The following is a 57,671-nucleotide window of genomic DNA, read 5'->3' as shown; positions in this document are numbered from 1 at the left end:
GGGTAATAAACACGAGTTTGATGTAGCACCAAAAAGAAATCATCCAAAGTTTAGAGCACTGCTACAAAAGTTAAGTCAGCATCATCCTATAGGTATTCATCCTTCTTATGCCAGTCATCTTCATGAAGATGAAGTTGTGAATGAGAAGCAAGCTTTAGAGGAAATTATACAACATCCCATTGAAAGAAGCAGGCAACATTATTTAAAATTTAATTTACCCGAAACCTTTGAAAATCTTTTAGACGTAGGTATAAAGGAAGATTACTCTATGGCTTATGCCGATGATGTAGGTTTTAGAGCTGGCACTTGTACCCCCTTTTATTGGTATAATTTAAGAGCAGATTATAGCACTGGTTTAAAGGTTTTTCCAACCATAGTGATGGACCAAACTTTAAGGGCTTACTTGAAATTAAAACCTCAGGAAGCAAGTGATATTTTAAATCTATTATTAAATGAAGTAAAAAAAGTAAATGGCACATTTATAAGTCTTTGGCATAACGAGTCTTTAAGTAATTTTGGAGTTTGGGAAGGCTGGAAAACTGTTTATCAGCAATTATTGGAAGAAGCCAACCGCATAAATAAATGATAAATCAAAGGTGTAAAAATTGTAAATTTATAGCATGTTCATACTCAGCCAGCAGAATACCATAGCTAACCATTTTTTAGCAGAACTTAGAAATGCAGAAGTGCAAACAGATAGTATGCGTTTCAGGAGAAATATGGAGCGTTTAGGGGAGATTTTTGCTTACGAAATCAGTAAAACTTTTACTTACGAGGAGTTTGAAGTACAAACACCTTTAGGCTTGGCAAATATCAATTTAAATAAAACCGACCCTGTTTTGGCAACTATTTTAAGAGCCGGTTTACCTTTACACCAAGGTTTACTAAACTATTTTGACAAAGCCGATTCAGCTTTTATTGCTGCTTACAGGAAAACTCAAAAAAATGGTAATTTCACTATTAAAATGGAGTATTTTTCTACACCAGACTTAGATGGAAGAACTTTAATTATTGCTGACCCTATGTTGGCTACCGGTCAAAGTATGGTGCTTTGTTGTAAAGAATTGATGGCAAATTATAAGATTAAAGATTTACATATCGTATCAGCTATTGCCAGTCAGGTTGGGGTAGAACATGTTAAGGCTCACTTACCCAAAGCTAAACTTTGGTTAGGAGATATTGATGAAGAAATGACGAGTAAAGCTTATATCGTACCTGGTTTAGGCGATGCCGGAGATTTAGCTTTTGGAGAAAAAGTTTAGTTATTTTTTCTTAGTTGCCTAGTTAACATAGAAAGCTATAACACTTTAAGCACTTGTAAAAGGGGTATGGCGCAAACTACTCTGCTTTATAATCCTTATGTAAAACCAAAAAACTTGCTCTTTCCTGCTTTTTAAAAGGTATATCCCAGTTGCCTTGATAGCTGATTTTGGTAGGCAATAATTCTTCGTTAAAATAACCTAGCTCGATATTCATTTGTACATCAAACTCAAAAGCTAAATTGTCTAGCTTCATATCAATATATCTGCCCAAAATCTGGAAGTTACGTTTATCAAAAATGGTGGTTAACTCTTTAATCATGATACCATCTTTGGTCCAGTTAGATAAATCTGGTTTCATGGTTACTTTAAAACGGTAAACGGGGATAGAATCTAAATACATTCCAGATGAGAAACGATAATCGTAGTATTGGCGCATATTGGCAGTAAATATTTCCGTTTTACCAGATATCAAAGGTACGCCTCTTACGGGTCTGCCTGGGGTAAAAATAAGCGTCTTTAATTTGTCTTTATAAGACTCATTACTTCCGCCTTTACCACCCGGGCCACCAGCACTGTTAGGTACAAAATCAGAATTGTAAGCATTCATGAAAATATAATCAAACATTTCTACCGTGTAAAGCTCGTACTTACCATTTTTCTTAAATAATTTACCAGTATCTTTTTTCTCAAGATACTGCATGTTATGCCCCTTTTGGTCGTTGGTATGTTTAATTTTCCTATAAATACTGCCTTCTACTTTATCTTGTTTATCATAGGTATATACCCTGTTTTCTGCGATAAAAGCATACTTTTTCATATTTCTAAAAGCCTCGTAAAAACTGGTATCTGTAACGATAGCTTGTATAAAATCATCCTCGCTTAAACCCGCCTTAGCCTTTTTTATCACCACATCTTGCTCTACTACTACAGTTAATACCGTATCCGGATTAAAACGAGGAATTGCCTGTGCAAATACCGCATTCGCTAAGAACAAGGAAATGATAAGGAGATTAAATCTTTTCATGATTTTATCAATTAATAAAAATGTATGATAAGTATAAAAGAGAGTTTTTATAAAATAAAATGCCAGAAATTTAATCTGGCATTTTCACTAATTTCCTAATTGTTTTAGGGTTAAGTAAGCCATTAAGCCTGTGCTTAATTCAAGCGCTTTTTCATCAATATCAAAGGTTGGGGTATGTACAGATGATGTGATGTTACGCTCTTTATTACCGGTTCCTAACCTGTAAAAGCAAGCATCGGTAACCTGAGAGAAATAAGCAAAATCTTCTGCAGCCATCCAGATATCTAAATCTATCACATTCTCTTTACCCATATAATCAATAGCAAAACTCTTCACATTGGCTGTTAAAGCTTCTTCGTTAATTAAAAATGGATAACCTCTTTCTATTCTAAAATCACAACTTCCGCCCATGCCTTCGGCAATAGATTCGGCCATTTTTTTCATTTTCTGATGAGCTTCGGCTCTCCAATCTTCATTTAAAGTCCTAAAAGTACCCTCTAAATAAACCTCATTGGGGATTACATTGGTTGCACCATTGGCAATTACTTTTCCGAAGGATAAAACTGACGGCAAACGAGGATCAGCATTTCTACTTACAATTTGTTGTAAAGCTGTAATCATGTGTGCCATAATCACCACAGGGTCTATGTTTTGCTGAGGTTGCGCCCCATGCCCACCTTTACCTTTAACAGTTACATATAATTCATCTGTAGAGGCCATGTATTTACCCGGGCGAATACCAATTTTGCCAGCTTCTATCAAAGGCATTACATGCTGACCCAATACAGCCGATGGCTTAGGGTTTTCTAAAACACCTTCTTTAATCATGAGGTTTGCTCCTCCTGGTAATCTTTCCTCAGCGGGTTGAAATATCAATTTTATAGTACCGCCAAACTCGCTCTTTAAATCGTTCAGGATTTTTGCTGTTCCTAATAAAGAGGAAGTGTGTACATCATGCCCACAAGCATGCATCACCCCTGGTTTGGTAGATTTATAAGGCACATCATTAGCTTCTTCAATAGGAAGCGCATCCATATCTGCCCTTAGAGCGATAACTTTATCTGATGGCTTTTCGCCTTTAATGATACCTACAACACCTGTATTCGCCATTTTTTCAAATGGTATTTTCATGGCTTTTAACTGCTCTTGTACAAAAGCAGAAGTTTCATACTCTTCAAAAGAAAGTTCTGGATTTGCATGCAAATGTCTTCTGTTAGCTATCACACCCTCGTGAATTTCCTTTGCGGCTAACTTAATTTTCTCAATCAGCATTTTTAATTAGATGGATTAATACGTTCGTTAAAAATAAAAAGGGTAGGAAAAACAGTTCTTAGCTCTGTCAGCATTTTTTGTGCCTCCATTCTGGTTCTAAAATCTCCAATTTTTACCCGGTAATTTGGTTGAGTGTATGAAATATAGGTATTGTATTCTGGATATAAACTTTTAAAACGAGCTTGCTCTTGATAAGCATCGTTACGGTTTGGGCCAAAGAAAATTTGTACACGGTAACCATAAACAACAAGAGGAGTACCATCTTTGGTAACTCCTTTGTTTAATGCTATTCTTCTGGCTATCAAACTATCAATCAAAGGGTCTTTAACTTCTTTAACTGTACTTTTCTGCGCAAATGCCAAAGTTCCTGTAAAGCAAAATCCTAAAATTAATATGTATCTAATCATTTTCATGATGCTGATAAACCATGACAGTTTTTATATTTTTTTCCGCTTCCGCATGGGCAAGGATCATTTCTACCAATCTTGTCTTCATGTCGAACAATAGGCTGTGTCTTTTGTAACTCACGAGTATCATCTACCATTGGTACACCATTACTTTCTCTTGCTAACTCTGGCTTAGAAACTTTCATCTGCCTCATATCTGTTTGGGGCTGTTGTCTTGCTTCTTGAACTGGTGCTGCATGACCATCGTTAGTTGGAATAATACCTTTAAATAAGAAACTTACCACTTCTTTATTTACACCTGCTAGCATTCCTTTAAACAAATTGAAGGCTTCCATTTTGTAAACCACCAAGGGGTCTTTTTGCTCATAAACAGCGTTTTGTACAGACTGTTTTAAGTCGTCCATCTCACGCAAATGTTCTTTCCAAGTATCATCAATTAAAGCTAAAACAACATTTTTCTCAAATGCCTTTACTACTTCTTTTCCTTGTGTTTCTACAGATTTTCTTAGAGGAGCTGCAACCTGTATACCATGTGTGCCATCAGTAAAAGGCACAATAATATTTTCGATAGATTGCCCTCTGGTATCTAAAACCTCTTTTAACACCGGGTATGCTTGCTGCGCAATAGCATCTGATTTACGTTTGTAAGCTTCTGTTGCTTCTTCAAATATTTTATCAGAAAGCTTGTTGATATTAGAGCTAGTAAACTGTTCATGCGTGATAGCAGTATCAATAGCAAAGATTCTAATCAGCTCTAGCTTAAAGCCTTCGTAATTGTTGGCTTCTTTATACTCGGTAACGATATCATCAATCACATCAACAACCATATTTTCGATATCGAGGTCTAGACGCTCTCCGAATAAAGCGTTTTTACGTTTCGTATAGATTACGGTACGTTGCGAGTTCATCACATCATCGTACTCTAATAACCTTTTACGTATACCAAAGTTGTTTTCTTCTACTTTTTTCTGAGCTCTTTCTATAGAACTGGTAATCATAGAATGTTGGATAACTTCGCCATCCTCTATACCCATTTTTACCATCAGATTGGCTATACGTTCTGAGCCAAACAAACGCATTAAATTATCTTCTAAAGACACAAAGAACTGAGATGAACCTGGATCTCCCTGACGGCCAGAACGACCTCTCAACTGTCTATCCACCCTTCTAGACTCATGTCTTTCTGTACCTACAATGGCTAAACCGCCGGCTTCTTTAACGCCTGGTCCTAATTTAATATCGGTACCACGACCAGCCATGTTTGTTGCAATGGTTACTGTACCGGCTTTACCTGCCTCGGCAACAATATCAGCTTCTTTCTGGTGTAGTTTGGCATTTAACACATTATGCTTAATACCTCTTAACTTTAGCATACGGCTTAATAATTCTGATATTTCTACGGAAGTAGTACCCACCAGAACCGGGCGACCAGCTTTTGTTAATTCTACTATTTCTTCTGCAACGGCATTGTATTTCTCACGCATGGTACGATATACTTTATCTTGCATATCAGTACGAGAAGTTGGTCTGTGTGTTGGAATCTCCACCACATCCAATTTATAAATTTGCCATAACTCGCCTGCTTCTGTAACGGCAGTACCTGTCATACCGGCAAGTTTATGGTACATTCTAAAGTAATTTTGAAGCGTAATGGTGGCATAAGTCTGTGTTGCATCCTCAATTTTCACATTCTCTTTTGCTTCTATAGCTTGGTGTAAACCGTCTGAGTAACGACGGCCATCCATAATACGACCTGTTTGCTCATCAACAATTTTAACTTTTCCTTCATCAATGATATACTCGGTATCTTTTTCAAATAGCGTATAAGCTTTTAATAATTGATTTACAGAGTGTATACGTTCTGATTTGATAGAATAATCTCTAATTAGCTCGTCTTTTTTACTTGCTTTTTCTTCGTTACTGATGGTAGATTTTTCAATATCAGCTATTTCTGTACCTACATCTGGTAAGACAAAGAAATGAGGGTCTTCGCCCGATGCCGTAATTAACTCGATACCTTTTTCTGTAAGCTCTACTTGGTTATTTTTTTCATCAATGATAAAATAAAGTTCAGCATCTGCTTTATGCATCTCTTTATTTTGATCTTGCATGTAATAATTCTCTGCTTTGGTTAATACCTGACGCATACCAGGCTCGCTCAAGAATTTGATTAATGCTTTATTTTTAGGTAAACCTCTGTAAGCTCTTAATAATGCTAAACCGCCTTCTTCTACACCTGTTTTACCTTCGTTGATTTGCTTTTTTGCTTCGTTTAAAACGTTGGTGATGAAGTTTCTTTGGGTGTTTACCAAACGCTCTATACGTGGTTTTAACTCGTAAAACTCATGTTGGTCTCCACGTGGGATAGGACCAGAAATGATTAAAGGTGTACGAGCATCATCAATTAAAACCGAGTCTACCTCATCCACAATAGCAAAATGTAATTTACCTTGTACCAACTCTTCTGGGGTACGTGTCATATTGTCACGCAGGTAATCAAAACCAAACTCATTATTGGTGCCGTAAACTACATCGGCTTGGTAAGCTTTTCTTCTATCTGCCGAGTTTGGATAATGCTTATCGATACAATCAACAGATAAACCGTGGAACTCGAAAATTGGACCATTCCACTCAGAGTCACGACGGGCTAAATAATCATTTACCGTTACTACATGGATACCCATGCCTGATAAAGCATTTAGGTAAATAGGTAATGTACCAACTAAAGTTTTACCCTCACCCGTTGCCATTTCGGCAATTTTACCTTGATGCAATACGATACCACCTATCAGCTGTACGTCGTAATGAATCATGTTCCATTTTACTTCTGTACCTGCTGCAATCCAGCTATTATGGTGAATAGCTTTATCTCCCTGGATAATCACATTGGCCTTCTTTGCAGCCAGCTCTCTATCAAAAACACTAGCTGTAACTTCTAAAGTTTCGTTCTCAGAAAAACGTCTTGCTGTTTCTTTTACAACTGCAAAAGCTTCTGGTAAAATATCCATCAAAGCGGTTTCAAGCTTTTTGTTACGCTCTTTCTCTAAACGGTCAATTTCATCATAGTAAGCCGTTTTTTCGTGTAAAGGTAGTTCTGGATTTTGCTCAACGTTGTTTTTTATTTCTATAATCTTCTCATTAATTTCTGAGAGACTTTCCTGAATTCTTTGTTTAAACTCTTGGGTTTTTGCTCTTAATTCATCATGAGAAATATGGGCAAGTTTCTGAAATTCTTCGTTTATTTTGTCTACGATAGGTCTCAGACTTTTAACATCGCGTTCTGATTTACTACCGAATAGCTTATTTATAAAATTTAACATGCTGTTTTTTTGTTTGAAAACTCAATAAAATCAACAATTGAGCCATTGGCTAATTTAAGCCAATTTGACATTTGATGAACGGTAAAATTAAGATTTTATTTAAGAGTTTGGAATATAAAAGTACTGTGTAAAACGTAAAATTATCACTTATAAATATCAGGTTAACCTCTTAGCTAATTTACCAGCTACATAACTGATAACAACGAGCTGAAAAGCATGAAAAATCATTAATGGAAGTAACAAAATACCAATAGTAGGTATCCCGCTAAATAATATTTTAGAAAAAACAGTGCCATGTACCAATGACTTTTTGGTTCCACAGAATTGTGCTGTTATACTATCCTCTGTATTAAATTTTAAGTATTTTGCTAAATATCCTACCCAATAATACATGCAGTAAAATAACAAAATGGTTAAACCGGATAGTTGTATTAAATCTCTGAGAGAAATTTCAGCAAACAATCCATCAGCAAAAGATTGCGCAAAACTTTTGTAAATGATGATGAGGATAACTGTTTTATCAAAAAGGGTTAACTGTTTGCTGTACTGAATAGCATATTTACCCCAATAGCGCTGTAAAAGTATACCCGCTAATACTGGTAAAATAATTTCTATAATCAGTTGCAGATATACCGAGCCTAAATTAAAGTCTCCAGATGTTTGCTGTAAAAACATACCCATCCATAAAGGTGTAATGGCTATGCCAATAATTCCAGAAATACTGGCGTTAAATATGGCTGCTGGTAAATTACCTTTAGCCATGGCTACCATTACTACTGATGAGGAAACGGTAGAGGGTAAAGCAGCCAGAAAAAGCATGGATAGCCACAGCAATTCTTGTTTAGTAGCTATGGCTAATGGATAAAATGGTAAAACTAATAAGGGAAATAGCAAAAAAGTAGATAGCTGTATCAGTAAATGAAGTTTCCAGTTTTTTAAGCCTGCTATTAACTTATCGGCACTTAATTTTAAGCCATAAAAAAAGAAAATTAAGGATACGCCGATAGATGAAATAGTTGCTAGCGGTATTTTACTTTCTTTAACACCCCATTGTGGCAAAAAATAAGCGATGGCGATGACTATGAATACTGCTATAACAAATTTATCTGGTTTGATTTTCATTAAAACGAAGATAGTGTTCTTTAGTATATTAAAAAGTAAGGTTAAGCTTTCTAAAAATTAGAATTCATCTTGAACATAAAAAACTTAACTAAATATAGGAATAAACAAATAATTCTTATTTTTGCAGCAAATGATTAATCGTATTGTAGCATTCGTTCTACTTCTTACTTTGATAAGTACCAACTTATCAAGATTTTTCATTTATGCTCAATTTAAAATTAATCAAGATCAAATAGCTACCACACTTTGCGAAAATAAAGGCAAGCCCCAATTACAGTGTAGGGGCAACTGTGTGTTAATGAAAAAATTAAAAGCCGCTGAAGAAAAAGAACATAAACAAGAACAAGAAGCCTTAAAAAAAGCTACATCTGATGTTTTTCTTGTTCATGAACCTTTAACTTTTAGCTGCATTGCTACAAATCCTATCAAGGTCACTGTAGCTTCATCACAGTTTAAATTACCAACATTTAATCAGGATATCTCGCATCCGCCAACTATCACTACTCCTACTTTTATTTAAACATCTTTTTACTAAGAATATTTTATTTATAAAATATTCTATATACGGATGTTATTATCCTTTCAATCCCTTAATCCAGCTTTCATAAAGTCTGGCAAAGGTCATCGTATAAAAAAAATTAAGAAAATCAGGCTATAAAGCCTTTATAAACATTAAAATGAAAAAATTATTCTCAATTATAGGTTTATCAATCATATTATTTACTTCTTGTTCAGAGGAAGAAGCATTAACTGTAGAAACAGAGGGTAAAGCAGCTATTACTTTTGATGCTGTTTTTGGTAATCAGGATTTTGCTTTAAATAGAGATTTTACTTCTGGTACTTCTATTTATAACTTTAATAAGTTCAGGTACTGGGTAAGTAATGTTATCTTGATTAATGCAGCAGGAGAAGAATATGAGGTACCTAATTCTTACTATTTTTAGAAGAAACTAGTGCTGTTGCAGTTCAGGAAGGAGACTTTACTTACCCTGCTAACAAACGCGAGGTGATACAATTATCTGGAGTACCTGTTGGTGATTATAAAAGCATTAAATTCTCTGTTGGTGTAGAAAGCAGATATAATGATAATTTAAGCTTACAAATCGGTGAACTTTCTCAATTAAACGGAATGACGAACATCTCTTGGATGTGGATGACAAGTTATATTTTTACTTCTGTTGGAGGTACGGTAAAATCTGGAGCTAGTGCACCTAAAAACATGCTTGTAGAAACTGGCCTAAATACTAATTATAAAACTGTTACAATCAATCTTCCTACTAACATCAGAATTTCATCAGTAAAAGATAGTGAGATTGTTTTAAAAGCTGATGTAGAAAAAGCGCTTGATGGTGTAGACGTTTTCGCTAATCCTATTGTAGGTGCTAGTAAGGCTACCATTATGGCTCAAGTTGCAACAAATTATGCTACTAAAGTATTTACCGTGGCTTCTGCTAGATAATGATGATTAAAATTAAATACGTTAATCTAAAACGTATAACTATCCTTTTATGGCTATCATTGCTAATAGTTTCTTGTAAAAAAGAACCTTTAGTTGAGGAAGAATTACCATTGCCAAGCTTTGTTAAACTTGCAGTGCCTTCAAATCTTCCAACAGCTCCTGAAGATCCAGATAATCCATTATCTAAGGAAGGGATAGAATTGGGTAGAAGGCTTTTTTATGATACTCGCTTATCAGCTAGTAATCGTATTTCCTGTGCATCTTGTCACCATCAAGAACTAGCATTTACAGATGGTGTAGCATTGAATGATAAAGGAGAGTCTAGAAAAGTACTCCACAGACATTCACCCGCTTTATTTAATCTAGCTTGGGCAAATAAAGGGTTATTCTGGGACGGAGGATCTACCAATCTTGAATCACAAGCATTTGCACCCATAACAAGTCCTGATGAAATGCATCAGGACTTGTTAATCATGGAATCAGAACTAAAGCAGATTCCAGACTATGTACAAAGATTTAAACTTGTATTTCAGGATGAAATAAAATCAAAGTATGTAGCTAAAGCTTTAGCACAGTTCCAGAGGTCACTCATTTCAGCAAATTCCAAATATGATAAATACATCAGAAAGGAAGATAATATCCAGCTATCAACCCTTGAATTACAAGGGTTGAGCTTGGTAGAAAAAAAATGTAAAGGTTGCCACAGTGGGGAACTTTTTACTGACTATGCATATCATAATAATGGGTTAGATTCCATGTTTAGTGATGAACATGAAGGCATTTATCAGGGCAGATATCGGGTAACTTTTAATCCTCTAGATCTAGGGAAATTTAAAACCCCTTCTCTTAGAAATGTTGCTCTCACAGCACCATATATGCATGATGGCAGATTTAATACTTTAAACGAGGTTTTAAATCACTATATGAATCATGTTAAAGTAAGCGTGAGTACAGACCAACTGATGTATCAGAATAATGGAGAAGCGGGCATCCCTATGTCTATACAAGAGAAAGAAGCAATAATAGCTTTTTTAAACACCCTTAGTGATTTTGATTTTATTAATAACAAAAGCATAAGTAATCCACATAACAAATAGGATATGAAAAATTTAAAATGGATAATGATTATAGGCACTATCTTCATGATAACAGCCTGTTCTAAAGAAGATGATGTGGCACCAGATTTTGAAGAGAAGAATCTTGCTCCCTTATCTATTGAATTTGATAATATTGTTGGAGATCGCACTTTTTCTATTAACAATACTGGTAGTCTGTACACCAATAGTAATGGAGAAAAATTCTCTATTTCTATGTTACAGTACTTCATTAGTAACATCAAGGTTTCTACTGCTGATGGCATCACTTACACTGTAAATCAAGACAGTAGTTATTTCCTTATCAACGGAGCAGACAGAGCAAGTCGTTTCACACGTGTACGCGTACCTGAAGGTGATTATACAAAACTTACTTTTACTCTCGGAGTAGACAGTCTGCGAAGTACCATGCCTGTAGATAAGCGTACCGGAGTATTAGACCCTGCACTTGGCGGTGGCGGTCATGATGGAGGTGGAATGTATTGGGGCTGGAATTCAGGTTATATATTTTTTAAGTTTGAAGGTAATTCATCAGTGATATCAAATGATACTAGCGGAGATCCTACCGGTAAAAAACAATTTAAATATCATATTGGGGGCTTTGGAGGGTACTCGGCACCAACCATCAATAATATTAAAACCATAACCGTTGATTTAACAAATGCTGGAATAGCTCGTGTTAGAAAAGACAGGCAAAGTAATATACACCTATTTGTAGATATTATGAAGGTTTTTGATGGAACAAACCGTATAAGTATTGCAAGAAACCCTAATGTAATGTTTAGCGAGTTTAGCGTAAATATCGCAGCCAATCTTACTGAAATGTTTAAACATGACCATACAGAAAATTAAACGTTATGAAAAGAAAGCACTGGACTGTTATCATCTTTTTTGGATTGTTTATAGTAGCTTGTCAGAAGGATGACGCAATTACTACAGAAATTGAAAAGTGGCTAGGCTTCGTTAAGCCAGCACACTTTCCCGAACCAGAGTATAATTTACAAAACAACCCTGTAACTAAAGAAGGTTTTGAGCTGGGTAGAGCCTTATTTTATGAACCACGCTTATCCAGAAACAATACAATAACTTGTGGTTCCTGCCATATTCAATCTTCTGCCTTTACGCAACATGGACATGATGTAAGCCATGGGATTGATGATAGATTGGGAACACGCAATTCACCCCCAATCATGAATCTGGCATGGAATAAAGCTTTTATGTGGGGTGGTGGTGTTTATGATTTGGATTTACAACCTATAATTCCAATAACAGCACATGAAGAAATGGATGATAACGTAGCTAATGTGATGAATAAAATTCGTTCTTTACCTAAGTATCAGGCCATGTTTAAGGCAGCCTTTGGATCAGAGGAAGTAACAACCGCAAGATTCATGAAAGCATTGTCTCAGTTCATGATTATGTGTATCAGTAGTAACGCAAAGTATGATAAAATCATTCGTAAAGAGCCAGGTTTTTCATTTACAGAAGAAGAAGAACAAGGTTATCAGCTATTTTTACAGAAATGTGCAAGCTGCCATACAGAGCCTTTATTTACCGATAATAATTTCAGAAATAATGGATTAGGTATATCCCCGATAAATGATCAGGGTTTATATAACGCTACTTTACAGGAAACAGATAAATATAAGTTTAAGGTTCCTTCTTTAAGAAATTTAAGATATACCGCACCCTATATGCATGATGGTAGATTTCTAAATTTAAACGCTGTATTAAGACATTACCATGAAGAAGTTGTTGAAACTCCTAATCTTGATCCACTCTTAAAAGGCATCAAATTAGGTATTGAACTTCCAGAGTCTGATAGAAGCAAAATTATTGCGTTTCTGAATACTTTAAATGATGAGCATTTTATCAACAATCCGCTTTTAGCAGAACAATAAAAAAAGAAAATGAAAAAGATAATACTAGTGTGTTGGTTAGTTATAGGCTGTATAAGCGTGAGTAAAGCATGCGACATTTGCGGTTGTGGTGTGGGAAGTTACTATCTGGGTATTTTACCAGAGTTTAATAAAAGATTTGCTGGTTTAAGATATCAATACAAAACACTTGCTACTCATCTTGGGCCAAGTGGCGAACGTACGCCATTAACAACAGATGAAACCTATCAAAGTGCAGAACTGTGGGGAGGGTGGAACATAGGTAGTAAATTTAGAGTATTGGCTTTTATACCTTATAATTTTAATCAGCGCAGTGGTCAAACCGGCTCTGGAAATATTGATGGTTTAGGAGATATAGCCTTGATGGGTTACTATAACCTATATAATGGAAGAAATACTGTAGGAGAAAAGTTGCTCGTACAATCATTTTGGTTAGGTGCAGGTATTAAAGCGCCAACTGGTAAATATGAACCTACGGAGAGATTAATGATGCAAGAATCACCAAATAATTTTCAGCTAGGTACAGCAAGTACAGATTTTACACTTAATGCCATGTATGATGTCAGATTACAAAATACAGGAATCAATGTTAATCTCAATTACAAAATCAATACAGAGAATAAATTTGAGTACCGTTACGGTAATAAGTTTACTTCTAATGTTCTAGCTTACCATAAATTCAGAATTGCAAAGGTATTGACAGTAGCACCTAATGTTGGTTTACTCTATGAAACGGCTGCAAAGGATATAGAAAATAATAAATTTGAAGTAGCAGTATCCGGAGGATACTCCCTATCATCAGTTGCAGGTTTAGAGCTCAGCTTAAAAAGATTATCATTAGGAGCCAATTATCAGCGTATACAATCACAAAATTTAGCTGAAAGAAGAGCAGACGCAGGAGATAGATTTATGATTCACAGTTCTATAGCTTTCTAAAAACAGTAAACATGTTTAGCATTATTTTAAAGGCATATCATTTAATTGCCTTATCAATGCTTTGCCTGATATTGTCTTGCAACAGCCAACCAGACTATAAACTTGTAAGACAAGAAGTGGTAGCAAAGCATGATAAACTTATGGTTTATGAAGAGCAGTTAATTGAAAACAGACGGCTCTTAAACAATATTCTGCAAAAGCAATTTAAAAAGACCAGTAAAAATGATTTAAAAGAGAAAGAAGAGCTTTTAGCTATTATCCAGCTATTAGATAAAGCAGATGAAAACATGATGAGTTGGATGCGAGCTTTTAAAGTTGATATTGAAGGTAAAACTAAAAAAGAAGCCTTAGCTTATTTTCAAACAGAAAAACTGAAATTGATGGAGATGGAAAAGCAATTTAAGATAGCTTTATTAAAGTCTCAAAGTTATTTAAAAAGCAAAAAAGACTAAAGTAATTTGGGTAGGCGGGAACTAACCAAACACCTGCCTGCTTCAAATAAAAATATACTGATGACTATTAGAATGATTTTAAAATTTAACGCTAAACGTTAAAATAAGAGCATACTGCTCTCTTTAGGTCTAGTTCAATGAAATCTTAAAGATAGGATGGTAATATCATCTGTTGCGGTAACACTTCTTCTTGTATTTTCAATCTTTTTAATAAGTAAATGGTGGATTGTTTTTAAGTCTTGATGATTGTGGGTTATCAAAAAATCCATTAAATCTATCTCAGATAGGCTTCTTTCTTCTTCTCCATCAAATTCTAAAATGCCATCTGTATAATTAAAAATTAAAGCCTCAGATGGTATAGTGATATGTCCTTCATTGATAAAGGGTAACTCATCAAATACACCAATCATGGTGGTGCCTTTTAATAAGGGTTCAACGCTGTTGTTTTGTATCAACAAAGAGGCATTATGACCAGCATTTACAAAATTTAGTACTCGGGTTTGCTTATTATACTTACCCAAAAATAGGGTGATAAACCTATCGCCTTTAGTATTTTGGTAAACTACTTTGTTGAGTCTGGAAATAAGTTCTGATAAAGAAATATCAACAGAAACTAAGGCTCTTAAACTAGCCTGAAAATTGGCCATAATTAACGCTGCGGATATTCCTTTTCCAGAAACATCGGCTACGCACCAAAGAATCTCAGTATCATTAAGTTCTATAAAATCATAAAAATCTCCTCCTATGGTTTGATGTTGGCGATAGATAGCTTCAACATCTAACTCGGTGTTTTTGGGTAAAACCTGAGGAATAAGCATGTTTTGAACCTGACTGGCAAGCTCAAGATCTCTTTGGATACGCTCTTTTTGAATACGTTCTTTAAATAATTTTTTATTCTCAAAAGCAACAATGATAACATTTATCAGTGTCTGGATATAATCTATTTTGTTGCTTATCAGCTTTTCTTCAGGAGAAAAATCGCCAACCAATATATAGGCTAAAGCTTGGTTTTTATGATAAACAGGTATAAAAAACTCATATTTATTAAATACAGGGTCTGGGTGGTCTGATAGCTCTGTTGGATTTTTAAGCTCTATCAATTCTTTACTGATGGCATTATAGTCTTCATCATATTCTAAATCACCACCAAATTGCGATACACAAATAAAATCGTCTTCGTTTTTAAAAAGTAGCCTAAAACGTCCAACTTTTAAAGTTGTTTTTAAGATAAGCTCTAGCATTTCTATCAAAACAGAGCCTGGTACGTTACTATTGATAGCTTGAGTGATTTCTAAGAGTGCGTTTAACTCGGCCTGCCTTTTCAGCAAGAGCTCGATAAGATCTATTTGTTCTTCGTCTTTAGAAATATTTAGCTCTTTTTTCAAAATCTTATTCTATGTTTCTAAATTAATTATTTATATCAAAAAACTCAATTTAAAAACTATCTAACCATGCGTCCCTTCCAATTATATTTTCCAGAGTTACCTGCTATTCCAATATAAATAAAGTATAAGGGGTGTAAAAGTGTTAAAAAAGGTAATAAAATTAATAGACTTCTTCTTTTGTTAAATGTTAAAACTGGGTAAAGGAACCAAAGTTCTACACCCATTTTTAGTAGATATTGGATGATAAAAATCGGAAAAAGTGAGGGTATAAAAGCAACAAATAAAAGATGTGAGATTAAACTTAAATTAGATATCCATACAGAAATTGCTAATGCTACAATACGCTTATCTTTGTATTTAACACTTTTACTGGCCCACCTCTTACGCTGTTGAATAAATGACTTTAAGTTTTCTTTAGCGTGGGTAAACACAATGGCATCATAAGATTTACAAAATCCAATGCTTTCTGGGTAGGCAAAAGCTACTTTATGTAAAAAAAGCTCATCATCACCTGAGGCTAAATCATCTATTCCTTTAAAGCCTCCAAGTTCTTCGAAAACATCTTTACGATAAGCTAAATTAGCACCATTACAGGTAGAAGGCATTTGATTACCAATACCCGCAGCACCCAAACCAATCAGAAAAGAAAATTCTAATGTTTGTAAGCGTTCAAAAAAACTTTTTTCTTCAAAATAAGCTACTGGCGAACTGATAAGCTTATAGCCATGCTGGTTATAATAGTTAACAATAGTAGCTAACCATAAAGATGACATGCGGCAATCAGCATCTGTAGTTATGATGAGCTCTCCTGTGGCTGTTTTAATAGCCTCGGCAATAGCTTTCTTTTTGTAAGAATTTAAGGGCTCGCTTTCATTTAGTTGAATGAGTTTAACACCCTGCGAAGCATAACTTGCAATTATTTGTGCCGTATGGTCAGTAGAGTGATCATCTACAATAATCAATTCAAAAAGCTCTTTTGGATATTGTTGTTTTAATATATCATCAATGGTTAAAGCTATTTTGTCTTCTTCGTTTCTGGCTGCTATCAGGATAGATACTTTGGTATGTGCTTGTATATCTTTAAAAGTAAAATTGCGCAACCTTTGCCAGCCTCGGTTTAAAAATAAGACAACAATAACATAAACAATCGTAAAAATTAAAGAAAGCAGGCTAAGAATACTAATCAAAGAAGTTAAGTTTAAAAACAAAGAATGAACCCAAAATAGCTGGAATAATTAAATTAACCAACCATATTAATGAGGCCGCAGCCATAATAGCAATTTCTTGATGGGTAATGAAACTAAAGAAGTATGTTGCTGTCATGCTTCTTACCCCAATATCAAGCAAATCTAAAGATGGTAAAGCCGATTGTACAAAGAACAAAATAAATACCAATAAACTTATTTGATAGTACGGAATTTCTGGTACTAATACATGTATGATAAGTATATATTGCGAGGTAAATACCGCAAACCTACCTAAGCTTAGCAGCATAACCTTAAGTAGTTCTGTTTGACTAAAATTGGTTAAAACTTTAAAGTACGAAGTAAACCTATTTAAAAATTTAAGTTTGTTTAGCAAGCTATTTAACCAATGGATATTAAAATAAAAAAGGATAAGAAAAAAACAAAAAACGGCTATTACAAAACCAATGGCAAATAAAAGGTTGATTTCTTGAATCACAAACTGATGAAGAAACCATAATAAAGCAATAGCACCAGCTATATTGGTAATCACCATTTGTGAGATGTGCCCAACACTCATCAGCACAGCGCCTTGAATTCTTTTTCTGGGAGATAAGAAGAAAATTCTTCCACCGTATTCTCCAATTCTGTTAGGTGTAAAAACGGCCCAGGTTAAACCGCAAAAAATAGATTCTATAGCTTTCCTTATACTGATAACTTCTACTTTTGCGATTAAAAATTTCCACTTGATGCTTTCTAAAAACCAGTTAAAAAACATCAAAAGAAATATACCCACTAAAGTTAAGGTAACTTGCTTGGGGTGTAAATCAGCCATTAACTCTTCAAAATTTCTTAAATTACTATTATCTGTTAAGCGCTTATGAATAAAAATAGCTGCACATAGTAGAATTGAAATTTTTATAAGGTAACTGATGTTTTTTTTCTGCTGCTTTGTTAAAACCGCCATATTTGTACAATGTTAAGAATTTAGCTTAATATTGCCAGTATGCTGATAGAAAAATCAAAAGAAAGAATTATTTTAGGGATAGACCCAGGTACCGCAGTTATGGGCTATGGCCTGGTAAAAGAAACCGGAAATAAACTTTCTTTAATCAACTTAGGCATTGTTAAACTAGACCATTTAGATGATCATCCGCTAAAACTACAGCGTATTTTTGAACGTACCAGCAGTTTAATAGAGCAATATCAGCCAGATTGTATGGCTCTAGAAGCTCCATTTTATGGTAAAAATATACAGGTGATGTTAAAATTGGGTAGGGCACAAGGCGTTGCTATGGCTGCCGGACTGGCAAAAAATCTTCCCATATTTGAATACTCTCCAAAGAAAGTGAAGCAATCTATCACCGGAAACGGAAATGCAGGAAAAGAACAGGTTGCAGCTATGCTACAACAACTATTGGTCTTTAAAGAAACACCAGAATTTCTAGATGCTACTGATGGTTTGGCTGTTGCTGTTTGCCATTCTTTTCAAAAAATTTCTACCAGTGGTAAAAGTAAAACTTATAGCGGTTGGGAAAGTTTTGTTAAGGATAATGCTAAAAGGGTGAAATAAATTTATACCAATTTATTTTCAACAGCAATATTTAGCGCACTAACTTTATTATCAACCTGTAGCTTTTTGTAGATATTTTCGATATGTTTTCTAACGGTTCCGTAGCTAATAAATAAGTTAGCAGCAATTTGTTCGTAAGTAAGACCTTTTTTTAGGTGTTCTAAAATTTCTTTTTCTCTTGGTGTAATATCAAAATCCTTAACCGTTTTAGCATCATGAGGTTGCCTACGCATGATATTCATAACCTTTAAAGCAATACTTGCCGACATTGCCGCACCACCATCCATAGTGTCTGTAATAGCTTTATAAATGTTTTCATGCCCTTCCTCTTTCAGTAAATAACCTGATGCACCAGCCATAATCATCTCAAAAATTTTATCATCATCGTCAAAGGTGGTTAATGCTAATACTTTTATTTTAGGGTTTAGTTGAACTAATTTCCGCGTAGTTTCTATACCATCCAATACCGGCATTTCTATATCCATTAATACCAGATGAATAGGATGAAGTTTTATTTTCGATAATAAATCCTGCCCATGGGGGCTTACCAATTTAACAGCTAAATGATCATACTTAGCAAGCTTATCTAAAACAGATTGTAAAGCAAAGGTATTATCTTCTGCAATGGCTATATGGATCATACTTAAAATATTTTTTTGTAAAACTAAACAAGCTTAAGCTTTAAACCGATACGCAAAACTCCGTATTTATGAAAGTTTAATGGTGGCGTGTATACTTGTTCCGGTGTGCAGGTCTGAGGTAATATGTAAAACTCCACCAATAGCGGCAGCCCTATTTTTCATATTAGCTAAACCAAAACCAGCCATTATATCAGCTTCTTTAAAGCCTTTGCCATTATCCGTAATCATGATATCTAATTGCGTATCATTAACCTCAAGTTTTACATCAATAAGTGAGGCTTTTGCATGTTTAAGCGCATTGTTTACAGCTTCTTGTACAATTCTGAAAATTTCTGTGGCTTTTGTAGCATCAATAATTTTAGCTGTTTGCCCTTCATCTGTTACAGTTAAAAAAGAAATACTTTTAAAGAAATCTCTAAGTTTAACGGCTAGTTCTTCTACACTTACAGCCTCTTTATTGATAAGCCAAACTGTTTTTCTGAGTTCTTTTATAGTTTCTGTTGTCAGTTGTTTTACTTGATTAATTTTATCATAGTCCTGAGTTTCGTTTTCTACCATACCGGTCATCGTATTATTGATAAAAGTAAGGTAAGAGCCAATATGGTCATGCAATTCTCTAGAAATCCTTACTTTTTCAGATTGCATTTTTTGTCTTGCCTGTTCTTCCAAGATTTGCTTTTCTAAGCGGGCTTTTAGTATCAGTTGCTTTTCTTTTGCTCTTCTTTTTTGATAAATAAAGTAAGCGCCGCTAATTACTAAAGTCAATATCACCGCAGCTATAAACAGGTATAGGTTGCGCTGTTTTATTTTTAACTCTTGGATTAAGTTTTTTTGGTTTAGATTGGTGATTTGTTGCTCTTTTTTACTGGTTTCGTATTGCGTTTGTAACTCTTGCAAACTCTTTTGGTTGTTTAAGAACAAAACAGAATCTTTAAGCATAAAGGCTTTGTGAATATGCTCATAAGCCTCCTGATACTTACCTGCTTGTTGTTGTAATTTTGCAAGCTCGGCGTAGCTATTGTATAAAATTTCTTTGTCATTTAAATTTTGGGCAATTTGTAAAGCACCTTTAAACTCTTGTTCTGCTTGTGCTAGCTTCCCTGTTTGGGCATGGGCATAACCTAGGTTATACAATGCTTTCATTTTTAAATCCTGATTCCCAATTTTTTCTGTAAGGATTAAGGCTTCATTTAAATGGATAATAGCTTGTTGATGATTTCTTTTTTTAACAAATAATTCGCCCAGATTGATTAAAACAGGAGCGTTTGCAGGCAGGTTGTTAATTTCAATATTCTTTTGTCTAGCTAATTGTAGATAATAAATAGCAGAATCTATTTTATTTAAAGCAGTAAAGGTAGAGCCCATATTATTATAAGCAGAAGCAATTTCTGTAAGGTCTTTTACATTTAAAGCATTTTGCAAATAATCCTTAAAATAAACCATAGCCTGCTTGTAATTAGCCTGTTCATGATATACCATACCTAAAAGATTATTTACCCTTCCTTGTCCATTTTCTTCTTTAATTTTTTCAAACAATCTTAGTGCTTTTAAAGCATAGGTAATGGTATATTGATGCTCGCCTGATGCACTATAAGTAGTAGCGATGTTTAAATTAGCTTTTGCAATTTCTAAAGTATCTTTCAAAGAGCTAAATAACTTTAAAGCTTCTTGATAATGCTTTACAGACGATTTAAAATCGCTTTTTAAATAGTTAGCCACCCCTTTAAATTTAGCTGCTGTAGCCAAGCCTCTGGTATCGTTAATTGTTTTTGCTTTTTGATAAGCTAAATCTGCATAATGCAACATAGAGTCGGGCTGCCCCATTACCGCTTTGGTTTTATCAATAAATTGGTTTATTTCTAATTGAGCTTTGCTTTGTGCTAAAATAGCAGAACAAGAAAATAAGATAGATAAGAAAAAAGCTAAAACAGTTGTTTTCATACGCTAATGAAATCCTATTAAGTTTATTGATTGATGCAAAATACGAATTTATTCGTATGGTAATCCAGCTAAAACAACAGCAATTTTACCATCATTATTGAAGTCCTAAAAATATTAAAGCATGAAAAATTTATCTCTAAACAAATTAGCAGCCTATTGCCTAACCGCTAGCTTATGCTTAACAACTAACGTTTTTGCGCAAATAAGCGAAAAACAAGTTGATAAAATGTTTGCGCCTAAAGGTACTTACCGCTCGCCGTTTAAAAAGGCCTCAGAAGTGGCTTTAACAAGTGTTAACCTGCGTTTTAAAGTTGCTACAAGTGAGAAATCGGTTAAAAGAGACGCCGGATCTGCCATATCATGGGCTTTTTTGGAAGGTGTAGACGATGCACTTTTTCAAGAAATAGCAGATGAATATTATCAAAGATTAGCGGCAAAGCTGAAGAGTAAAGGCTTTAACGTTTCTGATAAGTATAAAGAATCTAAGCATTATGCTACTTTATTAGAAAAAAACGGAAATAACGAACGTCAAACCTACAAGAAAAGTTGGGGCATAGCCAATGTTTATACTGCTAATAAAGGGCCATATATAGAGTTTCCTATCATGGCGGGTGCACATTCCAGATTAGCTAATGAGTTAAAGTATCCAGTAGGCCAGGTTTTTCTAACTATAGATTTTGCCTATATCGCCCAAAGTATCTCTAAAGATACAGAATATGGCTTTTTAAGTAGTTCTAGCAATACGGTAACCACCAAAACTAAAGCTACCATTTACCCTGTTATTACCGTAGAAGCAGTAACAGAAGGTGCTGTAATGCGTGGCGATGGTTCTTATGCTTTATTTGCTGGTGATAATTATGGTTTTTGTAATGCTATTATTAAAAACGGACAAGGAGTGGTTTCCCAAGCCCAATATGCCGAGAAAATTGAAAGCGCTAAGGGAATGCCAGAAAGTATGAAAAAATTTAAAAGTGATGTTGTTGGCGATATGGCTGCCATTTTTAGTGGTGGTTTAGTTGGTAATGGTAGGGCAACAGGGGAGTTTACTTTTAATGTTAAAGCAAACCCAGAAAAATATAAAGCTGCGGTTTTAGATGCGCTGGAAAAATATAATGATTATTTAATGGCTTACATTACCTACAATAATAACTAACATCTTCCTTTTAACTTCAATATAAGAGGCTGCAATTTAATATTGTGGTCTCTTTTTTTGGATGGTAAATTACTTTCATACACTACAGTACAATATTGAGTTATCAGAGGTTAATGTTATTAATTTAGAAGTCTGCAAGTTCGTAGTTTGTACTTCGTCCGCCTTGTTGTTCTTGTCGCAATATTCTCTTATCCATTAAATCTTTTATGTCGCGTAATGCTGTATCAGCTGAGCATTTAGCAATCTTTGCCCATTTAGATGATTTCAATTTTCCATCAAATCCGTCAAACAGTTTATTTAACACCAATCTTTGTCTTTCATTAAACACCGTATTTTCGTGAATTTTCCAAAACTCAGTCTTGCGTAATATTTTTTGTAATGTTTTTTCTGTTGCTAAAAGTGAACTTTTAAGACAATGCAAAAACCAGTTTAGCCAATCTGTAATATCTCCACTGCTATGTTGAACTTTTTGTAGAATTTCGTAATACTGTTTCCGCTCAACTAAAATTTGGCTTGACAGACTGTAATATCTTTCTGTTGTTTTGTCGGCACAGGCAAGCATTAAATCAGAAATCGCTCTTGCAATTCTTCCATTCCCATCGTCAAATGGATGTATGATGATAAACCAAAAGTGAGCAATTGCAGCTTTTAGAACAGGGTCAATAGAGGAGTTGCTATTAAACCATTTTAAGAAATTATCCATCTCTTCCTTTACTTTATTCGCAGGAACTGCTTCATAATGGATTTTTTCTTTTCCCATCGCTCCTGATACAATTTGCATTTCACCAGTTCTATAACGACCTACTTCAATTTTGTGCATACCACTATGCCCAGTTGGGAAAAGTGCAGCATGCCACCCGAAGAGTCTTTTGTTTGTCAACGGCTTCTGATAGTTTTGAGTTGCGTCAAGCATCATTTCCACAACACCTTCTACGTTTCTGTTTGTATGGATAAGTCCTGCTATGTTTATACCCAATCTTCTCGCAATAGATGAACGAACTTGGTCATAATCGAGTTTTTCTCCTTCAATTTCTGATGATTTAATAACATCAAGAGTTAAAGTTGTAAGTGTTGCTTCTTCTTTGGTTGCAAAACCGAGCGTGTTCATTTGCCCTACAATTTTACCTTGCAAGTGGCGCACTTCACCAAAAACGGCATTGATATCTGTTTCACGCCATGTAAAATTCGTCCAGTTTTCGTATTGATAAATGTATTTTGCCATTACCAGATGTTTTGCATACGGTAAATATAGGCGTTATTCTCCGCAAATATGCGGTGATTAAAAAATTATTCTCCGCAAGTTAGTCAAGTAAAGACTTTAATATTTTGCATGAGCCCAATCTTCTCTCTTCGTCAAAGGTCTAACAATCCGAATGTTTCATTGTATGGCGTATTCAAGTCTATGAATTGAAATTTTGTTGCAGTTTCTTGCCTAAGTATGTCGTAAATTTTCAAACTTTCACTATCTGATGAAAGGTAAAACTCTATAGATTTTTCACAGTCGGCTTGTGCAAACAGTTTTGTGTCGTTAGGAATGATATTTCTATTTGCAATATCTATTTTACCATTTCTCTTTGCATTGAATACAATTTTCGCAAACGCTCCTGTTCGCTTTGAATGGTCTAAATTGAATGGAACTATTTGTAAGTTTCTGAGAGGAAGCTCGTGAACATCGCCACCTACACAATACTCTGCAATGCTGATTGTAGAGATCATCATCGTAATTTCCTTCTGCAAAAAATAACGAAAATATCCGTCAGCATTTTTGAATAACGGGTCACTTTCATTTAAAAAGCGAATAAAGAAACTGGTATCCAGTAAAACAGCTTTATGCGTCATATCCACCCCTTATTTCTTTTAGCCATTTGTCCGGGTCTATACTGCTAAGCCAAGATTTTTTTGCTTTGTCCCGAAGTGTTTTTAAATATGTCTCATCATATTTGGGTTGGTAGTCAACCAGTTCTATAAACTTTAATGTTGATGTGTCAATTTCTCCTGTTTCAGAATGTTGTTTACCTGTCGCTCTAATGCCAAACGTCCTGTAAAGCAAGTTCTCATCATATTGTTCTAGAAAACTAATTGGTGTTTGTATTCTTACTGTTCCGAGTTCCTCGGTGAAAACGTGGATATTAGCTTTGTCCTTACCACCCGCATTAGTAACCTTGCCATACAAATAAAATTCAGCGTCAGCCCAAATTGCTTCTGTTCTGTAGTATCTCGTTGTTTTATCAACTATTACTTCGTTTGTGTTCTCTAGTGATGTTTTGATACTAAAAACATAATTGCGTTTTGTAGCGATATCTTGAATGTTTTCAAATGCTTTTGCAGTCCCTAAGTCAAGAAAGTCTATGTTTTGAATTTGGCTAACCTGTCCAATGATTGCGTTAAAACCGATGATATATTGAATGGAGGTTTTAAGTATATGTTTAACAGAGCCTTCTTCAATTTTGTAACTGATATTCGGTCTGTCTCTTTTATCGCCCGGATAAAGCAAGTTTTCGGCATTTTCGAGAATAGTGATAATCTCCCGAATGTCGTAATTCTCGGGTGATAGGTCAAGGTTTCCCTTTGAACCTGTTATTCTTATCTCTATGAAGCCAATTTTTTCCACTTTACAAAGGTAATATTTTTAGGGGCTGGTTAGCCAATTTTAATGCTACTTCTACCATAACTTTTTAAATCTGCTGTTATGTGGAGTATTTTACTCGATAATGAATTTAACGTTAACCTGAGATTGAAACTTGATTTTTTGAAATTCAACTAATATAGGTTCAGATGCTCTTGAACCATATATACTTGAAGTACCCCTAATTTGTATTCCACTAACTTTTCCTTGGAGAGTGTTTGAAATTGAATTATTGTCTGTAATAAAAATAGCTTTTCCTAATTTCTGATTTAAGGGTTCTAACATTTTTAACGCATTATTCTTGGCTTTTTTAATTGCCAAATATTTTAATTCAAGCAACAAACTCTCTGATTTAGAATATTCTGTTCTTTCAATATTTACATTTGAAATTCCTGCATCTTCTAGATTTTTTAGAACCTGTCCTGCTGTCACGGCGTCACGGACAAGTAAAGAGTAGTTTTTCGCTTTTAGGATGTCTTGTGATTTGAGGAAATAACTCTTAAAGTCACTGCTGTAATCTATTAGTGACAAATCTTTTTCCGTATTAATATTTAATTCTTTTAAGGTCTTTTCTAGCACTTTTTCAAGTTCTTCGGTAGATTTTTTATTCTTACTGTCGACCTCGTTCAGCACAATAGTAATATAAATCCTGTCTGGAATTACTAAAGTGTCCATTTGTGAACTTGTTTCTAAGTACGGCTGGTCAATAAAATTTTTTTCCTGAGCAAAACAGTTGAAAAATAAAAAGGAAATTGTCAAAGTAAGAATTGTTTTCATATATCGGTTTTTTAATATTTCTAGGGTTTGGCGCTTGGTGCAGTGGCGGATTTCAAAGCACAAAACTGTCTGCCACCACAAAACTTGATACGAATCATAAAGTTTCATTTAAGTACTGAACCGCTAATTTCTTGTAGGTGCTGTTATATGCCGTTTTTCTTTCCATCGTCAAGTTTGTATAAAATTATTCCGATTAATGCTCCGCTAAGAAGTCCACCGATATGTGCTGCATTGTCAATACCTCCAGTTAAACCCCAAAGCAAATTAATACCTACATAAATTCCTATCATCATAAAAATACTTTTCTTGCCTTCTTTTGGGAAAGCGTTTGTCAGAAGCAGTCCAAGTATTGCACCGTAAAGTCCGAATATTGCACCTGATGCACCAACACTTATTGTGTTAGGATACCACCAAATACTAGCAAGGCTTCCGCAAAGTCCTGATAGAATATATAAAATAAAATACTTTTTACGTCCAAGCAATGGCTCAACAAAAATAGCCGCAATAACAAGCCCGTAAATGTTCAGTAATAAATGCATTATGCCACCGTGTAAAAACATACTTGTAAATAGTCTCCACCATTCTCCACCACTTGTTTCAAGTCGCCTGTTTGCCCCCCAATGAAGCAACTCTATTCCGTTTGGAGAAATAATGTGAATACCTGAAAATATCATTAGTAAAAAGACAATAATATTCAGGTCTAAAATTATTGAAGTTGCAAAGTGGTCACCTTTAGGTACAAGGTAGTTTAGCATATCTAAAAGGTCGTCTTGTTTTGGTTTCTTGCCTGTTAAAAACCTTTTCCTTTCAGTTTCACTATAACCTGGCCAAATTAAAGCGAACAAAAAAACTGCAAGTCCAATTCCAAACGAACCGAAAATCCAAGCAAATTTATTTCCGTTTCTATCTTCAAATCTCTCTTGTATTGGTTCTAAAATAATGAAATTCTCATCGGCTGTTTGCTTTGTTCTTGCTTCAATTGCTTTTAAAAAGTTCTGTCTATCGTCTGAGGTTGGTTTTCGTTCAAAGTGGTCTAAAGAATGAAAGTCATATTTGTTCATCTTGTCAATGCATTCATTATAAAATGCCTCGTACTTTCTTTCTTTTTCTTCAGTGCTGATTTTATTGCTGATTTGCTCTTTGAATTTTACACCATACCAATATTTAGGGATGTCAGTAATCGTTTCAGATGTGTCTTTGAGAATTGGTGTAACAAAATAAACATCGAAGTTTAAGTCTTGATTGTATTTCCCACTTGTCCGAAAGTCTGTGAAAGAACCACCATAATTTGGAGCAACTGAAAATTTTTTCAATTTGTAATAACGAGCTTTCTCTATTTTATCAATGTCGCTGATGGTCGATAATTCTTTTAGTTTACCAGATGCAGTGGTTAAATAATTTTGTGAAACTAAAAGAGAAGCTATAATTGTTCCTGCCGATAAAAATTGAAAGAAAAAGCGTCCATTGTCATTATCTTTTTTGAAAGTAAGAATTCTTAATCTTGGTCGTAACCATATTAGAATAGGTATCCAAGGTAATCCCATAGGTAACCACAAACACCAAACTTCTTCCTTAATGTCGATGATATCAAATTGAATAACAAAGAGCCAACGAAAAAGTAAAAGTCCGATAATTGTCGAGAAAGCAATTATGAAAAATGTCGGGAGAATGTGTTTTAGTTTTGTAATGTATGTTTCCAATGTTTTGTCGTTGTTGTTTGTTGGTCGTCCTAAAATGGCATATAACGATTGGCGAATTTGTGTTGTAATGGCTTAGAAAGCAAAAACTGGTCTGCCCGTGTAAACTTAGTTAATTGCGACAAAATAACTTAAAGCAGTTCAGCCATTATAATACAAATTTGTGGTGTACGCCTTGAATGGTAAATATAGTTCTTTAAAAATAAAATTAAAGAAACCCAGAGGGTGTAAGTCCCTTATTCGCTGGGGTAACGCCTGGAAGAATTAGCAAGTCGCAAGCTGGTTTGAAGTGATTTAAGCAGTGAAGTAAGCGAGCCTGCAAAAGTCTGCACTGACGAACAGAAACTGGATAAGAGGCATCGTTGAGCGGATGAGGTTGCACAGCACACCGAAGTCCTACCAATACCAAAAGCTCAAAGATGTAGATTCAGCAGGAGTAGATGGAAGGGTATTTATCTTACCGAGGGAGATCTCTTAGATTACGAGCTAATCAAAAAGAGAAGTCAGCAGAGGTCGTAGTACTTGAGTTAACGAGGTATCAACAAACGATACATGGTCTCACAAACAAGGAAGGACCGAACGTAAATTGGTTCTTAATTTACAAAGGACTGGCGTAAGCCATAGCCCTGTAAAAGCAGAATAGGAAGAACAACATTAAAACAAAAGCAAAAGATTGATTGCACAAGTATTACGTCCTCAAAACCTCCAAAAGGCATTACAACAAGTAATGGCTAATAAAGGGAGTGCTGGTATCGATGGTTTACAAATCACCGATTTAAAATCCTATGTCCAAAAACATAGGGAAGCGCTATTGGAGAAAATAAAAGAGAACAAATACCTGCCCCAATCAATTTTAGGAGTAGAGATACCCAAAGGCGGAGGAAAACTTCGTTTATTAGGTATTCCTACGGTTGTAGACCGCCTACTACAACAAGCCGTATCACAAGTTTTGATGCCAAAGTTCGAGCATGAATTTCATGAAAATAGCTATGGCTTTAGACCCTACAAAAACGCTAGAACAGCAGTAGGCAAAGCATTGAGCAATATCCACGAAGGTTATAGTCACATCATAGCTATCGATTTGGAAACATTCTTTGACGAGGTAGACCATTGCCTGCTATTGAACCTGATTTATCAAAAGGTAAAATGCCCAGTAACACTAAGACTGATACGGAAATGGTTACGAGTACCGATACAAATTAACGGCAAATTAGTAAAACGAAGAAAAGGAGTGCCACAGGGCAGTCCATTAAGTCCACTACTCTCTAATATTCTGCTTAACGAGTTGGATAAAGAATTGGAAAGGAGAAAGCTAAGGTTTGTACGCTATGCCGATGATTTCAGTATCTATTACAAGCTCCCCTCTGATGCAAAACTGGCAAGCAAAGCCATTACCAAATACTTGGTAAAGAAGCTAAAGCTGAAAGTGAATAAGTCAAAGAGCGGAATAGTAAAACCCAGTAATTTTACCATCCTAGGATTTACATTTGCATCCACGTACCAAAAAGGAGTAAAAGGGCAATACAAATTAACAGTAGGAGAAAAAGCATGGTCAAAACTAAAAGAGAAGTTAAAGGAAGTTACACGGAAAACGCTACCCAAAAGTTTAACAGAACGCATCGTAAAAATCAACGAGATTACCCGAGGCTGGCTCACCTATTTTAAGGGAAGTAGCATAATAGGTAAACTGTGTGAAGTGGACGGCTGGCTGCGCAACCGCTTGCGCTACTGCATTTGGACGGATTGGAAGAAACCGGAACGTAAAAGGAAAAACCTGATGCGTTTAGGGGTAGATTTCGATCATGCCTACGCATGGAGCAGGACAAGAAAAGGAGGATGGCGCATAGCTCAAAGCCCAATTCTTAATACTACCATAACAATTAAACGGCTAAAACGGAAAGGCTACATACCTATGCTGGAGATTTACACAAAACTCAACCCATCAGTTTACGAACCGCCGTATACGAGACCCGTTTGGCTTGCCCTGAACAAAGTGAATGGGTACGGTGGTGTGAGAGGCGAACTCCGTCAGTCTCTGGCGGAGCCGTCTACTCGATTGGTGGCAGTGTTTTTATTCTGCAATTTGTCCTTGCATTTGGAACATTCCTGTTATTTTCATTCCTTTTGTTAGGTCGTTAAATCTCATATTTTCCTGTGTGACAAAAATATCTATTGTAAAAAAGTCTTTAATGTCTGGGTTTGTAATAAGTCTAACTTTCATTATGTACCCCTTTTGGCTATTATTTTCTAACAAAAACGTTTCTTTAAAATCTTCTAACTGTCCAATAAAGTCAAAACAAGCATAATTTGGCAAATCATTGTTCGGCATATACATTGTAAAGTCTTCGCTGTATTTTACTTCACCATCTGTATTTTCTACTTTACTTATGTCTAAGACAAATGCAATTCCACTAATTTTTATTTTATGTTCTTTTTTCGAAAGATACTTTTCCCTGTTTTCTGCATAGTCTGTCGCAAAATAGGTTAAACCAAAAGTATCTCTACCGTTGCCAGTTATTATTGCTTCTAAATTTTCTATGTTCTCCCATTCATTAATTTCTTTATTTACAACATCAAGAACATAATCTGTTTTTATGACTGGTAAAATAGTTTTGGGATTGTCGTCTACTGATATTCCTTTTAACGAAATATCATTGTAATCTAATTGAGAAATACTGATATTATTATGTTTTGTGACTTTACCATTAGTCATTGCTAAAGCAAAGTATTCCATTAAAATCTGACTTCCATTTGGCTTTCTGTAAGTTTCAAAACCAAATACACCACACCAAGTATTACTTAAATCTGAATTGTTTGATTTTTTAATCTTTAAACCAATTTCGTTTTCAATTAGTGGGGCTTTAATTTCTTCTCTGTCCTGAAAATAATCCTTATTTTCTATCAATTGTGTTTTAAAAATAATATTGTTTTCTGCTTGACTGAAATTCTTAAATCCCTTGTAGGTTATTTCGTCTTTTTCAAAAGAATATGGAAGTCCAATTTTTCCACAATTTCCATTTTTGAAATTATATGAAACTGTAATTGCTTTTAGTTCGTTGTCATTGTTAGCAAGTTTGTGATTATTGTCATCAGCAAATTGAGAATGATATAGAATTACATAAGAACTAATCTCGTTGTTTACCATCTTTATCTTAAAGCTACTTTCCATTTTCTCAATTACTTCTTCGGCTGACAAAGAATATGAATTATCGTCACCAATTACATATAAAAACCCAACAATTTCGCCATTTGCTTTCTCATAAGCTGAAATTGGTGCATAGTTACCTTGTTGTTGCATACCAACAAATCTTACAATGTACTCGTTATACTTGCTTAAAGATAAAAACAGTTCACTTTTTGGCGTTTCTGATTTTGGCGTTTCGTTGTTTTCTTTCTTTTTAAAAAAGTCAAATAGTCCCATATTTATTTTTGATTTTGTCTGTTAGTAAAGTGTCTCGGTAACATTGCCACCAACGGTTTGAAAATTTGTGCAGAAATGGCATTGTTTGCAGAATCATTGTCGCACAATACTAAATTAAGTAAATAACTGATGAATTAACGTGAACCACCGTCAGCCATTTTTGAACAAATTTGCTGTTATAGCCAGTTTTTTATTTTATTTTATTTTCATTATTAAAAGTCCGGTCATTTCACACAAATACGCTACATAATTTTCGTCAGGAGAGAGAACGAGACTGTGACAATTTTCTCCACCACTTGTCCAAAGTATTTTCGGTTTTTCACCTTTTTTAGTCAAAACAAGTGAAACCGACATTTCTTTCATTTTAAGTTCAACTTTTGTTCCGTCTTTAGTCTTTAATTCTCGTGGATTAAATTTTGATACTTTTTCAAATTCAGGTTGCTCTTTATTCGTCAATTCAGAATAAGCGTCTTTGGTTGTCAAAACACCAATTGTAGGTCCATGCCATTTTGTATTAGTTAATTCGATGTTGGTTAACCTAAACTTGTACCACTTTCCCTCAATGTTACAAGCAATGAAATCTGATTTTGGTGACCATACTGGATATTCGTCAATAGCTTGAGATTGAACGATTAAAACTGTTTCTGTGTTTAATCGTGTCATTTCGGAATTCAAATTATTTGGTTTGCTTTGTCCACAAACATTTAAAGTCAAAATTGTCAGAAATATGATGCAGTATGTTTTCATTATGTTCGGTTTAAAATTGGCTATAACTAGTAAATATCCGCTATCCTATAGCGCATATTTTTCGATTAAGTTACAATTTAGTATTAGATTTTAAATATTCAAATGATCTAAAAGACTTTTTATTTGGCTAATATGTTTTATAATCATCTATATTTTGGTTTTTTTTATTCTTACCGCCTATCTTATAAAGCGATTTTCAATACTTGAAATATAAAATCTAACAATTATAAGAATTAAGACAACTATTATCCGGATATACACGGATATACACGGGTATACACGGATAATTTTAATCAAATACGCTGAATTAAAGTGGTAAGTTCTAGGTGGTTTTTTAAAGGATATGATTTACATATAAAGTTTTTTAATTCATGGTCATAACTAATTGCTGGATTTAATTTCAATAACGAGTTTAAAGAAATGCTTTTTTGATGTTTACATAGACATAAAGTATCTCTGTTTTAAGAATGTAAAATATCCCTTTTAAACCATCCAGAAAGATTTCTCTAATAAATACAAATTTCATTTGAAAATTACATATCATTGCTTATGTTTGTTTAACCTCTATTATAAACAATCACATCATCAAGAAAATTTATTACTTTAAGTCCACGTATAGCCCACCTATACCCCACCTTTTATCCACGTTTTATCCATATCACATTCGGTGCTTCTCCCAGATTTCTTCGTAACACCTTCGGAAAAACAGGGCCATTTCCCGAACAAGTCTCGAACAAGGTACAGAGAAAGCTTAAAGCGGAAGGCTAAAAGCAGAAAGCTTAAATCATCAACTAAGAAAATTAAAAAGGAAAAATTAAAAATTAAAAACAGGAAACTCACCATACAGAACTGGCAACCAATAACTGATTCAATCATTCTCTTATTCAAAAATCAATCCATCAAAAAAGCGGAAGGCTTAAGGCTAAAAGCTTAAATCATCATAGGAATTTGATTAACTTCATAAGTCAATCCATCCTACATAGAAAAACTTAAGATTGGTTTTAACCACAGAGAACACAAAGTTCGCAGAGCGCTTTTATAAGTCTACACCCAGCTTTGTGCCCTCTGCGTACTCCGCGGTTAAGAAAAGGAAAAATTAAAAATTAAAAAACAGGGAAATCAATCCATCAAAAATCAATCATTCAATCAATGAAACCCCAACTCATCAAAACCCCCTCTTAAACAAAAAAAGCTACCTCAAAAATTATGAGATAGCTTTGTATATTAATCCTTATCGAAACCTTAATCCTCCCTTAAAGCTTCTAGTATTTTTAGAGCAGTATTGCTGAGTTCTTCTTGTGTAGGCGATAATTTGGGCTTACTAAAATCCATATCAGAAACGCTATTCATCGGGATGAGGTGAATATGAGCATGTGGCACCTCTAAACCAATAACAGCAACTCCAATTTTCTTACAAGGAATAGCTTTTTTTAAGCCTTTAGCTACAATTTTCGCAAATAGCATCATCTCTACATATAAAGAATCCTCTACATCAAAAATATAATCAACTTCTTGCTTAGGTATCACCAAAACATGCCCTTCTCTTAGCGGACTGATATCCAGAAAAGCCAGAAAATCTACCGATTCTGCTACAATATGTGCCGGAATCTCTTTATCAATGATTTTTTTAAATATACTAGACATGTTTTTATGTTTTGGTATTACCTGCTAATTTCCATAATCTCAAACTCGATTTTTCCTGCCGGTACTGTAATCTCCGTTTTATCGCCAACAGATTTACCTAATAAACCCTGTGCTATAGGTGATTTTACTGAAATCTTGCCAGACTTTAAATCAGCTTCATTTTCTGCAACCAATTGATAAGTCATGGTAGCATTATTTTTCAAGTTTTTGATTTTAACAATAGATAAAGCCAAAACTTTTGAGGTATCTATTTTAGATTCATCAATTAACCTGGCGTTTGCCAAAGTGTTCTCCAACTTAGCAATCTTAGTTTCATGATGCCCTTGTGCTTCTTTTGCTGCGTCATATTCGGCATTTTCAGACAAGTCTCCTTTATCTCTTGCTTCAGCAATAGCAGCAGCAATTTTTGCTCTTCCTTCTGTTTTTAAGTACTGCAGCTCTTGTTTTAAATTCTCTAAACCTTCTTTGGTAAAATATGCAACCTCTGTCATAATCTCTTTTAATTTTGGTTATTGAATAAAAAAGCCCGGATGGTTACCAAGCTCTTAAAAAACAAACAAGACTATATCTGGTCTTAACCGACATAGTCTTGCTTCAATGATTACGAAGATAATATTTTTGGGTTTACAATTCCAAATTTTTTAATTTATCAGCTAATACTTCTGATATTTTTCGGTAAGAATCAAATGTCCAACCACCTACATGCGGACTTAACAAAACCTTAGGGTTTTCGCTTAAAGCAGCATACCAATTTTGCTCGCCCAAAGCCGGGAATTTTTCGGTCTCTAAAACATCTAATCCGGCACCTAAAATTTTCCCTTCCTCCATAGCATTTAAAACCGCTTGAGTGTTTACAATTTCGCCTCTGGCTAGATTAATAAAGAAAATAGGTCTGCGGAAATGTCTTAAATATTCTTCATCCACCATTTGGCGGGTTTCTTTGGTTAATGGGATATGTAAGCTTAAAACATCAGCATATTTCACAATCTCTTCCATGCTGGCCTCGGTAGCAAAATCATCCGTAAAGCGGGTCTTATACTTATCATAAGCCAATACTTTTACTTCAAAGCCTTTAAGTTTACGAGCAAAACTTTGCCCCATGTGGCCATAGCCAATAATACCAACAGTTTTACCTTTTAACTCGTAACCACGGTTACCTTCGCGGTCCCATTTACCATTTCTAATTTCAATATCCGCTTTGCGTAAATTATTCATTAATGATAAAAGCATCCCTACAGCATGCTCACCAACAGCATCAGCATTTCCTTCCGGAGCATTGATCAATTGAATATTTTTTTCATCGGCGTAAGCTTCTTCTATATTGTCCATTCCGGCTCCGGCTCTGGCTACAAATTTTAGGTTTGGCGCCGCGTCTATCACCTCTTTATCTACCCTAAATTTGGTACGTATTGCTAAACCTTCATATTGATGGAGGATTTCCAGAACTTCGCTTTTTTTAATCAGGGGTAAATCATCCACCTCATAACCTAAATCTTGCGCTGCTATTTTAAAAGCAGGATGTAAATCGTCTACAATTAATATTTTCTTCATCTTGTTATGCTAAATCTTCCTTGCTCTAAAGAGGGAAGAATTATGGTTAATTTTGTTTTCTGTAAAATTCTTTTCCTACCCTTTTAATGTGATCTAAAAACTGGGAGTCAGAGATTTTATCATAAATAGAAATATCAAATTTATAAGGAAGTAATAAATCATCAAGCTTAAATTCTATTTCACTTAATAATGATGATGTTAAATCTTTACCAATAAGCGTTAAATCTATATCGGAAGCTGGGCGATAGTTACCTTTTGCTCTTGAGCCATAAATTAAAACGCTATCAAGCTGTGGATAATCCATAAAAACAGTTTTAATTTTTTGGATATCATTGAGTTCTAAGCCCATATCAAGCTTCAAATTATCCATGTAATTGGCTTCTTTTTTCTTCCATTTTATTTTTAAAAGCTATAAAAGCTGGGTAGTACTCCTCTAATATTTTAGAGAAAATTTCTTCTGCCGTTTCTTCATTATAGGTGTGTGATGTCTTGTTTCTACTGCTTATCATATCCATCCACACATGAGCATCAGCAATTAATTGGAGCTGAAAAGCTTCTCTAGAAGCATCTCTACTACCTCCAATACTCGAGTTTCCTTGGTAAATGGCATAATCTTTCATCACATTCCAAGCTAATTCATGCGTATATTCAAACCTTTGAATCAAACCTTCTCTAAGCATTTCGTCTAAGACCATATTCTCGTCCTGAGCTGATGCTTTTTGGGGAATAAAATTGTTTTTAATATAGTCTATGGATTGAGTGAGCTTATGCAATGCTTTAACATAATTAGCAAACCTTTGCTCCCATCTGATATCTTGTTCCATATTTTATGATGATTAACTATAATAACGCTATAAAAGAGGCTTATTTAACATAAACTCCATTTATCCAAATGCTTAAATATAGCTTTTAATTCTGTAAGCTTTTACTTATCAAATTCGTCAACCCTACAAAATCAGCAACACTTAAACGCTCAGCCCTTAATGTCCAAACTTCAGTGTCATCTTGTTTATCTTTTGATATAATACCTGATAGTGCGTTACTTAATGTTTTCCTTCTTTGGTTAAAACCAGCTTTAACCACCTGCCAGAATAATTTTTCATCACAATCTAAATCGGCAACTTCGTTTCTACTTAACCTGATAACTGCTGAAAGCACTTTAGGGGGCGGATTAAAAACACCTGCTTTTACCGTAAAAAGATACTCGCACTTATAATAAGCTTGCAAAAAAACACTCAAAATACCATATTCTTTACTACCCGGTTTGGCCACACAACGCTCTGCAACTTCTTTTTGAAACATCCCTACTACTTCTGGTACTTGTTGCCTATTTTCTAAAATCTTAAATAAGATTTGCGAACTGATATTGTACGGAAAGTTTCCAATGATGGCAAAAGGCTCTAAAAAAACATCTTTAAATGGTAATGCTAAAAAATCTGCATTAATCAATCTATCACCCAAACTAGGGTATTGCCTATGCAGATATTCAAAAGACTCTGTATCGATATCTATAAGATACGTTTCATAAGCTTCTTTTTTTAATAAAAAATCAGATAAAACGCCCATTCCGGGGCCAACCTCTAAAACTTTCTTGTATTTGTGGGTATGGATAAGGGAATTGACAATCTTTTCGGCGATGTTTTTATCGGTTAGAAAATGCTGTCCTAAATGTTTCTTGGCTTTTACCTGACTCATAATGATTAAAAAACGTCACAAATTACGTAAAGATTAACGTGAATACCCGAAGATTAAACTCAAAATATTTATTTTGCACAAAATTTAGATTCATTTTTATGAGCGAGCAATTAAAAGTTGGTATTTCTATAGGCGATGTAAATGGTATAGGTTTAGAGGTGATCATTAAAACCTTAATGGAAGCCGAGGTTTATAAATATTGTACTCCTATTGTTTACGGGCATACTAAAGTTGCTTCTTTTCATAGAAAAGCTGCTGATATTCATGAATTTATTTTTCAGGTGGTTAATGATGCCAGTCAGGCACATCATGGCAAACCTAACATGATTAATTGTTGGGAAGAAGATGTAAAAATTGAATTGGGTGTAGCTAATGAAACGGGTGGTAAATATGCTTTATTATCTTTACAAAGGGCTACAGATGATTTGGTTGCCGGTAAAATTGATGCATTGGTAACTGCTCCAATCAATAAATACAATATCCAAAGTGAGGCATTTAAATTTCCGGGTCATACAGAATTTATACAAGAAAAAGCTGGTGGTCAAGATGCTTTGATGTTCATGATAAGCGAAAATTTTAAAGTAGGTGTAGTTACTGGGCACATCCCTGTTAAAGATATTGCCAGCAACATCACGGTAGAAAATATTGTTTCTAAGCTAAAGCTGATGAACCAATCTCTAAAAAATGATTTTTGGGTAGAAAAACCAAAAATTGCCGTGTTGGGATTAAACCCGCATGCCGGAGATAACGGTTTATTAGGTAAAGAAGAACAAGAAATTATTATCCCAGCTATTGAGGCAGCTGCAGAAGCAGGTGTGTTTGCTTTTGGTCCTTTCCCTGCCGATGGCTTTTTTGGTAACCAAGCTTATGCAAAGTTTGATGCTGTTTTAGCCATGTATCATGACCAAGGGTTGATTCCTTTCAAATCCATGAGTTTTAATAGCGGCGTTAACTTTACTGCCGGTTTACCAGTTGTAAGAACATCGCCAGACCACGGCACAGGATATGATATTGCAGGTAAGAATTTGGCCGTACCAGCATCTTTTAGAGAGGCTTTATTTGCAGCCATTCACATTGTAAAAAGTAGAAGAGAGCAGGCAGAACTTGCTGCTAACACTTTAGCTTTTTCTAAAATGAGCCGAGATAGAGATTAAAATAACAGCATTTTATACCAAAAGATTATAAAAAGCTTGAAGGTAGAATGATACATTTTGAAAAAAACCTTTACAGCTTAATTATTTTTCCTAAATTTGCAGGCTTAATTGTCGGACTTTGAAATTACTTAAACAATATTCGGTTCCGTTTACGGGGTTAAAGCTGGGTCTACATCAGTTCAATTTTGATGTTGATGGTAGCTTTTTCAATGAGTTTGAATATTCGCTAGTTAAAAACGGCTTACTAAAAGTTGATCTTGTTTTAGATAGACAAGAAACCATGTTAGTATTAGATTTTCACATCACTGGGGTAATTTACCTAGATTGTGACCGTTGCTTGGCAGAGTATCCTCAAGCCTTAGATACACGCGATAGACTGATAGCTAAATTCTCTCAAGAAGATGATTTAGACGAAACAGACGAAGTTATTGTTTTAACAAAAAATGATGTTGAGGTGGATACTTCAACTTTCATTTATGAGATGATTACCCTGGCAGCACCATACATTAATATGTGTGATAATCCAGGAAATACAGATGCTTGTGACAAAGATATGATTGCTAAGTTACAAGAGTTATCAATAGAAGACAGTGAAGATAATGGTGATGTAGATCCCCGTTGGGCAGCTTTAAAGAATATCAAAAAATAATTAAAAAATAGGAAAAAATGGCACATCCAAAGCGTAAAATATCAAAATCTAGAAGAGATAAAAGAAGAACGCACTATAAAGCAGAAGCTCCATCATTATGGACTTGTAAAGAAACTGGTGCAGTTCATTTGCCACACAGAGCCTACAATGTAGACGGTAATCTTTACTATAAGGGTAAACTTCTTATCGAGAATACTACAATAGCTTAAGTATTTTCAAGCATGAAAAACTTTTATACAATGAAAAATGGCTTTTTAACCTTAAAATTGTATAAAAGTTTTTTATTTCCATTTAAAAGCAGATTATTCTTATGAAAATTGGCTTAGATATAATGGGTGGCGATTATGCGCCCAAATCAACAGTATTGGGTGCCATTGAGGCTTACAAACAACTCAAAGAAGACCAAAAATTAGTTCTTATCGGAGATAGAACTTTTATTGACCCCATTCTTAAGGATAATAACTTTAATCCAGACCTCTTTCAAATTATTCATACTTCAGAGGTAATTGGTATGGGAGAACACCCTACCAAAGCCATCGTACAAAAACCAAACTCTAGCATTTCTTTAGGCTTTGATCTCTTAAAAAAAGGAGAGATAGATTCTTTTGCTTCTGCTGGTAATACCGGAGCCATGTTAGTTGGCGCTATGTTTAGCGTTAAAACAGTTCCAGGTGTTATTAGACCTGCCATTGCTTCTATTGTACCTAAAGTTAAAGGCGGTTGTGGTATTTTATTAGATGTAGGTGCTAATGCAGATTGTAAACCAGACATTTTATTGCAGTTTGGTATATTAGGAAGCATTTATGCAGAACACATCTATGATATTGCAAATGCAAAAGTTGGGTTAATGAATATTGGCGAAGAGGAAGAAAAAGGAAACCTGTTAACACAGGCTAGTTATACCCTCATGAAAGAAACCGAATTGCTTAATTTCATTGGTAACATAGAAGGTAGAGACCTTTTTAATGATAAAGCTGATGTAATTGTTTGCGATGGTTTTACAGGTAATGTAGTTTTAAAACTTGCAGAATCTTTTTACGTTTTAACCTTAAAAAAGGGAATGAAAGATGAGTTTTTTGACAGGTTTAACTACGAACAATACGGAGGTAGCCCTATTTTAGGCGTGAATGCTCCGGTAATTATCGGGCATGGTATATCCAGCCCGGAAGCAATTAAAAATATGGTTTTATTGTCAAGAGATATGATAGAAACTAAAATCATTGATAAATTTAAAATTGCTTTCAACTAAATCTAATAACACCAAAATATGAGTAAAATTCATGCTGCTATAACAGCAGTTAATGGTTACGTACCTGATTATATTTTAACAAACCAGGAACTGGAAACCATGGTTGATACCAACGACGAATGGATTACCACCCGTACAGGTATTAAAGAGAGAAGAATACAAAAAGGAGAAGGTCTTGCAACTTCTGATATGGCAGTACCTGCTGTAGAGGGCCTTTTAAAAAAGAGAGGAATATCAGCAGCAGAAATTGATTTAATTATTTTCTGCACCTCAACACCAGATATGCCTTTTCCGGCAACAGCAAATATTTTAGCAGACAAAATTGGAGCTGTTAATGCTTGGGGATATGACTTACAAGCTGCTTGCTCTGGCTTTATATTTGGTTTATCAACCGGGGCTCAGTTTATTGAGTCTGGTAAACACCAAAAAGTTTTAGTAGTAGGCGGCGATAAAATGTCTTCCATCATCAATTACGAAGACCGTACAACCTGTATCATTTTTGGAGATGGCTGCGGATGCGCACTTTTAGAACCTAATGATGAGGGATTAGGAATTATAGATTCTATCCTGAAAAGTGATGGTGCTGGAAGAAACTTCTTAAACCTAAAAGCAGGAGGTTCTTTAAAACCTGCCAGCTACGAAACCATAGATAATAAAGAGCATTATGCTTATCAAGAAGGGCAAACTGTTTTTAAATTTGCAGTTACCAATATGGCCAATGTAGCAGCAGAAATTATGGAAAAAAACAACTTAACTTCTGATGATATTGCGTGGTTAGTGCCACACCAAGCTAACAAAAGAATTATAGACGCTACAGCAAACCGTATGGGCGTTGGTCCGGAAAAAGTTATGATTAACATAGAAAAGTACGGAAACACAACAAACGGTACCATAGCCTTATGTTTGTGGGAATGGGAAAGCAAACTTAAAAAAGGCGATAACATCATATTAGCAGCTTTTGGAGGCGGTTTCACCTGGGGTTCGGTATATTTGAAATGGGCATATAATGCTTAATTTAGCTAAGAGATTACTATATTAGATTTTTTTTTAAATAAATTTAACACTAATAAAACCTATATCAATGGGAATGGATATTAAACAAATTCAAGATCTGATCAAGTTCGTATCAAAATCAGGTGTGAATGAAGTATCAATAGAAGAGCAAGACTTTAAAATTACAATAAAAACCAATCAAGAGCCTACTTATGTAGCTGCGCAACCACAACAACAAATGGTAGCTCAGGTTCCTGCGGCAGCTCCAGCTCCAGTTGCAGCAGCAGCTCCAGCTCCAATAGCCATTGATGATGCTTCAAAATACATCACTGTAAAATCTCCAATGATTGGTACTTTCTACCGCTCATCAAATCCAGAAAAACCATCTTTCGTAAACGTTGGAGATGAGATTTCAGCAGGTCAGGTAGTTTGTATTATAGAAGCGATGAAGCTATTTAATGAAATAGAATCTGAAGTTTCTGGTCGTATAGTTAAAGTTTTGGTTGAAAATGCACAACCTGTAGAGTACGATCAACCTTTATTCTTAGTAGAACCTATTTAATCAATTTGTCCAAATAGGCAAGAAAGAATTTGCCTTTGGAAGAAATTAACCTATCGATTATCGACAAATTGAATAATAATAATGTTTAAAAAAATACTAATTGCCAATCGTGGAGAAATAGCATTACGTATCATACGTACATGTAAAGAAATGGGCATCAAAACTGTTGCTGTTTATTCTACAGCAGATAGAGATAGCCTTCATGTAAGGTTTGCTGATGAAGCTGTTTGTATTGGCCCGCCTCCAAGTAAAGATTCTTATTTAAATATCCCAAATATTATTTCTGCTGCTGAAGTTACCAATGCAGATGCTATACATCCCGGTTACGGATTTTTATCAGAAAATGCAAAGTTTTCTGCTATTTGTGCGGAGTATGGGATTAAATTTATTGGTGCAACAGCCGAGCAAATTAATAGCATGGGCGATAAAGCATCAGCAAAAGAAACCATGAAAAACGCTGGTGTACCTACCATACCAGGTTCAGAAGGTTTGGTTGCCGATTTAAAATCAGGTATTGCTACCGCTAATGAAATTGGGTATCCGGTTATCTTAAAAGCTACTGCCGGTGGTGGTGGCCGTGGTATGCGTGTTGTTTGGAACGATGAAGAGTTTGAACCAGCTTATGATTCTGCTCGTCAGGAATCTGGTGCTGCTTTTGGTAACGATGGTTTATACCTTGAAAAATTCATCGAAGACCCTCGTCATATTGAAATCCAAGTTATTGGAGACCAATACGGAAAAGTTTGTCACCTTTCTGAAAGAGATTGCTCTATACAAAGACGTCACCAAAAATTAGTTGAAGAAGCTCCATCTCCTTTCATGACACCAGAGTTGCGTGAGAAAATGGGTAAAGCAGCTATCGCTGGGGCGCAAGCCGTAAAATATGAAGGTGCTGGTACAGTAGAATTTTTGGTTGATAAACACCGCAATTTCTACTTTATGGAGATGAATACACGTATCCAAGTAGAGCATCCGGTAACAGAAGAAGTTATTAATTTCGACTTAATTAAAGAGCAGATAAAAGTTGCTGCAGGTATTCCTATCTCAGGAAAATCTTATGAGCCAACCATGCATGCGATAGAATGCCGTATCAATGCGGAAGATCCGTTTAATAACTTCAGACCTTCACCAGGTAAAATCACACATTTCCACTCTCCAGGCGGACATGGTGTAAGAATAGATACCCACGTTTATGCGGGTTATACCATTCCACCTAATTACGATTCTATGATTGCAAAGATTATTTGCGTGGCACAAACACGTGAAGAAGCTTTAAATACGATGGAAAGAGCTTTGAGCGAATTTGTGATTGAAGGTATCAAAACAACGATTCCTTTCCACTTAAAATTATTAAAAGATCCTAATTTTAGAGCAGGTAACTTTACCACTAAGTTTATGGAGTCTTTTGATTTTGCAGAATAAATATTCATGATATTATTTATACAAATACCATTCTGTTTATAAAACAGAATGGTATTTTTGTTTTAACATGGCAAAAGAGAGAAAAAAAGATTTAGTTGAAGCTATCAAGCAAAAAGGTAAAACTATAGAGGCAGAAATGTCTTTCTTTGATCATATTGAAGTTTTAAGATGGCATTTAATACGTTCTGCTGTAGCTATTGTCGTATTTACTGTTCTTTCCTTTGCTTATTACGATTTTCTTTTTGATATCATCATCATGGGACCAAAACGCCCTGATTTTTGGACTTACCAAATGATGTGTAAAATTGGAGAACGTTTTAACTTAGGTCCTGATTTTTGTATTACCGAAATCCCAGGAAAAATTATCAACACAGAAATGGCTGGCCAGTTTACCTTACAGCTAAATTCATCTTTACTTATGGGTATAACTTTAGGTTTTCCTTACTTATTATGGGAAGTTTGGCGTTTTGTTAAACCTGCACTGCATGAGAACGAGCGTAAATCGGCCAGTGGTTTTGTTTTTTATGCCAGTATGTTATTTCTGATAGGTGTTTTATTTGGTTATTATATTATAGCACCACTTTCTGTGAATTTTTTAACCAATTATACGGTATCAGATATTATAGAAAACACCATTACTATAGATTCGTACTTATCATCAGTAGCAACATTAACACTTGGAACAGGTGTTGTATTTGAGTTACCTATCGTGATTTATATTTTATCAAAACTGGGTATCATGACACCGCAATTTATGCGAGAAAAAAGAAGATATGCAGTGGTGTTAATTTTAATTATTGCCGCTATTGTAACGCCTACACCAGATATATTAACCATGCTAACGGTAAGCTTCCCACTATTTTTATTGTATGAAATAAGTATTGGTGTATCTGGCAGAGTGAATAAAAAGAGATTAAAAGAAGAACAAGAGTTTTACGCAAATTAATAGGATATGAAAATTGCCATAGGAGCAGACCATGCGGGTTTTAATTATAAAGGAGAAATTATTCCCTATCTAAAATCTTTACCTCAAATTACAGAAGTAAAAGACTTTGGTACTTATTCATCAGATTCTGCAGATTATCCAGATTTTGCACACCCTACAGCCAGTGCAGTAGAAAGTGGTGCTTATGATTTAGGTATTTTAATTTGTGGAAGTGCTAATGGTGTAGCTATAACAGCCAACAAACACCAAGGAATAAGAGCTGCTATTTGCTGGGAGGTTGAGTTGGCAAAACTTGCAAGAGCCCACAATAATGCTAATATAGTTTGTATTCCCGAACGTTTTATTTCTCTTGATTTGGCTAAGCAAATTATTGATACTTTCTTAGCTACTGCATTTGAAGGCGGCAGACATGCCAACAGGGTAGGTAAAATTTCTTGTTAATTTTGAAGGCTTTTAGCATCTAGATTAATGATGGTTATTAGAAATATTATGCCTCAAAAAATAGCATAAATCAAATAGAGCGCTTACCTATTGTAAGCGCTCCACATACTATCATCTAATAATTTAGGAGGCAGCCTCCTTTAATTGTGAAATGATATGTTTTAGGTTATATCCTTATCTAAAAATAATCAGCTATTACTTTATTTCAAAAGCTGCATTAATTGTGTAATTCAGTTTAATTTTCTTAAAATCAATATCTGGCATTGCTCCGGCATCTGCCATTTCTGCTCTCACAGCCATTGTTTTATACATCATTGGTTGTGGCGTAAAATCACTATTGTGGTCTTGTATTAACAATACGCCACCTAGTTTTTCGCCAATACTTTCTACCAATGTGGTAGCCTTATCTTTAGCATTTTTTAGGGCTTTAACTTTAAGTTCGTTTTTGTAAGCCTCAATATTAGAGTGCGAGTAGCTTTCTATATTGGTATATGCAATTCCTTGTGCATCAACAGCAGCAATGATAGCATCTAAATTAGAAAGATCTTTTACTTTCAAACGGTATTGTTTGCTGGCTAAAAATGCAGGGTCTTTTTTCTTTTCCCAATAATTGGTATAACTACTTAAGTTATTTATCATGAAATCTTGAGCAGGTATACCAGCTTTTAAAACTGCTGCCTGTAATTGTTTTTCTAAAGTACTGATGCTTATTTTTCTTTTAGCATCTTTCATATACTCTTTTAAAGAAATACCAACATAAATTTCATCTGGTGTGATTTCCATTTCTGCACTTCCATTTACTTCAATCTTTTTTCTTAAATCTATTTGGGCAAAAGCTTGAACTACAAAAACTAATGCTACAAGGGTTAAAACTAACTTTTTCATGTTCTTTTTTATTTGGATTATCATATTATTCATATTTGTTTTTCTCTAAGATGTAATAATTATACCAATTCCATAAAGTGATATAAAATTATTTTAAATAATTTTTGCCATGCCCATCTAGACTAAGGTTATAAGCGTATATAATAATGCTATAAAATGTGTAAATCTATCGGATAGATTTTTATATTAGTATAACTTAATATGATTGCATCTAAAACCATAAAAAAGCATTATATCAAAAGCCTAACTTTTTTATTGCTTATACTGTGCTCGGTTTTAAGTTTAGGTTTTCAGCCAACAGTAAAGCTAAATCCACAGCTTAAACTTTATGATTCTTTAGTGAGCAGATATCGATACTTTAAACCTGATACCGCACTTTATTTTGTAAACCGTGGTTTAGAGCTTGCCAACAGGTTAAATGATGATAATGGTAAAGCAATGATGCTTAACCAATTGGGGATGATATACGATAATAAAGGACAATACAACGAATCTAGAAAACAATATTTACAAGCCTTAACGCTTTACCAAAAAACGGGTAATGTAAAAGGTATTTCGGCAGTTACCATACGGTTAGGGGTGGTAGAAAATAGAAAGGGTAATCATGATAAAGCCATAGAATACTTTTTAAAATCTTTAGCTATAAGCGAAAAAAACAATTATGCTTTTGGTATTATGGAGTCTAACCTTACAGTAGCGGAAGGTTATTTGGGCCAAAAAAACTATCCTGTTGCGTTAAAATACCTGAAAAAGGCCGAGTTTATCAACGATACTATCCCATTTTCTAATATCACACTTAATATCTATAATAATTTTGGAGTCATTTACAGAGATATTAAACGCTACGACTTAGCCGAGCATTATCTTAAAAAAGGTATTGCTTTAAGTAATAATATCAAATATCAAGGCTTAAATATTACTTTAACTAATAATTTGGCAAGTGTTTATGCGCTTACAGGTAAAAAGCAAGAAGCTATTCTGCTACAAAAAGATGCACTTAAAAAAGCCAAAGAAATACAAAATTTCTTGAGAGAAATGGAAGTATTACTAGGTTTGGCAGAAAATTACAAAAATATTGATGGTAAAATTTCCCTGGCTTATTATCAGCAAGCTTTAGAACTTGCTAAAAAAAATAATATCTACAAAAGAGAAGTAGAAATTCTTAACCAAATGGTTAAACTTTACCGCCAAGCTGGTAACTATAAAGAAGCTTTGAGGCTAAAGGAAGCTGAGAAAAACTTAGCTGATAGTTTTTTATATCAAGATATCAACAGTAAAATAAGCGATTTGCAAGCTGATTATGAGTTAAGCAAATCAGAAGCTAGGGTTAAAGAGCTACAATACATCAATACCCAACAAAACTTACGCAGCACTATCATATTAGGTGTTGCAATTTTGGGTTTGTTTGTATTGGTTTTTATGGCCATTAATAACCGCAGGAATAGACAATTTAATCAGTTGTTATCCAAAGCCAATCAAGAATTAAAGGAATCTAATAGTGTAAAAGACAAACTTTTCTCTGTTTTAGCTCATGATTTAAGAGGGCCATTTGCCGCTATTATTAACTTATTAGGGATGGTAAAAGCCGGTTATTTGGATGAGCAGGAAAAGGCTGAGTTGATAGACAAAATAACACAAAATAGTACGGCATATTTAGATACCCTAAATGACTTGGTGAAATGGGGAGAAACCCAAATAAAAGGATTAAGAATTAACCCTCAAACCATTTCCATTTCCGAAGAAATAAACCTCAATAAAGATTTTTTAAATGTACTTTTAGAAGATAAAAAGCTATCCTTTAGTAATGAGGTGCCTACGGATATTAAAGTAGTGGCAGATAAAGCACATCTAGACTTCATCATCAGAAATTTAATTGGCAACTCTATTAAGTTTACCAATGCTGGTGGCAGTATCAAAATTTTTGCTGAAGAGGAAAAAGAAGTGATTAAAATTACGGTTAAAGATACCGGTATAGGCATGTCGGCCGAAAAACAAAGTCGTATTTTCAACTTTGAAAATATCAGTTTAGCAGGAACTGGTAATGAAAAAGGAAATAGTTTAGGCTTAATTTTATGTAAAGAATATGTATTGGCCAATAAAGGAACGATAAGTGTTAAAAGTCAAAAAGGTGTTGGTTCTGAGTTTAGCTTTACCTTACCAAAAGGCTAAGTATTTTGTTTTAATTTTGATGATATTATGCAATTTGGAAAAGTAGAAGACCCATCTCTTATAAATTTTAGCCTTCCGGCAGATGCTCCTGAAACTAAGGAAATATGGAGTAAGCCGGCAAAAAATGCTTTTGAGGCTTACGTAGGCTGTGCAAAATGGAATAAAGCAGATTTAAAAGGTTTTTATCCTAAAGGCACAAAAGACGAGTTAACTTATTACGCAACTCAATTTAATTGTATCGAGCTAAATGCCACTTTTTACAATTTACCTAGTAGCGCCCAGGTAAGCAGCTGGAAAGATAAAACACCCGATGGTTTTAAATTTTTCCCTAAAATAACCAATACAGTAAGTCATTACAGAAGGTTGATAGATGTTAAAGAACCCGTTACTTTATTTTGCGATGCGATAAGCCATTTTGAAGAAAAACTGGGTATGGTATTTCTGCAACTGCATGATAATTTTAAACCAAAAGATTTTGACCGTCTTAAGACTTTTGTAGAAGATTTCCCTAAAGTTATACCGCTAGCTATAGAGGTTAGAAATGAAGAGTGGTTTACCCATAAAGCTGTTGCCGATGAGCTTTACCAATTGTTTAAAAAACACCATGTTAGTAATGTTTTGGTTGATACAGCAGGTAGAAGAGACATGATGCACATGAAACTAAGTACGCCTGTTGCTTTTATACGTTATGTAGGTGCCAATCATGAGTCTGATTATAGCAGACTAGATGAATGGGTAGAACGCATTACCCTATGGAAAGAAGCAGGTTTAGAAAAATTATATTTTTTTGTACACCAGAATGTAGAGTTAGCTTCGCCTTTATTGTCTGCTTATTTCATACAAAAGCTTAACAAAGCTGTAGGTACCAGTTTGCATATCCCGGTAATGGCAACTCAAAATCCAACCTTATTTTAAACTGTATCAAATGGAAAGTTTAGCATCTGTTGATGTATATATTGCTCAGTTTCCGGAAGTCATTCAGCACCAGCTAAAACAAATCCGAGAACTTATCAAAAAACTTGCACCAGATGCTGTAGAAAGCATCAGCTATGGTATGCCTGCTTATAAGCTTCATAAAAAACCATTGGTATATTTTGCTGCTTTTAAAAATCATATTGGTTTTTATGCAACACCAAGTGGTCATACCGCATTTGCAGATGAGTTGGCTGCTTATAAACAAGGAAAAGGCTCGGTACAATTTCCTTTAAACCAGCCTATCCCTTATGCTCTGATAGAAAAAATAGTAGCCTTCAGGGTAGAAGAAAATAAGACAATTCTTTAATCTACTTTATTTTTTAGTTCTTCTCCATTGCAAAAAGCATCAATATTGGCAAAAGAAACTCTTGCAATTTCGCCAATGGCTTCTTGTGTAAAAAATCCTTGATGCGAGGTAATCAACACATTAGGGAAAGAAATCAAACGTGTAATCATCTCATCTTGTATAATTCCTTCAGATAAGTCGTGGAAAAATAAATCTCCTTCCTGTTCGTAAACATCTAAACCTAAAGCACCTAATTGGCCGCTTTTCAAAGCTTTTATAGCATCTTTGGTATGCACCAAAGCACCTCTGCTGGTATTGATGAGCATGGCACCAGGTTTAAATAATTTTAATGTTTTTTGGTTAATGAGGTATTGCGTTTCTGGCGTTAAAGGGCAGTGTAAAGAAACAATATCAGCATCGCATAAGGTTTCTTCTAAAGTGCCGTACTGTACACCCATGGCTTTTACATCATCTTGTGGATACAAATCATAAGCACTAATCTGGCAACCAAAACCACTTAGTATCTTACAAAATGCTTTACCAATATTTCCTGTTCCAATAACCGCTACTTTACGGTTATGCAGGTTAAAACCCATCAATCTTTCTAAAGAAAAATTACCCTCGCGTACACGGTTATAAGCCTTATGTGTTTTTCGGTTTAGGGTTAAAATCAATGCCATAGCATGTTCTGCAACTGCCTCTGGCGAGTAAGCAGGTACCCTTACTACGGTTATATCCATTGCTTTAGCATCGGCTACAGCCACGTTGTTAAAGCCTGCACATCTTAAAACAATTAATTTAACACCTGCAGATTTTAATACTTCTAATACCGTTTTATCTACTTTATCATTCACAAAAATGCAAATGGCATCAAAGCCTTTGGCTAAAGGTGCAGTATCCGGGTTAAGGGCCAGGGTAAAGTAGGTAAGCTCATGACCGGTATTGTATCTGTTAAGAAATTCCTCATCGTAATGGTAGGTACTAAAAACGGCAATTTTCATGTTATAATGGTGTTTTACTAGTCTTAGCTAAATGTATGTTTTTTAAATGATGATGTAAGATACATATTTACTTGTTGTAGGATGATGATAGGGATAATAAAATAGATTAACATTGCTGACAAGCCTTTGTCAATAGCAACAGTAGTTTTGGGATATAAAATAAATCATTATGGAAACTACAAAAACAAACACAACTGTAATTACTTCAGAGGAATTACGAGCACACTGGCAAGGACACAGAGGTTTAACCCGTAAGTTGATAGAAGCTTTTCCAGAGCAAGAGTTTTTTGATTATAGTATTGGAGGTATGAGACCCTTTGCAGATATGGTACAAGAGTTATTGGCTATTGCTGTACCGGGTTTAAGAGAAATAGTTTATGGTAAAACAGAAGAACTTCATGAACATTTGGAACATGGTAAACAAAAAGCAGTTATTTTAAAACTTTGGGACGAGGCTACCGTACAAATTGATGAACTGTGGACTAAAATTAGTTTAGAACGCTTTCACGAGGATATTTTAGCTTTCGGCCAATATGAAGGTTCTGTTTGGTCTACCATTTTTTATTTTATTGATAATGAAATTCATCACAGGGGGCAAGCTTACGTGTATTTACGCTCATTAGGGATTGAACCCCCATTTTTTTGGGAAAGATAGCTATGAAAAAAATACTGGTTTTTAAAACATCAGTTGAAAAAGAATTGGTACCTACCGTTAATGAGGTATTAAAAGGCCTTATGGATGAAAGTGGGAACTGGAATTTTGATCTGGAGGATTGCGACCGCATCCTCCGGGTTGAAACTACTTTGCTTGAAGCTTTAGATATTGCGCAAGGATTAGAAAATATGGGTTTGTATTGTCGAGAGTTAGATTAGATGTTATTACTACCGTAATTTTATATTTATTGCGGCTGTAATTTCGGCTATTCTTTCTTTTAAACTATCGGGTTCTATAATTTCTGCCTTGTCTGCAAACATCATAAACCAGCGGGCAAAGCTTTCTTGTATATCAGTGGTCATGAAAGTCATTTCTATACTATCTTTCTTTACTTTCTCTGAAATAAAGCCATAGTATTTCTTACCTGTACCTAAATACCTGGCCATATCTTTATCAATTTTAATCACCACCTTGGTTTTTTCTTGTTGGGTTTCCATAGCTTTTCTATAATCATCTATCAGCTCTGGGCTATGTTTTTTACTAAAACTTTTTTCGGTTTTAGCGATATAAAATATCCTATCGGTACGAAACTGCCTGTAATCTTGCCTTAGTAAGCAGAAAGCCATCATGTACCAAAAGTTATTTTCGTTAAAAACTCCAATTGGCTCAATAATACGTTCTACAATTTCTTCGGCATGTAAATTTTGATAACGAATGGTAACCTGCTTTTTTTCTGCCATGCTATCCAGTAAAATGTTTAAAGCATTGGGCACCTGGTCGTTAAAAACATCATGACCAGTATTAATCCAAACCTGATTTTCTAGCGTAGTAACCCTATCTTTGGTTTGCCCTCTTAATACAGATTTTAGCTTAAACATGGCGGATTCATAGTGTGCGCTTAAGTTTTTATCGCTAAATTTTTGCATTAGTTTTTCTGAAGCTACAAAGCTGTTAACTTCCTCTGGCGTAAACATGGTGGGTGGCACCCGGTAGCCTTCCATAAGATAATAGCCGATTCCGGCTTCGCCACTAATGGGTACACCTGCTGCTTCTAATGATTTAATATCGCGGTAAATGGTACGTAAACTTACTTGAAAGCGTTGTGCCAGTTCTTGCGCTCTAACAACTCTGCCAGCTTGTAAATGGATAAATATGGAAACTATTCTGTTAAAACGGTTAAGCGTTTCAGCTTGCATCATGAAGCGATTATAAATAAGGATGCTTAAAACTAATAATTTTAAGTACTATAATTAAAAAAATGTGAGTCCAATATTCCAACCTACCCAAGTTTTAATATGGCTATTTAAATTTGAGGCATAAGCAGGGGAAATTGTTTTATAACCTTGTGCAACTTGTTGGTTATCATCATAAAGAAAATTAAATGATGGTCCTGCAAAAGCTCTTAAATTTTTTATGATAGGAAAAGAAGGCTGTAAACTTATTTTATTTAAAATAGGAAAATAGGTATCATTACCTGTAAAAAATACTTTTGAAGATAACATTAAAGAAAATTGTAGCTTTTTAAGAGACCTAAAATCATGCCCCATACCCAAACCAGCTGCAAAAGCTTTACGGTCTTTTTCTAAATGTGTAGCACCTAGTAAGAAGGTATATAAATTTGCATTACCTGTTTTAAAACTAAGCTGCGTATTAAGTATTTCATCAGCGGTAAGCTCTACTTTATGGTAACCATCTTTAAAAAAATTAAATAAGCCTATGCTGTAGCCGGTAGAGCTACCAGCCAAATTAAAAAGCCCAATTTGCACACCATTTAACTGTTTGGCGTAGTTAAATAGCCCGCTAATTTGTGTTCCATTAACCTGTTGGAAACTGATATTACCTAAACCCGAAATCTGGGTGCCTTGTATGCTTTTTGCGTTAATATTTATGAGCCCTGCAATTTGAGTGCCCTCTACCTGCTTTAATACGATATTACTAAGTCCTGCTATTTGTACACCTGCTAAGTTTTGCGGAGTATAATTAGAAACTCCGGCAATTTGTACACCCGAAACAGCAGACGGAGTATAATTGCAAACACCTGCCACCTGCACTCCATGAATAGTATCTAGATTGAAATTGGTAACTCCGGCTACCTGTACACCATTTAATGATCCTCCAACTGCATTGAAAACACCGGCCACCTGTACTTTGGCGACGCTACCTTTAGTGATGTTAAAAACACCACCTACCTCAACACCATCTACTCCGGCGGTATAACCTCCTATAAGATTTAAAGAAGCTTTATTGATTACTTGAGAGCTCATTATACCTTGAGAACCTATACCTGGAATTAAAGATGCCTGAAATGGGCTGTTAGCAAAAAAATCTGGAATGTTTAAACTCTGAATACCTCTTTTGGATGATAATAAAAGTCTGTTTATTCCTGTACGCTCTATAACAGATGACATGGTAAGGGAAGATTTTGTGTTTTTATCCTGATAACCTTCTGGAGCGACAGCAATATCAGCTAAAAAAATCATAGAAGTATCTTTATAGTTTTCTTTACTGGCAGTTAAAACTACTGCCGGATGATTGCCTCTAAACCTCATCCTGAAATAACCATCTTTATGGGTAAGGGAAGATTGCAGCAACTTTTTTTCATACACACTTGCTCCTGCTACGCCTTTACCAGTAAGGTTGTGTAGCACATAACCACTTATTTTGTATTGGTTTTTAGTTGCAGAGATTTCTTCTGCTACAATATGAAAACGATGTTGGGCGGGTCTTAAAATAATATGTTTGCCTGTTTCTTTATAACTCACCTGAGCAGCAAAAAGCTGATCAAGAATTTGCCAAACATAAGTTTCAGATACTTTTATACTAATCAAACTGTCTTTTTGAAGCAGCTGACCATCATAAGAGAAACTGAAATTACCTTTTAAACTTAGTTCTTCCAGAGCCTGTTCAACAGTTTTTTCTTTGAGATGGAGACTAAGTTTTTGATGTAAATGCTGTGCCAGGCTTTCATTTTTTAACCAGCAAATCAGTAGGCATACGGTAATCAGGTATTTCATTCTTTTAAGCTAATGATGATTTGCTGCTGATCAACCTTGGTAATACGGGCATTAAAGGTTGCAGCAATTACCCTGAGTATTTCATCTAAAGACTCATCCTTAAAAGTGGCATTAAGCTTAGCATTTTTTAATTGAGGATTTTGTATTACAATCTTTGTCTGATATTTTTCATTCAATACTTCTACAACACGCCATAGGGGGGTATTATCTGCTATTAATACTTGCTTACTGTAGTACCTAAACAAAAGGTCGGTATTTTCTTGTTTAAGTAAGTAAGGGCTGTTGGTACTTATAAATACCTTTTCTCCGGCCTTTAGTTTAACCATATCTTTACCTCTGGTTACACTTACCAATCCGCTTTCTACAATAACCTCAGTGATGGTATCTCTTTGTTTTACATTAAAAGAAGTGCCCAACACTTTAATTTTGATACCCTGTGCATCTATGATAAATGGTTTTGTTTTATCAGGTTTAACATCAAAAAAGACTTCACCATGGTGTAGGTTTACCAATCTTTCCCCGTTATCAAAATCCTGATAGCTTAAACTGCTATTTCGGTTAAGTACAACTTTAGAACCATCTGGTAAAACAGCTTTATGTATTTCTTGTGCCGCATTAAGCTGGGTAGGTTTTTGTTGGTAAAGAAATAACATGAGGGCAATACTGGTTACCAGAATTACTGCGGCGGCAACTTTATACATCAAGAAACGTGAAGTATTTAAGGGTTTTACCTGCACTTTTTCTTGTTGAGAGCGTTTCATTTTAAACTTCTCCCATGCCATTTCGGCATCTGGTAATTCATGCAGACTTATCTTTTTACTTTCTTCCCAGATACGCTTTAGTCGGCCAAGTTCTTTCTGATGATTGCTGCTTTCTTGTAACCATTTATTTACCAGTTCCTGCTCTTTGGCATCAGTTTCGCCTACTATATATTTTATCAATAATTCTTCATCCATAGTAGCCTAATTGTTAAAATGGTTAATAAGCCAAAGCATTAAACTCAAAAATTCTGTTAGTCTGCTACGCATTATTTTTAAAGCTTTACCCATTTGGTTTTCTACTGTTTTTACAGAAATAGCTAATGCTTCAGCAATTTCACGATATTTTAATTCTTCAAAACGGCTCATTTGAAATATGGTACGGCATTGCTCTGGTAAAGCATTTAAAGCCTCAGTAATTTGTTGTTCCAGTTCTTTAGTATGAGCTCTGGTATCTGCAGACCGCTCTGCAGATTCTCCTTCCAAATACATAAGTTGTTGGCTGTACTGGTTTTTTACCTTTTGATGTCTTAGCTGGTTTAAGCAATCATGATAAATACTTTTGTATAAATAAGATTTCTTTAACAGCAATCCACCTAGCTGATTTCTTTTTTCCCATGCTTTTAAGAAGAAGCCTTGTACTGTTTCTTCTGCCTGCATCTCATCTTTTAAAAAAGTATAAGCATAGGCATAAAGGGCCTGATAATGACTTTTAAAAAGCTGTTCAAAAGTCTTTTCATCTATAACAGTTAGGTCTTCTTCCTGCACATTCAAATATAATGGTTTTTCATCTGCATGAAGTATACTTAAAGCCTCTTGTAAAGCAGCTGTATTGATCATGTTTTAGGGTACTTTAACCGCTCCGCCAGAACCACTTACTTTACTATCTATTTGTGGACTTCCGGTATAATAAACCTTGCCGCTTCCACTTATTCTTACTTTTAGATGATCTTGTACTTTTAACCGGGTATTTCCGGATCCAGAAATGTTTACATCAGCAGTGTTGCATTGCAGAAAGGGCAATTTTACATCTCCAGAACCAGAAATATTCACTTTTACGTTATGGTAAAGTAATTCTTCTGAAGATTCAAAATCGGCTGAACCACTGATGTCAATAGTTAAAGCGTCTGCCTCAGGGAAGTCTCCTTTCAGTTCTGCATCTCCGCTACCACTTAATGCTATACCATTTATAACAGGCATAGTTATATAAACTTTAAGATCATCATCTTCCACATTTACCTGCTGATAACCCAAATGTAGCGTATTACCCAAAAGACGTGTTTTAAAATAAGGTATAAGGTTAGATGATCCTCTCAGTTCAATTTTAAACGTATTACCGTAAGTAATAAAAACTTCTGTAGCGCCACTATTTCTTATGCTATGGAAACCAGATAGGTTACGCTCTTCTGTAACGATGTTTTTGTTGGCTTCTACACGATCTTTACGACAAGAAACGGTTGTAAAAGCTAATATCAATAAGATTAAAATGTTAAAATTTAAATTGTTCATGATGAATATGAATTTGAGTATTAAAAAATAAAATTGATTCCGCCGGTATAGCCTAAATAAAGCCCATTAAAATTTCGACTATAGCCAGTATTCCAGGAGTGGATATATGACTTTGTTAGATTTCTACCTTCTGGCGTATTGGTATTTACATAATTGATAGAGGCGCCTCCGTAAAGTTCTATATGCTTGCTGATTTTGATAGCAGGTAATACTTTTAAGGAATTTTTGAAATACTCTCCGGCTTTAAAGCTTTCTAAACACAGAGAACTGAGTTCTACATTTAGCCTGAAATATCGGGTACGGAAGAAGTGAGCCCCAAAGCCAAGCTCGAAAGCATATACTTCGTCTTTATTTTCAAAGTTGTAACCCAAACCTATAATACCATACAAAATCTTTCCACCAGATCTAAAGCTAGCCAGAGTATTAAGTTGATCATCCGTACTGAAACTCAAACTCTTTTCTCCGGATTTAATGATATTGATAATCCCGATAGGAAAGTCGCTACTATCGGCAATATTTATAAAGCCAGCAGCTTGTACTCCTTTTACCTTTCTGGCAACATTTATAAAGCCTGCAAATTGCGACCCTACTGAATCTGCTATATTGATAAAACCCGCTATTTGGGGCCCTGTAACGGTATCCTTAACAATATTGGCAAAACCTGCAAACTGAGAACCTGTAACCTCCGGACTTATATTAGCAAAGCCTGCAAATTGAGCTCCGGTATTGCCTTTACTGGTATTTAGGAAACCTGCGAACTGAGCCCCTCTAACTTTACCTGCACTGATATTAGTAAAACCTGCAAATTGTAAACCATCTGCATGTTTATAGGTATTGCTAAAACCGGTAATCAGTAAGCCTTTACTTTCAGCACCGATATGGTTAGAAAAACCAGCTACCTGAACTCCTTTGGCATAACCTTTAACAACATTACTGATGCCTGCAATGCTTACACCATCTTCTGCGGCAGACACTCCAGCAATAGCATGTATAGAAAGGTGATTGGTATCCGCAGGAGCATCTATGCCATTGGTACTTAGGGGATAAATAAAGCCAAAATGAATTTTGTCTCTCTTTAAATGCTGTGCATCAGTTGTGTAACTTGTTAAGGCAAGTAGTAATGCTAAACTTATGTTCTTATAATACATCATAATTTATAGTTGTTTAATGATGTAACACGCTGGTTTAAGTTTACCCCTATGCCTCAGCTTAATTTTTTTTCAGATTTATATGGAGAAGTTTTTTAGAGATAGGGTTATGGTTGTTGCGCACAAGGCTTTCCGGCCTCATAGGCGGCCAACCCTAGGCACTTTTTTCTTGAAAAAAAAGGTACTGTGTTAAAAACCAAATATTTTTTTACAATTTTGCTTTAAATAAGGAGAACTTTACGGAGTTCATCCTGCGTAGGCAGACTTGATCTGCCTACTTCTATTAAGCTACTTTTTGCTGCTCAAATAGTGGATTAAATTCTGTATCATTTTTCCATAATACATACATCAATATTAAAAGCTTTCTTGCTACTGCTGTTATACCTATTTTTTTAGCTGGTTTTCTTTCAATAAGTTGGTTATAAAATTCTTTCATGGCAGGATTATGTTTACTAGCACATAATGCTGGCATATACAAAGCGTTTCTGATAAAGCTATTTCCTTTCTTTGATATTCTGGTTTTACCTTCTTTCATTCCAGATTGATTGTGCTGAATATCTAGTCCAGCATAACTGACTAGCTGTTTTGCATTATCTACCAAGGCAAAGGCATTGGTTTCGGCAAGAATGCAAATAATGGTCATAAAGCTAACTCCTGGAATAGTACTTAAACTTACTATCTTATCATATAATTTACTATCTGCCATGGCCTGCAATCGCAATTCTGCCTCTATTTCTAATAATTGGGTTTCTAAAAGACTAATCTGTTTCTTGAGTCTTCTTTCAACGCTTTTAGGACATCCATAACTATGATGACGAGCATGTAACTGGTTTTTCATTTGTACCAGTTTAGCTTTAGTTTCTCGATATTCTCTACTTAGAAACTTAATCTCACGCATCATCTTGGAGGGCATATACCAATAACTAAGTTTGCGTTCTAGACCTAACTGACTAAGTAATCTAGCATCTTGGCTATCGGTTTTAGTCTTTAAATTTAAACTCTTAGCAAAGTATTTTACTTTGTTAGGAAGTAATACACACAGTTTTTGGTCATGATGGTTTAACCAATAAGCTAAATTCTCGTAATAAACTCCTGTAGCTTCCATAATAAAGACTATTTCTTCTTCTTTCTCTATTTTTACCCATTTTAGCATTTCTTTAAAGCCATCTTCACAATTAGTGAATTTCTTTGACTTACTGAAACTCTGGTTCTGGTTGGAATCAATACTGCCTATACAGCAATCAAGAGCGTCTTTAGAAACATCAATTCCGATACATTGCTTAACTATTTTCATCTTACTCAAGTTTAAAGGCAAGCTTCCTACAATCTTTACTCGCATTTATTCGGGATGCTTAGCTCCCTAAGTACTGTTCAGATTCGGAGAAGCATAGAAATGGAGAATCTTACTTTTTTCGGTATATCATCTAGACTACCTTACCCAAAATATTTCTTCCATCTCTTAGCCTGTTTTCTTCAAAGAAACTTATTAATTTCAAACATACGAGTCCCCAAAAAACGAGGGACGAGTTCATGAATGCTAAGAAAAAAATAAACAAAAAATGAATAATTCAAGG

At 34.8% G+C, this 57,671-nt stretch carries 59 protein-coding genes (1 of these 59 running past the window's edge); 27 read left to right on the top strand and 32 right to left on the bottom strand.

What is annotated here, in order from left to right; translation table 11 throughout:
* Positions 1 to 586, top strand: partial view of a polysaccharide deacetylase family protein gene (locus B2745_RS13270; RefSeq protein ID WP_304067518.1) — the 3' end only. It extends 686 nt beyond the left edge of the window; 586 of the gene's 1,272 nt are visible here — the last part of the coding sequence; its start codon lies off the left edge, out of view; the stop codon is at positions 584 to 586.
* Positions 587 to 620: 34 nt separating this feature from the next.
* Entirely contained in the window at positions 621 to 1,262 is a 642-nt protein-coding gene (gene upp, locus B2745_RS13265) for a uracil phosphoribosyltransferase (protein ID WP_304067515.1), read from the top strand.
* Between the two features lie 76 nt (positions 1,263 to 1,338).
* On the opposite strand, the gene B2745_RS13260 is transcribed toward upp, so the two are convergent.
* The 5 genes from B2745_RS13260 to B2745_RS13240 form a co-directional block, all read right to left on the bottom strand.
* Positions 1,339 to 2,286: a hypothetical protein gene (locus tag B2745_RS13260; RefSeq protein ID WP_304067513.1), complete on the bottom strand. Its 948-nt coding sequence runs from the start codon at positions 2,284 to 2,286 to the stop codon at positions 1,339 to 1,341.
* A gap of 87 nt (positions 2,287 to 2,373) precedes the next feature.
* Entirely contained in the window at positions 2,374 to 3,558 is a 1,185-nt protein-coding gene (locus B2745_RS13255) for a M20 metallopeptidase family protein (protein ID WP_304067511.1), read from the bottom strand.
* 2 nt (positions 3,559 to 3,560) lie between these two features.
* A complete protein-coding gene (locus tag B2745_RS13250; protein ID WP_304067508.1) occupies positions 3,561 to 3,965 on the bottom strand; it encodes an SPOR domain-containing protein in 405 nt (134 codons plus the stop codon).
* A gap of 2 nt (positions 3,966 to 3,967) precedes the next feature.
* Positions 3,968 to 7,285: a preprotein translocase subunit SecA gene (secA, locus tag B2745_RS13245; protein WP_304067504.1), complete on the bottom strand. Its 3,318-nt coding sequence runs from the start codon at positions 7,283 to 7,285 to the stop codon at positions 3,968 to 3,970.
* A 156-nt stretch (positions 7,286 to 7,441) separates the two neighbouring features.
* Positions 7,442 to 8,407: a bile acid:sodium symporter family protein gene (locus B2745_RS13240; RefSeq protein ID WP_304067501.1), complete on the bottom strand. Its 966-nt coding sequence runs from the start codon at positions 8,405 to 8,407 to the stop codon at positions 7,442 to 7,444.
* A 130-nt stretch (positions 8,408 to 8,537) separates the two neighbouring features.
* Between B2745_RS13240 and B2745_RS13235 the strand changes: the two genes are divergently transcribed.
* From B2745_RS13235 to B2745_RS13200, 8 genes are all read left to right on the top strand, one after another.
* Positions 8,538 to 8,927 carry a hypothetical protein gene (locus B2745_RS13235; RefSeq protein ID WP_304067499.1) on the top strand — a complete coding sequence of 130 codons (390 nt, stop codon included), beginning with the start codon at positions 8,538 to 8,540 and terminating at the stop codon, positions 8,925 to 8,927.
* 157 nt (positions 8,928 to 9,084) lie between these two features.
* Positions 9,085 to 9,351 carry an MbnP family protein gene (locus B2745_RS13230; RefSeq protein WP_304067497.1) on the top strand — a complete coding sequence of 89 codons (267 nt, stop codon included), beginning with the start codon at positions 9,085 to 9,087 and terminating at the stop codon, positions 9,349 to 9,351.
* A gap of 62 nt (positions 9,352 to 9,413) precedes the next feature.
* Positions 9,414 to 9,866: an MbnP family protein gene (locus B2745_RS13225; protein WP_304067493.1), complete on the top strand. Its 453-nt coding sequence runs from the start codon at positions 9,414 to 9,416 to the stop codon at positions 9,864 to 9,866.
* A gap of 2 nt (positions 9,867 to 9,868) precedes the next feature.
* On the top strand, positions 9,869 to 10,963 hold the full coding sequence (locus tag B2745_RS13220) for a cytochrome-c peroxidase (protein WP_304067490.1): 1,095 nt from the start codon (positions 9,869 to 9,871) through the stop codon (positions 10,961 to 10,963).
* A 3-nt stretch (positions 10,964 to 10,966) separates the two neighbouring features.
* On the top strand, positions 10,967 to 11,812 hold the full coding sequence (locus B2745_RS13215; protein WP_304067487.1) for an MbnP family protein: 846 nt from the start codon (positions 10,967 to 10,969) through the stop codon (positions 11,810 to 11,812).
* Positions 11,813 to 11,817: 5 nt separating this feature from the next.
* A complete protein-coding gene (locus B2745_RS13210; protein ID WP_304067485.1) occupies positions 11,818 to 12,861 on the top strand; it encodes a cytochrome-c peroxidase in 1,044 nt (347 codons plus the stop codon).
* Between the two features lie 57 nt (positions 12,862 to 12,918).
* Positions 12,919 to 13,794: a transporter gene (locus B2745_RS13205; protein WP_349681786.1), complete on the top strand. Its 876-nt coding sequence runs from the start codon at positions 12,919 to 12,921 to the stop codon at positions 13,792 to 13,794.
* An 11-nt stretch (positions 13,795 to 13,805) separates the two neighbouring features.
* Complete coding sequence (locus tag B2745_RS13200; protein ID WP_304067481.1) at positions 13,806 to 14,246, top strand: hypothetical protein; 441 nt, start codon at positions 13,806 to 13,808, stop codon at positions 14,244 to 14,246.
* Positions 14,247 to 14,380: 134 nt separating this feature from the next.
* Here the strand turns inward: B2745_RS13200 and B2745_RS13195 are convergent, their stop codons facing one another.
* The 3 genes from B2745_RS13195 to B2745_RS13185 are packed head-to-tail and all read right to left on the bottom strand — an operon-like array spanning position 14,381 to position 17,782.
* Positions 14,381 to 15,631: a PP2C family protein-serine/threonine phosphatase gene (locus B2745_RS13195; protein WP_304067479.1), complete on the bottom strand. Its 1,251-nt coding sequence runs from the start codon at positions 15,629 to 15,631 to the stop codon at positions 14,381 to 14,383.
* A gap of 56 nt (positions 15,632 to 15,687) precedes the next feature.
* Positions 15,688 to 16,818, bottom strand: coding sequence for a glycosyltransferase family 2 protein (locus tag B2745_RS13190; RefSeq protein ID WP_304067476.1), 1,131 nt, complete (start codon positions 16,816 to 16,818; stop codon positions 15,688 to 15,690).
* Positions 16,811 to 17,782: a lysylphosphatidylglycerol synthase domain-containing protein gene (locus B2745_RS13185; protein ID WP_304067473.1), complete on the bottom strand. Its 972-nt coding sequence runs from the start codon at positions 17,780 to 17,782 to the stop codon at positions 16,811 to 16,813. The genes B2745_RS13190 and B2745_RS13185 overlap by 8 nt, the downstream gene beginning before the upstream one ends.
* A 39-nt stretch (positions 17,783 to 17,821) precedes the next feature.
* Between B2745_RS13185 and ruvC the strand changes: the two genes are divergently transcribed.
* Positions 17,822 to 18,388 (top strand): crossover junction endodeoxyribonuclease RuvC, encoded by a 567-nt coding sequence (ruvC, locus tag B2745_RS13180; protein ID WP_304067471.1) that lies wholly within the window; start codon positions 17,822 to 17,824, stop codon positions 18,386 to 18,388.
* Positions 18,389 to 18,390: 2 nt separating this feature from the next.
* Here ruvC and B2745_RS13175 read toward each other — a convergent pair whose 3' ends face one another.
* Both B2745_RS13175 and B2745_RS13170 read right to left on the bottom strand, forming a co-directional pair.
* Positions 18,391 to 19,029, bottom strand: a complete 639-nt coding sequence (locus tag B2745_RS13175; protein ID WP_304067468.1) for a response regulator transcription factor — start codon at positions 19,027 to 19,029, stop codon at positions 18,391 to 18,393.
* Positions 19,030 to 19,095: 66 nt separating this feature from the next.
* The gene (locus B2745_RS13170; RefSeq protein ID WP_304067466.1) at positions 19,096 to 20,970 is read right to left on the bottom strand and encodes a tetratricopeptide repeat protein; all 1,875 of its coding nucleotides are present in this window, start codon (positions 20,968 to 20,970) and stop codon (positions 19,096 to 19,098) included.
* 121 nt (positions 20,971 to 21,091) lie between these two features.
* Between B2745_RS13170 and B2745_RS13165 the strand changes: the two genes are divergently transcribed.
* A complete protein-coding gene (locus tag B2745_RS13165) occupies positions 21,092 to 22,123 on the top strand; it encodes a hypothetical protein (protein WP_304067463.1) in 1,032 nt (343 codons plus the stop codon).
* A 124-nt stretch (positions 22,124 to 22,247) separates the two neighbouring features.
* Here the strand turns inward: B2745_RS13165 and B2745_RS13160 are convergent, their stop codons facing one another.
* From B2745_RS13160 to B2745_RS13140, 5 genes are all read right to left on the bottom strand, one after another.
* On the bottom strand, positions 22,248 to 23,345 hold the full coding sequence (locus B2745_RS13160) for a Fic family protein (RefSeq protein WP_304067461.1): 1,098 nt from the start codon (positions 23,343 to 23,345) through the stop codon (positions 22,248 to 22,250).
* Positions 23,346 to 23,476: 131 nt separating this feature from the next.
* Positions 23,477 to 23,962 carry a hypothetical protein gene (locus tag B2745_RS13155; protein ID WP_304067458.1) on the bottom strand — a complete coding sequence of 162 codons (486 nt, stop codon included), beginning with the start codon at positions 23,960 to 23,962 and terminating at the stop codon, positions 23,477 to 23,479.
* Positions 23,952 to 24,734, bottom strand: coding sequence for a hypothetical protein (locus B2745_RS13150; RefSeq protein WP_304067455.1), 783 nt, complete (start codon positions 24,732 to 24,734; stop codon positions 23,952 to 23,954). Before B2745_RS13150 ends, B2745_RS13155 begins: the two co-directional genes overlap by 11 nt.
* Positions 24,735 to 24,824: 90 nt before the next feature.
* Positions 24,825 to 25,526: an SIMPL domain-containing protein gene (locus B2745_RS13145; RefSeq protein ID WP_304067453.1), complete on the bottom strand. Its 702-nt coding sequence runs from the start codon at positions 25,524 to 25,526 to the stop codon at positions 24,825 to 24,827.
* 143 nt (positions 25,527 to 25,669) lie between these two features.
* Positions 25,670 to 27,226 carry a rhomboid family intramembrane serine protease gene (locus tag B2745_RS13140; protein WP_304067451.1) on the bottom strand — a complete coding sequence of 519 codons (1,557 nt, stop codon included), beginning with the start codon at positions 27,224 to 27,226 and terminating at the stop codon, positions 25,670 to 25,672.
* A gap of 670 nt (positions 27,227 to 27,896) precedes the next feature.
* Between B2745_RS13140 and ltrA the strand changes: the two genes are divergently transcribed.
* Entirely contained in the window at positions 27,897 to 29,354 is a 1,458-nt protein-coding gene (gene ltrA, locus B2745_RS13135) for a group II intron reverse transcriptase/maturase (RefSeq protein ID WP_304067449.1), read from the top strand.
* On the opposite strand, the gene B2745_RS13130 is transcribed toward ltrA, so the two are convergent.
* The 8 genes from B2745_RS13130 to rsmA form a co-directional block, all read right to left on the bottom strand.
* A complete protein-coding gene (locus B2745_RS13130) occupies positions 29,295 to 30,644 on the bottom strand; it encodes a hypothetical protein (RefSeq protein ID WP_304067447.1) in 1,350 nt (449 codons plus the stop codon). The genes ltrA and B2745_RS13130 overlap by 60 nt on opposite strands.
* 195 nt (positions 30,645 to 30,839) lie before the next feature.
* Positions 30,840 to 31,391: a hypothetical protein gene (locus B2745_RS13125; protein ID WP_304067444.1), complete on the bottom strand. Its 552-nt coding sequence runs from the start codon at positions 31,389 to 31,391 to the stop codon at positions 30,840 to 30,842.
* A 1,242-nt stretch (positions 31,392 to 32,633) separates the two neighbouring features.
* Positions 32,634 to 33,035 (bottom strand): HIT family protein, encoded by a 402-nt coding sequence (locus B2745_RS13120; protein WP_304067441.1) that lies wholly within the window; start codon positions 33,033 to 33,035, stop codon positions 32,634 to 32,636.
* A gap of 17 nt (positions 33,036 to 33,052) precedes the next feature.
* Positions 33,053 to 33,526, bottom strand: a complete 474-nt coding sequence (gene greA / locus B2745_RS13115; protein WP_026905229.1) for a transcription elongation factor GreA — start codon at positions 33,524 to 33,526, stop codon at positions 33,053 to 33,055.
* A 133-nt stretch (positions 33,527 to 33,659) separates the two neighbouring features.
* The gene (locus tag B2745_RS13110) at positions 33,660 to 34,586 is read right to left on the bottom strand and encodes a 2-hydroxyacid dehydrogenase (protein WP_304067438.1); all 927 of its coding nucleotides are present in this window, start codon (positions 34,584 to 34,586) and stop codon (positions 33,660 to 33,662) included.
* Between the two features lie 46 nt (positions 34,587 to 34,632).
* Positions 34,633 to 34,956: a nucleotidyltransferase domain-containing protein gene (locus B2745_RS13105; protein WP_304067436.1), complete on the bottom strand. Its 324-nt coding sequence runs from the start codon at positions 34,954 to 34,956 to the stop codon at positions 34,633 to 34,635.
* Positions 34,949 to 35,410 (bottom strand): nucleotidyltransferase substrate binding protein, encoded by a 462-nt coding sequence (locus B2745_RS13100; RefSeq protein WP_304067434.1) that lies wholly within the window; start codon positions 35,408 to 35,410, stop codon positions 34,949 to 34,951. The genes B2745_RS13105 and B2745_RS13100 overlap by 8 nt, the downstream gene beginning before the upstream one ends.
* Positions 35,411 to 35,495: 85 nt before the next feature.
* Positions 35,496 to 36,281 carry a 16S rRNA (adenine(1518)-N(6)/adenine(1519)-N(6))-dimethyltransferase RsmA gene (gene rsmA / locus B2745_RS13095; RefSeq protein ID WP_304067431.1) on the bottom strand — a complete coding sequence of 262 codons (786 nt, stop codon included), beginning with the start codon at positions 36,279 to 36,281 and terminating at the stop codon, positions 35,496 to 35,498.
* A gap of 98 nt (positions 36,282 to 36,379) precedes the next feature.
* Between rsmA and pdxA the strand changes: the two genes are divergently transcribed.
* The 9 genes from pdxA (at position 36,380) to rpiB (ending at position 43,697) form a co-directional block, all read left to right on the top strand.
* Positions 36,380 to 37,435: a 4-hydroxythreonine-4-phosphate dehydrogenase PdxA gene (gene pdxA, locus B2745_RS13090; RefSeq protein WP_304067429.1), complete on the top strand. Its 1,056-nt coding sequence runs from the start codon at positions 36,380 to 36,382 to the stop codon at positions 37,433 to 37,435.
* Positions 37,436 to 37,553: 118 nt separating this feature from the next.
* On the top strand, positions 37,554 to 38,084 hold the full coding sequence (locus B2745_RS13085; RefSeq protein ID WP_304067426.1) for a YceD family protein: 531 nt from the start codon (positions 37,554 to 37,556) through the stop codon (positions 38,082 to 38,084).
* A gap of 17 nt (positions 38,085 to 38,101) precedes the next feature.
* Positions 38,102 to 38,293 carry a 50S ribosomal protein L32 gene (rpmF, locus tag B2745_RS13080; RefSeq protein WP_026905222.1) on the top strand — a complete coding sequence of 64 codons (192 nt, stop codon included), beginning with the start codon at positions 38,102 to 38,104 and terminating at the stop codon, positions 38,291 to 38,293.
* Between the two features lie 101 nt (positions 38,294 to 38,394).
* Positions 38,395 to 39,333 (top strand): phosphate acyltransferase PlsX, encoded by a 939-nt coding sequence (gene plsX / locus B2745_RS13075; RefSeq protein ID WP_304067424.1) that lies wholly within the window; start codon positions 38,395 to 38,397, stop codon positions 39,331 to 39,333.
* 18 nt (positions 39,334 to 39,351) lie between these two features.
* Positions 39,352 to 40,347: a beta-ketoacyl-ACP synthase III gene (locus B2745_RS13070; protein ID WP_026905220.1), complete on the top strand. Its 996-nt coding sequence runs from the start codon at positions 39,352 to 39,354 to the stop codon at positions 40,345 to 40,347.
* 73 nt (positions 40,348 to 40,420) lie between these two features.
* Positions 40,421 to 40,888, top strand: a complete 468-nt coding sequence (gene accB, locus B2745_RS13065; RefSeq protein ID WP_304067420.1) for an acetyl-CoA carboxylase biotin carboxyl carrier protein — start codon at positions 40,421 to 40,423, stop codon at positions 40,886 to 40,888.
* Positions 40,889 to 40,969: 81 nt separating this feature from the next.
* Complete coding sequence (gene accC, locus B2745_RS13060; protein ID WP_026905218.1) at positions 40,970 to 42,310, top strand: acetyl-CoA carboxylase biotin carboxylase subunit; 1,341 nt, start codon at positions 40,970 to 40,972, stop codon at positions 42,308 to 42,310.
* A 67-nt stretch (positions 42,311 to 42,377) separates the two neighbouring features.
* Complete coding sequence (gene tatC / locus B2745_RS13055) at positions 42,378 to 43,256, top strand: twin-arginine translocase subunit TatC (RefSeq protein WP_304067418.1); 879 nt, start codon at positions 42,378 to 42,380, stop codon at positions 43,254 to 43,256.
* A 6-nt stretch (positions 43,257 to 43,262) separates the two neighbouring features.
* The gene (rpiB, locus tag B2745_RS13050; protein WP_304067416.1) at positions 43,263 to 43,697 is read left to right on the top strand and encodes a ribose 5-phosphate isomerase B; all 435 of its coding nucleotides are present in this window, start codon (positions 43,263 to 43,265) and stop codon (positions 43,695 to 43,697) included.
* A 195-nt stretch (positions 43,698 to 43,892) separates the two neighbouring features.
* Here the strand turns inward: rpiB and B2745_RS13045 are convergent, their stop codons facing one another.
* A complete protein-coding gene (locus B2745_RS13045; protein WP_304067413.1) occupies positions 43,893 to 44,582 on the bottom strand; it encodes an SIMPL domain-containing protein in 690 nt (229 codons plus the stop codon).
* A gap of 201 nt (positions 44,583 to 44,783) precedes the next feature.
* Between B2745_RS13045 and B2745_RS13040 the strand changes: the two genes are divergently transcribed.
* From B2745_RS13040 to B2745_RS13030, 3 genes are read left to right on the top strand one after another with little or no spacing between them, the layout of a single operon-like run.
* Positions 44,784 to 46,751 carry a tetratricopeptide repeat-containing sensor histidine kinase gene (locus tag B2745_RS13040; RefSeq protein ID WP_304067410.1) on the top strand — a complete coding sequence of 656 codons (1,968 nt, stop codon included), beginning with the start codon at positions 44,784 to 44,786 and terminating at the stop codon, positions 46,749 to 46,751.
* Between the two features lie 27 nt (positions 46,752 to 46,778).
* Positions 46,779 to 47,666: a DUF72 domain-containing protein gene (locus tag B2745_RS13035; RefSeq protein ID WP_304067407.1), complete on the top strand. Its 888-nt coding sequence runs from the start codon at positions 46,779 to 46,781 to the stop codon at positions 47,664 to 47,666.
* A gap of 10 nt (positions 47,667 to 47,676) precedes the next feature.
* Positions 47,677 to 48,033, top strand: a complete 357-nt coding sequence (locus B2745_RS13030) for an iron chaperone (RefSeq protein ID WP_304067405.1) — start codon at positions 47,677 to 47,679, stop codon at positions 48,031 to 48,033.
* Here B2745_RS13030 and B2745_RS13025 read toward each other — a convergent pair.
* The gene (locus B2745_RS13025; RefSeq protein WP_304067403.1) at positions 48,030 to 49,013 is read right to left on the bottom strand and encodes a 2-hydroxyacid dehydrogenase; all 984 of its coding nucleotides are present in this window, start codon (positions 49,011 to 49,013) and stop codon (positions 48,030 to 48,032) included. The two genes, B2745_RS13030 and B2745_RS13025, sit on opposite strands and share 4 nt — an antisense overlap.
* A gap of 169 nt (positions 49,014 to 49,182) precedes the next feature.
* Here B2745_RS13025 and B2745_RS13020 point away from each other — a divergent pair, with 169 nt between their 5' ends.
* The gene (locus B2745_RS13020; protein ID WP_304067400.1) at positions 49,183 to 49,668 is read left to right on the top strand and encodes a DinB family protein; all 486 of its coding nucleotides are present in this window, start codon (positions 49,183 to 49,185) and stop codon (positions 49,666 to 49,668) included.
* Positions 49,669 to 49,670: 2 nt separating this feature from the next.
* Positions 49,671 to 49,886 (top strand): hypothetical protein, encoded by a 216-nt coding sequence (locus tag B2745_RS13015; protein WP_304067399.1) that lies wholly within the window; start codon positions 49,671 to 49,673, stop codon positions 49,884 to 49,886.
* Positions 49,887 to 49,895: 9 nt separating this feature from the next.
* Here B2745_RS13015 and B2745_RS13010 read toward each other — a convergent pair whose 3' ends face one another.
* The 7 genes from B2745_RS13010 to B2745_RS12980 all read right to left on the bottom strand — a co-directional run bounded on the left by B2745_RS13010 (position 49,896) and on the right by B2745_RS12980 (position 57,391).
* Entirely contained in the window at positions 49,896 to 50,867 is a 972-nt protein-coding gene (locus B2745_RS13010) for a helix-turn-helix transcriptional regulator (protein WP_304067398.1), read from the bottom strand.
* A 51-nt stretch (positions 50,868 to 50,918) separates the two neighbouring features.
* Positions 50,919 to 52,682, bottom strand: a complete 1,764-nt coding sequence (locus B2745_RS13005) for a hypothetical protein (RefSeq protein ID WP_304067395.1) — start codon at positions 52,680 to 52,682, stop codon at positions 50,919 to 50,921.
* Complete coding sequence (locus tag B2745_RS13000) at positions 52,679 to 53,638, bottom strand: FecR family protein (protein WP_304067392.1); 960 nt, start codon at positions 53,636 to 53,638, stop codon at positions 52,679 to 52,681. Before B2745_RS13000 ends, B2745_RS13005 begins: the two co-directional genes overlap by 4 nt.
* 6 nt (positions 53,639 to 53,644) lie before the next feature.
* A complete protein-coding gene (locus tag B2745_RS12995) occupies positions 53,645 to 54,280 on the bottom strand; it encodes an RNA polymerase sigma-70 factor (protein WP_304067389.1) in 636 nt (211 codons plus the stop codon).
* 3 nt (positions 54,281 to 54,283) lie between these two features.
* Positions 54,284 to 54,949, bottom strand: coding sequence for a GIN domain-containing protein (locus B2745_RS12990; protein ID WP_304067386.1), 666 nt, complete (start codon positions 54,947 to 54,949; stop codon positions 54,284 to 54,286).
* Positions 54,950 to 54,969: 20 nt separating this feature from the next.
* The gene (locus tag B2745_RS12985; protein ID WP_304067384.1) at positions 54,970 to 56,100 is read right to left on the bottom strand and encodes a hypothetical protein; all 1,131 of its coding nucleotides are present in this window, start codon (positions 56,098 to 56,100) and stop codon (positions 54,970 to 54,972) included.
* Between the two features lie 280 nt (positions 56,101 to 56,380).
* Positions 56,381 to 57,391: an IS110 family transposase gene (locus B2745_RS12980; protein ID WP_304067381.1), complete on the bottom strand. Its 1,011-nt coding sequence runs from the start codon at positions 57,389 to 57,391 to the stop codon at positions 56,381 to 56,383.
* Positions 57,392 to 57,671: the final 280 nt, after the last annotated feature.

Source organism: Pedobacter glucosidilyticus (genome assembly GCF_002483235.1).
Lineage (GTDB): Bacteria > Bacteroidota > Bacteroidia > Sphingobacteriales > Sphingobacteriaceae > Pseudopedobacter > Pseudopedobacter glucosidilyticum_B.
Note: the sequence above shows the minus strand (reverse complement) of the source record. Positions and strands in the feature narration are given on the sequence as shown.

What these genes read in the sequence shown, in the direction of transcription:
- upp (WP_304067515.1), top strand. Translation starts at nt 621, where the DNA reads ATGTTCATACTCAGCCAGCAGAATACCATAGCTAACCATTTTTTAGCA.
- B2745_RS13260 (WP_304067513.1), bottom strand. Translation starts at nt 2,286, where the DNA reads ATGAAAAGATTTAATCTCCTTATCATTTCCTTGTTCTTAGCGAATGCG.
- B2745_RS13255 (WP_304067511.1), bottom strand. Translation starts at nt 3,558, where the DNA reads ATGCTGATTGAGAAAATTAAGTTAGCCGCAAAGGAAATTCACGAGGGT.
- B2745_RS13250 (WP_304067508.1), bottom strand. Translation starts at nt 3,965, where the DNA reads ATGATTAGATACATATTAATTTTAGGATTTTGCTTTACAGGAACTTTG.
- secA (WP_304067504.1), bottom strand. Translation starts at nt 7,285, where the DNA reads ATGTTAAATTTTATAAATAAGCTATTCGGTAGTAAATCAGAACGCGAT.
- B2745_RS13240 (WP_304067501.1), bottom strand. Translation starts at nt 8,407, where the DNA reads ATGAAAATCAAACCAGATAAATTTGTTATAGCAGTATTCATAGTCATC.
- B2745_RS13235 (WP_304067499.1), top strand. Translation starts at nt 8,538, where the DNA reads ATGATTAATCGTATTGTAGCATTCGTTCTACTTCTTACTTTGATAAGT.
- B2745_RS13230 (WP_304067497.1), top strand. Translation starts at nt 9,085, where the DNA reads ATGAAAAAATTATTCTCAATTATAGGTTTATCAATCATATTATTTACT.
- B2745_RS13220 (WP_304067490.1), top strand. Translation starts at nt 9,869, where the DNA reads ATGATTAAAATTAAATACGTTAATCTAAAACGTATAACTATCCTTTTA.
- B2745_RS13215 (WP_304067487.1), top strand. Translation starts at nt 10,967, where the DNA reads ATGAAAAATTTAAAATGGATAATGATTATAGGCACTATCTTCATGATA.
- B2745_RS13210 (WP_304067485.1), top strand. Translation starts at nt 11,818, where the DNA reads ATGAAAAGAAAGCACTGGACTGTTATCATCTTTTTTGGATTGTTTATA.
- B2745_RS13200 (WP_304067481.1), top strand. Translation starts at nt 13,806, where the DNA reads ATGTTTAGCATTATTTTAAAGGCATATCATTTAATTGCCTTATCAATG.
- B2745_RS13185 (WP_304067473.1), bottom strand. Translation starts at nt 17,782, where the DNA reads ATGGCGGTTTTAACAAAGCAGCAGAAAAAAAACATCAGTTACCTTATA.
- ruvC (WP_304067471.1), top strand. Translation starts at nt 17,822, where the DNA reads ATGCTGATAGAAAAATCAAAAGAAAGAATTATTTTAGGGATAGACCCA.
- B2745_RS13175 (WP_304067468.1), bottom strand. Translation starts at nt 19,029, where the DNA reads ATGATCCATATAGCCATTGCAGAAGATAATACCTTTGCTTTACAATCT.
- B2745_RS13170 (WP_304067466.1), bottom strand. Translation starts at nt 20,970, where the DNA reads ATGAAAACAACTGTTTTAGCTTTTTTCTTATCTATCTTATTTTCTTGT.
- B2745_RS13165 (WP_304067463.1), top strand. Translation starts at nt 21,092, where the DNA reads ATGAAAAATTTATCTCTAAACAAATTAGCAGCCTATTGCCTAACCGCT.
- B2745_RS13160 (WP_304067461.1), bottom strand. Translation starts at nt 23,345, where the DNA reads ATGGCAAAATACATTTATCAATACGAAAACTGGACGAATTTTACATGG.
- B2745_RS13155 (WP_304067458.1), bottom strand. Translation starts at nt 23,962, where the DNA reads ATGACGCATAAAGCTGTTTTACTGGATACCAGTTTCTTTATTCGCTTT.
- B2745_RS13145 (WP_304067453.1), bottom strand. Translation starts at nt 25,526, where the DNA reads ATGAAAACAATTCTTACTTTGACAATTTCCTTTTTATTTTTCAACTGT.
- B2745_RS13130 (WP_304067447.1), bottom strand. Translation starts at nt 30,644, where the DNA reads ATGGGACTATTTGACTTTTTTAAAAAGAAAGAAAACAACGAAACGCCA.
- B2745_RS13125 (WP_304067444.1), bottom strand. Translation starts at nt 31,391, where the DNA reads ATGAAAACATACTGCATCATATTTCTGACAATTTTGACTTTAAATGTT.
- B2745_RS13120 (WP_304067441.1), bottom strand. Translation starts at nt 33,035, where the DNA reads ATGTCTAGTATATTTAAAAAAATCATTGATAAAGAGATTCCGGCACAT.
- greA (WP_026905229.1), bottom strand. Translation starts at nt 33,526, where the DNA reads ATGACAGAGGTTGCATATTTTACCAAAGAAGGTTTAGAGAATTTAAAA.
- B2745_RS13110 (WP_304067438.1), bottom strand. Translation starts at nt 34,586, where the DNA reads ATGAAGAAAATATTAATTGTAGACGATTTACATCCTGCTTTTAAAATA.
- B2745_RS13105 (WP_304067436.1), bottom strand. Translation starts at nt 34,956, where the DNA reads ATGGATAATTTGAAGCTTGATATGGGCTTAGAACTCAATGATATCCAA.
- B2745_RS13100 (WP_304067434.1), bottom strand. Translation starts at nt 35,410, where the DNA reads ATGGAACAAGATATCAGATGGGAGCAAAGGTTTGCTAATTATGTTAAA.
- rsmA (WP_304067431.1), bottom strand. Translation starts at nt 36,281, where the DNA reads ATGAGTCAGGTAAAAGCCAAGAAACATTTAGGACAGCATTTTCTAACC.
- pdxA (WP_304067429.1), top strand. Translation starts at nt 36,380, where the DNA reads ATGAGCGAGCAATTAAAAGTTGGTATTTCTATAGGCGATGTAAATGGT.
- rpmF (WP_026905222.1), top strand. Translation starts at nt 38,102, where the DNA reads ATGGCACATCCAAAGCGTAAAATATCAAAATCTAGAAGAGATAAAAGA.
- plsX (WP_304067424.1), top strand. Translation starts at nt 38,395, where the DNA reads ATGAAAATTGGCTTAGATATAATGGGTGGCGATTATGCGCCCAAATCA.
- B2745_RS13070 (WP_026905220.1), top strand. Translation starts at nt 39,352, where the DNA reads ATGAGTAAAATTCATGCTGCTATAACAGCAGTTAATGGTTACGTACCT.
- accB (WP_304067420.1), top strand. Translation starts at nt 40,421, where the DNA reads ATGGATATTAAACAAATTCAAGATCTGATCAAGTTCGTATCAAAATCA.
- accC (WP_026905218.1), top strand. Translation starts at nt 40,970, where the DNA reads ATGTTTAAAAAAATACTAATTGCCAATCGTGGAGAAATAGCATTACGT.
- tatC (WP_304067418.1), top strand. Translation starts at nt 42,378, where the DNA reads ATGGCAAAAGAGAGAAAAAAAGATTTAGTTGAAGCTATCAAGCAAAAA.
- rpiB (WP_304067416.1), top strand. Translation starts at nt 43,263, where the DNA reads ATGAAAATTGCCATAGGAGCAGACCATGCGGGTTTTAATTATAAAGGA.
- B2745_RS13045 (WP_304067413.1), bottom strand. Translation starts at nt 44,582, where the DNA reads ATGAAAAAGTTAGTTTTAACCCTTGTAGCATTAGTTTTTGTAGTTCAA.
- B2745_RS13040 (WP_304067410.1), top strand. Translation starts at nt 44,784, where the DNA reads ATGATTGCATCTAAAACCATAAAAAAGCATTATATCAAAAGCCTAACT.
- B2745_RS13035 (WP_304067407.1), top strand. Translation starts at nt 46,779, where the DNA reads ATGCAATTTGGAAAAGTAGAAGACCCATCTCTTATAAATTTTAGCCTT.
- B2745_RS13030 (WP_304067405.1), top strand. Translation starts at nt 47,677, where the DNA reads ATGGAAAGTTTAGCATCTGTTGATGTATATATTGCTCAGTTTCCGGAA.
- B2745_RS13025 (WP_304067403.1), bottom strand. Translation starts at nt 49,013, where the DNA reads ATGAAAATTGCCGTTTTTAGTACCTACCATTACGATGAGGAATTTCTT.
- B2745_RS13020 (WP_304067400.1), top strand. Translation starts at nt 49,183, where the DNA reads ATGGAAACTACAAAAACAAACACAACTGTAATTACTTCAGAGGAATTA.
- B2745_RS13015 (WP_304067399.1), top strand. Translation starts at nt 49,671, where the DNA reads ATGAAAAAAATACTGGTTTTTAAAACATCAGTTGAAAAAGAATTGGTA.
- B2745_RS13010 (WP_304067398.1), bottom strand. Translation starts at nt 50,867, where the DNA reads ATGATGCAAGCTGAAACGCTTAACCGTTTTAACAGAATAGTTTCCATA.
- B2745_RS13005 (WP_304067395.1), bottom strand. Translation starts at nt 52,682, where the DNA reads ATGAAATACCTGATTACCGTATGCCTACTGATTTGCTGGTTAAAAAAT.
- B2745_RS13000 (WP_304067392.1), bottom strand. Translation starts at nt 53,638, where the DNA reads ATGGATGAAGAATTATTGATAAAATATATAGTAGGCGAAACTGATGCC.
- B2745_RS12995 (WP_304067389.1), bottom strand. Translation starts at nt 54,280, where the DNA reads ATGATCAATACAGCTGCTTTACAAGAGGCTTTAAGTATACTTCATGCA.
- B2745_RS12990 (WP_304067386.1), bottom strand. Translation starts at nt 54,949, where the DNA reads ATGAACAATTTAAATTTTAACATTTTAATCTTATTGATATTAGCTTTT.
- B2745_RS12985 (WP_304067384.1), bottom strand. Translation starts at nt 56,100, where the DNA reads ATGATGTATTATAAGAACATAAGTTTAGCATTACTACTTGCCTTAACA.
- B2745_RS12980 (WP_304067381.1), bottom strand. Translation starts at nt 57,391, where the DNA reads ATGAAAATAGTTAAGCAATGTATCGGAATTGATGTTTCTAAAGACGCT.